Consider the following 57,671-nt stretch of genomic DNA (forward strand, 5'->3'; position numbering starts at 1 on the left):
TTTGAGGTATAGCATAAAACTGATTAATTGAAACAAGTGAATGAAGTTTAGTATAATAAAATTATGTTAAAAATAGATGGATTAAATCAAATTGAAACAACACAAGTGATGGTTTTTAAAGCATTGGCAGATCCTGTACGATTGCAAATTATTCAGTATTTAAAACATACAGAACACGAAGTAGCATGTGGAGAAGTGGGCAAAGCGATAAATATTAGTAAAACTTCGGGATCATACCATTTTAAGTTATTGCAATCTGCTGGACTAATAACTGCTCGTAAGGAAGCAAGAGAAAAGTATGTTACTCTAAATCAAGAGACATTTGAGAAGTATGTTAATCATTTTTACGACAATATTTAGAGAGTATCATATACAGATAAGATAATAATAACTATCTGAAAAAACGCCGTTAGGCGTTTTTTTTCTTGTCATACGTTGGTTATTATGTTAATGTTAAAATAGTTCAATGTTTATTGAACTATTTTAACATTATAGGAGTGTATTAATGAAAACAAATACGTCAGTAAAAATAGTGTCAGAAATTAGGGCGCATAATTTGGGTGAAATGATCATGTCTGCGGTAGAAAAATCACCTGAACAAACAATAACCTATGTAGTTGCAATTAAACTAGGATTTAGTGAAAAGGAATATGAACAATGATAAATAAAAAAATAAACCCCACTTGGATACTAACTTTGACGTCATTAGGATTTTTTATGTCTATGATGGATTCTATGATTGTGACTACTGCGTCCACAGCTATTAAGAATGATTTTCAAATTTCAGTTGGCACACTTCAATGGGCTTTGAATGCATATAATATTACAATCGCTGCAGTTTTGCTGGTTGGTGTTGCATTAGGAGAAAAAATTGGTCGACGTAAGATATATAATATTGGTATTTTAACTTTTACTATTGGATCGATACTTTGTGCTTTATCAAACAATATTTCGTTTCTTATTGTTGCGCGCATAATTCAAGGAGTAGGAGCTTCTGTCATGACCCCTATGTCTATGGCCATTTTGACAAATTCATTACCGGTCACAGAACGTGGAAAAGCTTTGGGGATTTGGGGCGGAATTGGCGGACTAGCATTAATAGTTGGTCCGTCATTAGGAGGTCTCATTGTTGCAAAACTAGCGTGGCAATGGATTTTTTGGATTAATGTACCAATCGGAATTATCGCGATCTTTTTATCACACAAAATGTTACCTGAAAGTACAGGAAATAGTGATAAGATTAATCCACTAGATTCCATTTTGATTATTGTTGCATTGGCGGGTATTATTTTTTCGTTATCAGAAATGAACTCACCAAAATTAAACATATCAACTATTGTGATAGGAATAGTCAGTATATTTGTCGGTGTTTGGTTTGTGTTACGGCAAAAAAAGGAAAATAGTCCAATGGTTCCATTAAACTATTTTCAATCTACGACCTTTACCGGAGGTAATATTGCTACCTTTCTCTTATACGCTGCGATGTATGGTGTTGTATTTTTTCTACCACAGTTTTTACAAGTAGTTGATGGTGCAAATTCATTACAAGCTGGCCTCAAAATTCTGCCATGGACGGGAACTTTGTTTATTGTTACACCGTTTGCAGGAAAGGCAGTAGATCAGTTTGGTACAAAGTTAATTGCTACCTTAGGGTTAATTTTACAAGGAACTGGTTACTTGTTTATTATGCTGTTTGTGAATCAGCAAAGTTCTTATGCAATAATGGTAATTCCGTTAATTATTGCCGGTGCAGGCTTATCTATGGCTGGTCCAGCATTACAAAAGGCCGTTTTAGGATCAGTTGATCCTACTTCTTTAGGTAAAGCATCAGGTATTTATAATGTGTTTCGGTTGCTAGGCGGTGCTGTCGGTACAACTATAACAGTAATTGTTTTTTATAAATTTGGTAGCACTGTTTCAGCACAACAGTTTACAAGTGGCTTTAGATCAGCTATGCTATGTGCCGCCATATTTTCATTTCTGGGCATTTTATTTTCGATGCAATTTAAAAAAGGACATTAATATTGATTTATGTATGTGAAATAGATTTTTATGTTGAATACCTACGTTATCAGGATTTACTAGATAGTGTGAATGAAAATAGGAGAAATGTTATTAGTCATTTATTTAAAAAAGATGATAAAATTAGATCACTTCTATCACAAAAATTAATGGAATACGCTATTTCTAATTTCTTAACTATCCCTGTATCCCAGTTGGTATTTGAGTTTAATAAATATGGGAAACCAGAGTTGTTATCACATTCAAATGTATTCTTCAATATATCTCACTGTGGCAATTGGCTAGTCTGTATTGTTGAAAATGATCCGGTGGGTGTAGATATTGAGAAATTAGTCGGCTATACTACTGATACGATTGACATTTTCTGTTCGTCAAAAGAAAAAGAACTATTACATTTATCAGGTGATCCAAAGAACCTTTATTATAAGTTTTGGACACTTAAAGCTATTGGGACTGGTTTATTTCGAGATCCGAAAGATGTGGAAGTTTCATTTATTAATGAACATCAATCTCGAATCATACTGGATAAATCTTACTGGTTAGGCAGAAGTATTGTGATTAATGACGAATATGTTCTTTCCAGTGTTTCTTCAAGTTCATTAGAATATCATAAGTATATTAATATTTCGGCAGATACTTTTTACTATGAATCGATATCGTAATAAGATGGTGTAAGTTTTACTACCATATTATTTTTTGATGCTAATACTGAACATAAAAAAATTTGAATTGAAACTACTAAATGTGATATACTCTGAAAATTATTTTCAGAGTATATTGCATTTTTGAGGTTGCACGTTATTTTCGTCTTTATGGAATTACTATTGGAATATGGAGAAAGAGAGGTTGCGCGTTACTGTAATCGCGATGCAATAATTTATAATTTTAAAGCCAAAAACCATTATTGTACCGGTTTTTGGCTTTTTATTTTGATTTGAACGCTTAAAAAATGACGCTAATTATTTTGATCAAAAATACTTACTTAACCATTTGAGTGTAGTGGGTTCCCCAAATTGCCATCGCTTCAATAACAGGATAGAGGCTACTACCTAATTTAGTAACCCGATATTCCGTTTTCACCGGAATGACTGGATAAACGCGTTTGTCCAATATACCATCTGCTTCCAATTCTGATAGTTGTTTTGCAAGCATTCTTTTCGAAACATAAGGTAGCTTTGCTTGTAATTCTGAGAATCTCAAAACATCATTTTTAAAAATATGATAAAGTATAACACTTTTCCATTTTCCAGATATGAATTGTAGTGTGTTCTGAACTGGGCAACCTAAGTCACAATCGTAAATTTCTTTCATTTTCAGACCACCTTTAATTTTTACTGACCTTATCATAGCATGTATCAGGTAGAAAAATCAGGTGAATTAAAAGACACCTAGTCTATATTCAGGCACTTAGTGTCATTAAATTCACGTCTTAACAATTTAAAAAAAGGGGGTATCATTAGTCTTGTTAGGAGGCAAGAAAATGATAAAACAAGTAAAGGCGGTTGGCTTTTATCGTCACTTACCGATTACCGATAACAATAGTTTTGAAGACGTGTTAATTGATACACCAGAAGTCAGCGGGCATGACATTCTTGTTGAAGTTGCGGGTGTAGCAGTTAATCCTGTTGACACATTTGTGCGTAAAGGTGGTCGAAAAAATAAGTTAGTCAAACCAAAAATTATTGGCTGGGATGCTGTCGGGACAGTTATTGCAAAAGGTGATAACGTATCACTTTTTAATATCGGTGATCGCGTATGGTACGCAGGGGATTTTACAAGGTCAGGGAGTAACGCACAACAGCAATTGGTAGATGAAAGAGTTGCCAGTTTAGCACCTCATAATTTAGACGATTCACAGGCAGCAGCGATACCGTTAGTAGGGTTAACTGCCTACGAATCTTTATTTGAAAAGCTTAATATTAATTGGTCTGGGGACAATACTCAAAAAATAATTTTAATTATCAATGGTTCTGGTGGTGTTGGTTCTATAGCCATTCAGCTTGCAAAATTAGCTGGGTTAACTGTCATAGCTACTGCTTCAAAATCAGAATCAGTGGCGTGGGTTAAAAAGTTAGGTGCAAGTGATGTTGTTGATCATTATGAAGATTTGATCACGCAAGTTCATAAAACTGGTCATCAATATGTTGACTATATTTTAAATTTGAATAATTTAGATGCACACTGGTTTGAAATTGCTGAATTAATCAAGCCAGATGGGCAGGTTGTTGCTACGACAGAAAATCATCGATTAATTGATCTTCAAAAATTGACTAAAAAGCGGGTGACTTTCAGTTGGTAATGGATGTATAGTAAATCGTATTACCAAACTGAGAATATGATTAGTCAGCACAACATTTTAAGGCATTTGGCAACGTTGTATGAGGAGGAAAAAATACAACCCATTGCAACAAAAACTTACTATCCAATCAACGCTGATAATATGAAAAAAGCGCATGCTGATGTCGAGTCAGGGCATATGATCGGAAAAGTAACGTTAGTTAGTTGGGAGGGGAAATAGGTAAGTCATTATATTAGGGCATAAAAACAATGCCATAAACTTCGTAAGTTAACGTTATTTTTGACGTATATGGCATTGTTTATTTTAATGAGTCATGTGATGGTTGTTGAAAGTAGTGGGAGACATATATTGAGTAACTTAGATAATAATTACAAATAATCCGCTGTTTTTTGAACAATGGCATCAGCAGACTGTTGTAATGCGATTTCTTCATCTGGAGTCAGAGGCAAGTCAAATGTCTGTACAACACCAGCGCGTCCAATGATAGCTGGCGTTGAGATATAACTTTTGAACTTGTCATCATAGTGAGACACAATCGCTTCGTTACGTGCATCAGATAAGACAAGTTGTGCCAAGGACACAGCAGCATGTGCAATGGCAAAATTAGTATATTTTTTACCATTAAAAACAGTAAAACCACCAACTCTGGCATCGTTAGCAATTTTATCAAGGTCTAAATGGTGTTGCGCAATTAAGGATTGAATGTCTTGACCTAGAATCTTTACGGTTGACCAAGCGGCAAATTGTGAGTCACCGTGTTCACCTAACATATAACCTTGCACACTACGAGGATCAACGTGTAACGTTTCGCCCAGAACACGTTTGAGGCGTGCTGTGTCAAGATAAGTGCCAGTACCAAATACTTGATTAGTAGGCAATCCGGTTGCTTTTTGATAAATACCTGTAATAACATCAACGGGATTGGAAATCACAATCAGTACACCATTGAAGCCTGCTTTTTTCAAATCAGCGCCAACTTGTTGTACTTCAGGTGTATTTGCTTTAAGCTCAGTAAAACGGTCACCGCCTGGTTTGATCAAATCAATATGACCAAGAGCCGAAATAACAAGGTCTGCGTCAGTTAAGTCAGCAGCCGTGCCGGTATGAATAGTTGCGTGCGTACTAAGTAGACTAGCAGCGTCACGAAAATCTAGAGCGTCTGCTGCTACTTTATCTGAATTTTTGTCTACTAAAACTAATTCATCAGCTAAACCTTGCGCAATAATAATATGGGCGACCGTTGCGCCAACATGTCCAATACCTATAACACCAATTTTCCTCATGTTTTACCTCGTTAGTATAAAATGTGTCTTTAATTAGATTATACACATATTTAAATTAAAATAAAGGGCATCGTAATGTTTCACGTGAAACATTACGATGCCCTTTATGTCGATTAAGCAATAAAATATTTGAGAATGTCTGCTTCATTCAAGTCTGATTTATTCTGACCACGCACATCAAGCACAATATCACCAGCATTGAGAATAATGAGTCGGTTACCATATTTCAATGCGTCGGCTAAATTATGGGTAATCATGAGGGCTGTTAATTGATTTTTAGTTACTTGCTCGTTCGTTGCTAGCATCAATTGTTCAGAAGTTTTGGGATCCAGTGCTGCTGTGTGTTCATCTAAGAGTAATAATTCAGGCTTCACACGAGTTGCCATAAGGAAACTAAGCGCTTGACGTTGACCACCTGATAAATTACCAGTTGCTGTATTCAAACGTGTGTCTAAATTATTGCCCATCACTTGTGTGATTTTGGCATATTCATTTAACTTTTCTTTAGTCAAACCACGATTACGCAATGTCCGTTTTTGACCACGTTTTTCAGCAAGTAGTAAGTTTTCGGCAACAGTCATGCGCGGTGCAGTGCCCATTTTTGGATCTTGAAATACACGTGCGATATAATTGGTACGCGTTACAGCAGAGTCATGCGCAATACTATGACCATGGTGTAGCAATTGTCCAGAGTCAATCGATAAATTACCAGCAATGGTGTTGAATAAAGTCGATTTACCAGCGCCATTGGTACCAAGAACGGTAATAAAGTCACCCTCATAGATATCAAGATTGAGTGATTTTAAGATTTGGATGTTGTCACCGACAGTGACAATAATATCTTTAAGTGAGAAAACAGGTTCAGTCATGTGTAGCCACACCTTTCTTGATTACTGTATCGAGCTTTAGTGCCTTGCGTAATTGTGGAAGCATCATAGCGACAGCCAGCACAATTGCTGAAATCAAATTCAAATCGTTTGTTGAAAAACCAAGACTGAGTACGGCTAACAACACAAGACGGTATAGAATTGAACCAACAATAACAGCAACCAGACGACCATTAAGTGATAAGTCACCGAAAGCGACTTCGCCAATAATAATTGATGCCAACGCAATGACAATAATACCAATACCCATGTTGATGTCGGCGTAACCATTATTTTGGGCAATGACTGCGCCACCAAATGCAATTAAGCCGTTAGATAGCATCAAACCCATGATTGTCATACGATCTGTTTTTATCCCAATGGATTGTGCCATGTTCGCATTATCACCAGTAGCAATGAACGATTGACCGAGTTCTGTTTGTAAGAAAAATATGAGTACCAATGTGATGATTGTGATGATGATAAAGCCAACAAAGACAGAATCAAAGTTTTTGGGTAAATGCTGTAGTAATGGGGATGAAAAAATTGATTTCTGATTAAGTAATGAGATGTTGGCTGACCCCATAATCCTGAGATTAATAGACAGCGCAGCAGTCATGACGAGTATACCAGCCAATAGGATTGGAATCTTGCCTTTCGTGTAGAGTAACCCAGTTACTAGACCAGCAATTGCCCCGACAACAAAAGCTGCGAGTGTTGCTAAATAGGGATCGATGCCATGAGAAATCATAGCAACTGCGGTGGCCGCACCTAAGGGAAAAGAACCTTCAACAGTCATATCAGGGAAATTTAAAATTCTAAATGTGAGAAATAGGGCAACTCCAAGTACAGCCCATAGGAGGCCTTGTCCGATACTAGATACAATAATACTCATTTGAACACCTCACCTTTAGTTTCTGCTGTTTTTATCATGTCTGCTGGTAATTTTAAGCCAAGTAGTTTGGCTTGTTTGAGGTTAACAACGACATCACCCTTGGTAATTGTTTTGACGGGATAAGTAGCTGTATCTTTGCCTTTTAAAACTTGACCTGCCATAATGCCTGCTTGATAACCAATATCATATTGACTGACTGAAATTGTTGCCACACCGCCATCTTTGACCATTGTATTCACAGCCGGAATGACAGGGATATTATCTTTATTAGTAATACTAATGAGGGTTTTCATGGCACTGGCCACACCGTTATCTTGTGGTGCATACACGACATCAACTTGACTAGCCATTGTTTCAGCTACTTGCTGCATATCATTTGTTGTCGAAATTGTATACATGTGCACATCGTAGCCAGCTGTTTTAGCCAGTTGTGCCATTTTCTTGGCATTATATTCGCCACCATGATCAGATGTGGTATAAATGATACCCAGTTTTTTAGCGTTGGGCACGACTTGTTTGATAACATTGAGATGCTGTTCTAAAGGTGAATCACCAGATGTGCCAGTGATATTAGCACCGGGACGCTGGGCGCTCTTAACTAATCCAGAACCAGCTGGATCAGTGATACCAGCTAAAATAACTGGGCTGTTACCATCAGCGGTTTTAGCCAAAGATAAGGCAGCTGGTGTTGCAATACCAAGTGTCAAATCAGCATTTTCGTTAGTAAATTTTTGTGACATTGTCTTCAGGTTAGCTTGATTAGCTTGGGCATTTTGGTAATCAATTTTAATTTTTTTACCCGAATAACCCTGTGTTTTTAAACCAGCTACGATACCGCGATGAATTTCATCAAGTGCAGGGTGTGTCACGAGTTGTAGTATACCAACTGTTGGCACGTAATCTTTGTTTTTTGTTTGCTGGGTTGGTTTACCTGTTACAATAAAGGCAACTGCTAGAAAGCCAACAATAATGGCGATGGTAGATATAAGACGTTTGTTCATCATTTTTCTCCGAAATTTCCCTAAAATAAAAATTGACCTTGGACTGCCATACAAGGCTTTCCAAGGTCAAAAGAAAAGTCCATATGGCATAATTCCCACACAGACTCGATTGCTACACAAAATGCGTCGGTATGGATAAAACAAATGTTTTAAACATCAGCTTCATCCGTTACCGAAAAGCTGACTTTACCGACGCCACCAGGCATTGTTAAGTTGTGCTATCACTTTTTGCATATGTTATCTCCGAGTTATTTATAGATTAAGGATACTAAGGATTTGATGAGTTGTCAATAGGTTTTTTGAAATTAATTATTATAATCTGGCTAAGTGAGTATTTTGATTAATCAAAATAAGTTGATAATAAATTGAATCAACCCTGTATCGAACATGACAAATAGGCCAATTAAAATATAAATGAGGCGGCTTAGTGGTGATCCCCAACGTTCAAAAATACGTTTTATGATTGGGATTTGACCAAAGAAGGAAGCTAATGTTAATGATACAGCGGTCAAGACAATAAAATAAACCATCGTGATTAAAATAGCAGTCGTCGTCATTGTGGCTAAGACTGGGACGTAGACAGCAATGTTATCAGCACCACAACTGGCCAAGTACATGGTCAAAACTGCAATAATGCCTCTGTGAGATGCTGATTTTGACTGGTCGTCTTCATCCTCATTCTCACCTTTGATGCCCATATAAATTGGTAATAAACCAAGAAAGCCAATAGCCCATGTAGGAATCACAGTCTGGATTAGCTGACCAGCAAGGGCACTGATGGCAAAAACAATGAGCATGCCTAATTCATAGCCGATGAAATTATCTCTGAAACGATATTTTTGTAATAAAAATAATAAAATAACAAAAAAATCTAAATTAACGCCAATGAATAACATTGTTACGAGTGATAGGTCGGGCATATTCTTTCTCCTGTTCATGATATACTTAATATATATCAGTATAAACATATGTTATCATTAACATATGAAGGAGTCAACATATAATGGAAACAAATAACGATGCACGGTATCAAAATGAAATGGAACGTATTTTTAAATTATTGAGTAATCCAACGCGGTTGAATATTTTAGTGTTACTTGAAAATAAGCAACTAAGTGTTAATGACATTGTGCAGCAACTTCAAATTACACAACCACAAGTGTCTCATCAATTAGCTATTTTAAAAGAGCATCAATTAGTGAGTTCAGAAAAAGTAGGCAAAAAAAGTTTATACCAATTAAACGACCCACATATTTTGAATGTGATTGATTCTACCAAACAACATGTGGCACATGTTGTTGTTGGGAAGCAACATGGGGAATTGTAATCATATTGTTAAATCATGCTGCTATTAGGGGACTAACTTCAATTCATGTGATTTATTCATCCACAAAAAACCGATTAATTAGACAGATGTTTTGTCTAATTGATCGGTTTAACTGTGAGTAGCGAATTTAGAAAAAATACAGCGTTTCGCTTTAATATGGCATGATTCAATTAACTTGTAACTTGCGAACAAAAAAATCAAGTATTTGTGCCAATTGTATCATTGACACATCATAATTATTTAAGGTAGTCCCTTCATAAAACAGAGAATACTGGGCATGTTTGACGAGAAAATTTTTGCCAAAACTTGTAATAGAAATAATGACAGCACCGGAAGCAGCAATTAATCTCAACGGTTTTTTGATGTGATCAGTCTCACCGCCGTAAGAAACAACAATAATGACGTCATTTGAATGGATCACTGGTAAAACTGCTTCGAGGCTCGATTGTCCAAAAATTAGGTTAACAGGTAAATTTAATAATAGGAGCTGACTATAAAATATTTGTAAATAAGATTGCTGAGTCGTACCAGTTGCATAAAGATAAATTTTTCGAGATTGATTAACGATAGTTGTTAGTACGTCAAAGTTTACTGTTTCCAAATACCTTAAAAAATTGTCTTCTTCATCACGTATCTCTTCTATCCAATTGGCATGACGACTTGTGTTTTGCTGTTGAACGTCTAGCGTCTGAAGGGATTTTTTCATTTCAGAAAAACCTGAATAACCTAATTTCTGACTTAGGCGAAATACTGTAGACTTTGATACGAGTGTGGCTGCAGCGACATCCATAATGCCCATTTTGTGACTCTCAGAAATATTGTTATATAAATATGAAACAACATCGCGCTCACTATATGTCAAATCATCATAATGTTGTTTAAGTGATAAAGAAAAGTCCATAACTATGTTTAGCCTCTTTATTATCTATTGTAACAAATAAACAAATTCTAAAATCATAGCCTGAAGGCTTTTATTTTGTAAAGTTTGAGCAAACTCGGCCATCTTAATTGGGTTTTCAACCGCTTTTTCAGCCTTTTTTAATACTTCACGTTTAATTTCATAAGATATCTGGGCAAATTGTAACTTATTAACTAAATCATTTAAAGCGCGATCTTTTTGAGATTCTGTGTGAAAACCATGTTTTATCAAATTGTAAGATCTTTTAGAAGGTAGAATACCTTCTGGATCTTTTTTAGTCGTTGTTAGTTCACCATTTGTTATGTTTAACACTATTGAAGCAATCTTTTGCCCTTGATGTTCAAATAGTGTATAAGAATTTTTTTTATTGCCATAAACATGAACATCAATTGTTTCAGGAAGTGTTTCGGGGTTAGCCATGTAATCAGGCGTCATTGGTACGATTGCCCCTAATTTAGCGAAAACTGGCATTTGGTTAATTGGCCGACCAACACGAACCTGAGCCTCCCCATTAATAAATTGTCCTTCCATAATTGTTGATGGCAATAACTTTTCTTCATCTGCATGTGAGTTGCCCTGATAGACCATTTCTGTAAAAATATCCATCCATTCGCCTTCTGGCAACCAAACATCCACAAATCCCAACTGTGTATCAGCATCTTGTGGGTCAGTAATAGGGGCAACCATTAATTCCGATCCAAAATAATATTGATTTTTAAATGTATATGCTTCTTCATTATTAGGATGCTCATAATAAAGAGGTTCTACTAGTGGTTTCCCTTCGGTGTGTGTCAAAATATTTGCGGAATCTAAGTATGGCAATAATTTAGCGCGTAATTGCAAAAATTCTGTCATATATGTTTGAACATTTAATGGGTAACGCCAAGGCTCCTTACCGGAAAAAGGATTATCAGATGAATGTAGTCTGTTTATTGGACTGAAAACACCTAATTGTAGCCATCTTAAGGATAGGACTGGATCGTAAGCACCTTTCATGTGGCCACCTATATCATGGCTCCACCAAGTGTAACCAATGTTAGAGGCAGTGCTTGTAAATTCTGGTTGGAATTTTAAAGCAGACCAGGTGATAAAAGTATCTCCAGAAAAACCGATAGGGTAACGATGAGACCCAGGTCCAGCATATCTTGAAAGAATGATGCCATCACCATCATGTCTATTGGCATGATTTAAATAGTGGTAGTGATTCAAAGACCATAAGGGCTCGACTTTATTTTTGGCCCGACTTGTTCCTTGTTGCCAATCAATCCACCAAAAATCAACACCTTCGTCTTCCATTGGATTATGAACATCTTTAAAGTATGATTCTCTAAACTGAGAATTATCAAAATCAAAAACAGCTGGTTCTTCCTTTGTTGTATCAAGATTCAGTCGTTTAGCAACTGCCGGATACGCGTCTTCAAAGGCACGTATGCCACCCGCCGGATGTAAGTTTAATGTGATTTTTTTACCACGAGACTTTAACGCTTTTAAAAATTGTTGAGGATTGGGGAAAAGCTTCTTATTCCATGAATAACCAGTCCATCCAGATCCAAAACGTTTAGGAAAATCATCATAACGATGCCAATCCATATCGATTACGGATACAGCGATTGGAATATGATTATCTTCGAATTTGTCCATCAATTCTATATATTCCTGTTGACTGTACTTATAATAACGACTCCACCAATTACTTAAGGCATAACGTGGTAATATTGGTGTTTTTCCGCTCAAGTGATAGAAATCTTGTAATGCTGTTTTATAGTCTCTACCATAAGCAAAAAAGTAACCATCGGCCTCTTGTTGATGACGTAACACGAAATCATTATTGATATCAATGACAAACGAATCAACATCATCAATAAATGAGAAACCCCAATCAGACATAATACCATCCTGAAGTGGCATACGACCATCAGTAAGATCAAGCGTTTTGGCTGTACCACCAAGATTATGGACTGGTTCACCATAATACCATTTGGCATCATGTAATGTATACTGATACTTAACATCGATAAATAGATTTGATGCATCAAATTCACCACCAGCATAATAAAGGTGGAGATAGTCAGTTTCAATTTCTAGTAACTGACCATTGCGATTATCAAAAGTCTGATAATTCACTTCTCCAAAATCACGATTTTGAGCAAATTGCGTTTTACGATCCTCAAAATGATTATCTTTTGAATATTCCATGCGAATGAGTTTATCAGTTATAATAGTGAACCGGTAATTCTCACCTTGGACAATGTTTGACATAATTTTTCTCCTTTAACTGTTAACTGAAACTGAACTATTTGTTAGTATAAAAAACATTTCTTATCACAAAAAATAAAATAGCTACAATAAACAAAGTCATTGCAAAACCAACAAGTGGCGAGGCAACATTTGTTGATAAGAGTTCTTGCATCAATTTAATTCCAAATGGTGCAGTAAATGATCCCACATTACATCCAAGCAGAAGAATCGTATTAGCATTTGCCCGTGCAGAGGGTCTTGTGACATTGGTCATCAAATTGAAGGCCGCAATACACATGAATGATCCAAAAATACCAACCATAATGGTACCAATAATAGCTGTGATCAAATGAGTCGCAGAAGACAAAATTATGAGTCCTATGGCATCTCCAATCAAGAATGTTGAGAATGCGGTTTTACCTAATTTGGTATAAGCGTCACCGAATAAAATGCCGCCAAACATACCTGCAAAAGTATTTAACGCAACGATTAGACTAGCAACGCTTGCAGTAGTGATATGTCGTTCAAGCAAAATTCTTGGAATTTGAATAATAACCACAATTTGCACCATGACTAGCAATACTAAGAGTAGACCTAAAATCCAAACTTTGAAATTGATTTTTTGAGTACCACTATTCTCTGAATGTAATTCTTTGCTTGATTGGTTATCAGAAATGGCAATATCAGGTCCAAATTTCCAAAAATATATGGCAATTATGAAGACGAGTAGATAAACAGCAAATACTGCATGCCATCCTAATACAACCAATGCACCGACTAAGAGACTTGCAATAGTTGCGCCAATGCCCTCCATTGATCCTCTAAAACCGAGCAATTTAGATTCTTCTTTACCCGAAAAATTTAAATTGATGATTGTTATTGCCAATGCGTTAAAAATACCTATGCCGGCCCCAAAAATAAAACGGGAAACCAAAATAAGAAAATACGATTCAGAAAACATTGGTATAATACCAGATATTCCCATCATCAGTAAACCGGTTAGAATTGTTTTTTTGATGCCAATAAATTTAACAAAAAAGTTTGATAGTAGTAGAAAAACAATTACCCCAGCTTGTGGAATCGTTGCAATCAAGTTGATGCCAGTTTCACTCACATCTGGTAGTGTTTTTTGAATAGCAGGTAAAACAGCTGATATAGAAGCACCCATACCAAAAACCAAGGAAATGCTTAATATTGAGGCTTTGAAATTAAATGTATTTTTGTTTGTAGCAATACTTGAAACCATGAACCATCCTTCTTTTCTTTTTTTGTGATGGCCAATCAACATATCTAGTTTAATTGATTTAGAAAGCGCTTACAATGATATCAATAAAAATAGGGAAAAGTGTCATTAGAATGGGAAAAGAAAGGGGGAGTGTGTTTTCAACTGACTAATAATAGTACGCTATTTATTGAGTAATAGACTTATCGATTCGAGTTCGAAAAACTCACCTCGTTTCAAAGGTATCCATCGCGATAAATATGCCGTATTATTACGGTGCTACACTAACACATTATTGAAATATAAATGGTCTATTATAGCCAAAAAAACGCGTGATTATAATTAATCACGCGTTATAAAAAGATTTAATTTTTTACTAATATAGGATTTCTAGGATACATTTTTTGGTTATGCTATTATTTTAACGTTGGGCCGGCGCTACTTATGACTGCCGTTTTAGCAGCGGCAGGGTCTTGCAACATGTTTTTGTATTGTGGTGTCCAAGATGCAGGGCTTAGTTTATTGCTTGTTGCTATGCCGGTTACCTTTTGACCATTCAACAAAGTGCCACTATCCGTGAAATTGGATCCGCCAAATACTTTTGCAATGTTTTTAGTTGCGAGGTTTGGTATATCAAAAATATTATTTTGTGCATAAATTTGAGACTGTTTACCAACACCAAAAGCGTACATGAATTTGTAAATCGACGTGTTGGTTGCTGAATAGTAGTTATTATACATGTGAACTTGTCCAAACCGGACACGCGGTTGGCGCTGAACTAAATTGTCAAAGCGATTATGATGCATTGTTACACGTAGCTTACCTGCATCAGTGGTTTTACTATCACTATTACCAATATTCATTGATTTATCATGATTTTGCAGTGCATTATATGAAAGGGTAACGTTAGTAGCGCCATTTACAATATCCACTAAACCGTCATGGTGTTGGTATTCACGACCGTAGTATGACCCGTTTTGATTGTCAGTTTGTGTACCGTCAAAAAAACGATTGTGATCCAACCAGACATGTGATCCACCAGTGACGGTTAAATTATCGTATTGTGAATTCCAGTTACCACTCGTGCCATCAGTTGGGTCCCATTGTGGAAAAAAATCATAAGCATTTTCAAATATGATGTTACGGACAATGACATTTTGACTATTAATGATCATATTACCGCCTGTAATTTTAGCATTGCTATTACCAATAATTGTTGTGTTGGACGGTATCTTGTATTGGACTTGCTTAGCTTGATTTTTTTGGGCTTTATTGCGCGCCGTTTCCTGTGATCCAGTAGGTAATTTTTTACCATAAGTACTGGGATCATAGGCTTTTAGATAAGCAGCTAGATTATAACCTGTGCCGTTGGCGTAGTTATTAGCTGTTAAAGCTTTGCTATTATTATCAACGTTCATATTTATCGTACCAGAAACATAAATGATTTTATTTGTCTTATTTGTTTCATTACCTAATGCATTAAGTAATTCGATACGATTAGTTACTTGGTAAGTATGTGCAGCATCAGCTTTGCTACCACCTGTTGTGCCAGCAGCAAATCCTTGTGAAGCGTTCGCCACCTCTCGTGAATTTTTTTGCAAACTGGTAGGAATGGTTGCTGCATTAATGCAAGAAGTTAGGCCGAGTGCTGTGATGCCTATGGTAAATGCAACAATAATATGTTGCTTATGTCTTGTTTTTGTCATGATTTTCCCCTAGTAATATTGTTTTTTTAATCACAAATTATTATTATACAAGAGTCGCGTTGAAAAGTAAAACATTCACAAATAAAAATTCAATCAGTATGTGTAAAGTTAATCGTGATTTGATTGTGGATTATTCAGTAAAAAAACATTGCTTTTGTACATGAGTTGGTGATATACGTTACGCTAAAAAAGACTTGACCCTGTCATAGGGTCAAGTCTTTTTGATAGTCAGAACGACTTAGCGTTGTATAATGCCGATATGCTTTACCTTGTAATATATACTAAGATAGTCATTTTTTAACTTTTGCGTTAACGCGTTGTGCTTGTTTGAAATATTTCGTCATGACCGAACTAACCGTTCCCCAGTAGAAAAAGAGAAGGGAACCACCAATGATAAAAATAAAGTCAAACGGATAGTGAATCCAATTTTGGCCATTAAACTCTTTGGATCCGATATAGGACATGACGGAAATAAAAATTAAGTACCCAATCATCCAAAAACTACCTTGAAAAGCGCGTTTCGTTTTGTTAAAGCCGTTACGCCATTCGTAGTAAAAATAAAAGGGTAAGCCTAATAGAATGACTAGGATAACTTCTACGGTTGTTGGCCACATTGCCCAATAAGTAGCCAGAGATGCGAGTACAAAAGATAAAGGCGCCATATATTTCAGTAACTTACCGCGGAAGGGGCGTGTAAATTCTGGTGCCATTTCGCGCAATGAAACAGCGGTTACTGGCCCTGTGAGATATGCAATTAGCGTTGATGTTGAAATAACGCTGGCAAGTGTTCCCCAAGATCTAAAAATAGATACCATGAGCATACTTAAAATGGCATTGACAACCATAGCAATACGTGGTGTCCCGTAACGTTGATTGATTTTACCTACGAATTTTGGGATATGATTGTTTGAAACCATTGCGGCCAAAGTTCGACTCGAAGACGCGACAAACGATACGCCAGTACCAAATGGTGAGATGAAAGCGTCCATGTAGAGTAACACTGATAACCAATGAATACCCAATAAGATAGCTAGATCAGCAAAAGGAGAAGCAAAATTAACACCATGCCACCCATTCTTAGCAAGCATAGTTGGACTAAGTGATGTGATGAAAGTACTTTGCAATAAAATGTATAAAATGCCGCTAATAATCAATGAGTAGGCGATACCACGTCCAATATTTCGTTTAGAATTTTCAATTTCGCTACCCATATTAATCACTGTTTGGAAGGCGTTAAATGAAAAGATAATACCTGATACAGTTGTTGCGGCAAAAATGGGAGCCGTGCCGTATGGCATAAATTCGTGCAGGTTAGTCCCATAATTTTCTGGGTGAAATCCTGATAATGTCAGCATGATAATCGTCAACACAGGCACACCAATTTTGAAAATGGAAATGATGCTTGTAAAGTTAGTGAGTAGTGCGACAGACCAGTAATTGAGTAGTGTAAAAATAACAATAAAGGCAAATACAACGAGTAAACCAGTTGTGGTAATTGAGCCATTTGAGATAAAGTGATTTGTCCAATTGGCCCATGACCAAGGCCATGAACTCATGTATTGCACAGCTGCAACCGATTCGATAGGAATTAATGTAATTAATGATATCCAATTGGCCCAAGAGGCAATAAACCCAAGCAGCGAGCCGTGCGTATATTGCGCATATTTACTCATCCCACCTGATTGTGGGAACATTGTTCCGAGTTCAATATAATTGTAAGCAATTGTACCAATGATGATCCCGCCAATTACCCAAGAAATGATTGATGCCGGGCCGGCAATTTTTGAAGCTTCCCAAGCGCCAAATAGCCAACCAGATCCGATAAGTGATCCTAGACCTAGCATGATGAGCTGAAACAGACCGATCTTTTTATTATGATGTGTGTCCATGTGTCCTCCGTGACATTATTCTTAAAATGATACCACTTTTTGTGATAAGAATAAAATTCAGGCTGTCAAATACTGTGATTTTTGAGGTGAGATTTAAGAATTTGTTAAAATTAAGTAGGATTTAGTTAGTAGTCTGATTACTTGGTGGGTGATCATTGTGTTAACCTGAATGCATTTCAACCATTCAATGTCAAAAAGTGACCATTCATGTTGTTTGTATGGGCAATTAGAATAAATTTGTGTATATTGTGTAGTGAGTAATTTACAGTCACAATCATCACGTTAAAGGAATCAAAATGATAAAGACAATACTACTTTTTGTACAATACACAATAGTTGTTGCTTTACTTTTATTATTGGTATTAATGGGGCTAAGTGATCAGCAGCGGTTCCATATGTTGTCGTATCAATTTATGCTTGGCATGTTAAATATTTTTCTGACGTTAGAATTTTGTTTGCTGCTAATAGTTGCATATTTGTCTGATAAAGTGCCAACTGTTTGGGCGCAGTACTTGGCACGAAAATCTTGGCAATACGTCTTTTTATGGACAGGTATCGTTGGTGTATTCCTATTTAAAAGGAAAAAGTAGCTTAAGTCTTTGTACTGGTGATAGTGACAATAGATGAAAGGAATGATCATATGAAAATTAAACATCAAAATTCAACACAGCCAGTCAAGATGATTATCACGTCAGATACGGTTATGAAGTTCAGCCTAAAAGTGAGTATCGTTTTTTATGCTTGTTATCTTATAGCGTCATTAGCGGGATGGGTTAAAAACGATGACACAGTGACAATAGCGATACTGTTATGTGTGTCTACTGCACTTTTAACTTCACAGTAAGTCTTAAATAAAAAAATAATACAAACACAAGATAAATATTGTTGTGCGTGTATTATTTATCATGTTAACTGTTGTTTTAATATTAAGAATGAAATTTGACAAAGTAGATGGGAGATATGATGGGTATATATTTGCTTAGTTAATATATATTTGTTCTAGTTTAAACAATGAAAAATAAAGTATTCAGTGATAGATTTTCATTAATATATGTTTCTCTAATAGGAGTGACACCAGCAATTTGGTTGGTGTTGTCGTTAGTGATTTCATTATCTAGAAGTCAATTGGTACTAGTAACTATACTAAATATACCATCTCTCTTTTTGGTGGGATTTATGTGGGGTAAATATTCACAGGAAAAAAGAATTATGGCACTATCAGAAGAATTAGATAATTCAGATTAATATAATCAGCACTATAAAAAGCAGGTACCTAATTTTCACTTGGTATCTGCTTTTTACTTCTACATAGACAATTTAAATAATTGATACCTCCTTCTAGACATGGAAACTGATGTAATGATGAGTGAGGAGAATAGGATTTATTTGACTATTATGACATAAGAAAACCCAATAACTTTTTGGGTACACATCAGTTATTAATATACTTTCAGCTGATCAGTTTATTTTTGAGGTAAACAAACCAGGTACTTTTGCCCGTAATAACGCTAACAGTACCTTCTTGACCATAATGCACAGTTGAATAGTCGTTATTTTTCAAATTTAGTGTTGCATCGACTTGGTAAAAATGACCTTGTTTAGTTGTCACAGGATGGGCGGCAATTTGGGAGATATGCCCAATTAATGTTGATTTTGTGTTGTTGTTTTGTGATAACATGTAGCGAACTAATTGTCCCTTAGATATGTTTGTAATTTCCGATGTGTTAATATAAAAAGTTACTTTCAATTTGGGTTTCTCAGCTAAATTGGGGTAAATTTGTGCAATATTTGTACCTTGTGGCATATAACGCGTTTTTGTCTTATCAACTAGTAGTTTCACCGTACCTGTTTCTGGGGAAACAATAGCATTGTTATAACTATCTTGGGTAGCTTGATGCTGAATTTTTATTTGTTTGATTTCCTGTGTTACAGCACTGAGATCTTTGGCAACAGTGCTCAACTGCTGTGATTTTAGATCAGATAACTTATCTGGTAATATATTGGGTGATAATGCGTTTTCAGAGGGTAAAGTGGTATATTGTGTTTTATAATTCGCTATAGCATCTTCTAACTGGTCTATTTGTTCTTTCAACGTATTGATAGTATTGCGTTTGATGTTAGCAGATTCTTCAGTATTGAGCGTTGCTGTTTGATTTCTATACTCAGAAAACATACGATAATAATTATTTTCTGGTGACAAATTCGTGTTATTTTGGATAGCAAGTAATAATGACTGGTAATGATTGAGATTATTTTCTTTCTTGTTCAATGAACTTGTGAGAATATCTTTTTGTTGGGTAGCACGATTTTGACCATCTAATTGTTGCTGATAATCATTAGCTAGCATATGAGATTGAGAAAGATAATTTTGAAAGGCGTCGGAATAGCCATAGGCATCTATCTCAGAGAAAAGGTTTTTGTCTTCGCTTAGACTATTTTTATAGGTTAATAATGCTTTTTCGCGTGCCCGTAGGTTTTGAAGGTTAGCATTTTCGAGCTTTAAAGTGGTATCGGTTTCGCTGTTTTGATATTGAATTAGCATATCACCATGACGCACAGAGTTCTTTGATATTAAGTTGTTTTTGATGACTGCATTGTTGCTTGTAGATTGTATGGTAGCCAATATTTTATCCGGATTAATTTCACCAGTACTTTTGACTACGACTTCTTTATGCGTAAAAAAAGCTAAACCGATTAAGAGCAATAATAGGATCAGCGTTGGAAAGATAATTAGTGTTGTAAAGTTTTGATAACGTTTACTGTAAAATTCCGAGCTTTCTAGGAGTTTTTCATTGAACATGTTGTGACCTTTCGATGATTAGCGATTAACTAAATGATAATATTGTGCGTGATGGGTAAGCAGCTCGTTGTGAGTACCATCTTCAGCAATAGCACCTAATTCAAGTAAAATAACGCGTTGTGCTTTTTCAGCAATAGTCAGTCGGTGAGCGATGAATATAATTGTCTTATTTTTAATAGTGAGTAAGTTATCGATTATTTTTTTCTCAGTCAATACGTCGAGATTACTAGTTGATTCATCCAAAATGAGAATAGGGGATTGACTTAAAAGCGCACGAGCTAAAGCAATGCGTTGCTTTTGACCACCAGACATGCCGCCATCTTCTGAAATTTCAGTTTGATAGTTCTGAGGCATACTTTCAATATCGTTTTTGATATCCGCTAATGTCACAGCATTTAAAATATCTTCTTGTGTTGTACCGTCAGGGGCACCAAGCGTGAGATTATCCAAGATGCTGCCAGTAAATATATAAGGATTTTGGGGTAAATAGGTCACATGTCGCCTGAGATTTTGACGATGAACGTGAGTAATGTCTTGGGAACCAATTTGAATGTTTCCGCTAGATGGTGACATGAAGTTAACTAACAGTTTGGCAAGTGTTGATTTTCCTGATCCACTAACACCTACAAGGGCTATTTTTTCACCAAAAGCTATTTTAAGAGAAAAGTCTATTAGAATAGGTTTCTGATAACCATATTGATAGCTGACTTTGTCTATTTTGAGGTCATATGAATTATCTTTTTGTAATTCTTGTGATTCGTTCGCTTTAAATTCTGAATCCACTAAGTACACTTCATTCAATCGCCGATTTGCAACAGTTGCTGTTTGTATTTTGGTTTGTAAGTTAATGATATTTTGAAACGGTTCGGTAAAATAACCTAATAAGGCATTATACGTGACTAATTGACCCACACTAAGTTGATTAGAAATAACTAGTTTAGCACCAAACCATAGGACGAGCACATTAATAATCAGTTGAGTCGCTTGTTTAATGCTATTTTGAATCGCTTCACTTTTTTGATGTGCAAATGATTTCTTTAAGTAATCGACAAATTCTCGATCAATTTTTTGATAACTAGACTTTTCACTTGTGAGTGATTTGATTGTTTCTATACCATTAATATCTTCAATAATCGATGAGCTTAACGTTGCGTTACTCGCCATTTGTTCTTGATTGAGGTGTTCAAAGGGTTTCATAAAGGTGTAAACAATTAAAAAATATACTGGAAATGAAATTAAAGAGAGTAGGAACAGTTGTATGTTTTGCACAGCCAAGACACTACCGACGATAATAGTAATGCCTAAGTCTAAGAATAAAGAAAGAATCGTGTTAGCCATTGCATCAATGATAGCATTAGCATCATTAAAACGTGTCACGATTTCACCAGTTCGTCGTGTGGCGAAGAAATTAACTGGTAATTCAAACAAATGCCGAATATAAGACAATATGACTTCAATAGATAGACGTTGCCCCATAACTGTTAATAAGTAGGTTCGAGTAAAACCCAGTACTTGTTGTAGGATGTAGGTGGCAATCAACCCTAATGAAACAATAGTTAAGGTATTAGCTTGGCCGTTGGGGACATAAGCGTCGATAACAAGTTGCATGTAGTATGAACCAGCAATGCTAATTAATGTGATTAATAAAGACGCCGCAATAATATTAACAATCAGTGGTTTTTGTCGACCAATAATGGGTAAAAATGATTGAATGCTGCTTTTATTTTCTTTAACTGGTTTGTATTCTGGGGATGGGGACATGAATAATGCGACACCGGTCCACTCGTTAGAAAAATCCTGCAGCGTCATAGTTGTTTTACCAACTGTTGGGTCTGGATCCGCAATCATGATTTTATTTTTAGTAACATGATACACAACATAATAATGCAAATATTGTCCGTTTTTCTCAACATGAGCGATAAATGGTAATGGTAAATCTTTCATATCAAATAATGTCAGGTCGGCTTTAATAGGTCGAACATCCATGTTAAATGATTCGGCAGCTTTCACTAAACCGAGTGCCGTGGTTCCTGTCAGTGATGTTTGACAACGTTCACGGATACTTGCTAAGGAAACATCAGAACCGTATTGTTTTAAAATCATCGCAAGTGCAGATACACCACAATCTTTTTCTTCTAGTTGTGATATATAATCAAATCTCTTCATTATTATATATAGTCTCCCTTAAAATAGTACCAGTCTAAATTTTATAGGGAAAATACATTTTTTTTACAAAATAAACGTCAATGGTAGATATTTTGACGTGAATGGCTAATTTCAACCTTTCAGTGCTGTAAACAGACCATTGAGGTCATTAATGTATCAAGTAGAAATTCATGAGCGTATATTGGGTATATTCGTTGCGCAACGATAAAAAAACAACAGTGTTTTTATACTTTGGATGTAAACGCACTAGTGAGATGGATAGAACGAAGGATGGAAGTTATGATAAACGATTTTGAACCAATGAATGTTGAAAATTTAGAGACAATAGTTGGTGGGGTAATGACTGGCAAAGGTCTTGCTAAAGCTATTGGAGCAGGAGCTCTTGGTGGCGTTATTAGAGGAATACCAGGAGGGCCAGGTGGCATGTTTGTTGGTGCACATGTTGGTGCGGCAGCGGGAGCAGCCTCTTATGCGGTAACCCATTATTAATAGTTATGATTGTGGGATATTTTATGAAAAATAAAAGCAAAAAGAATGAATTAATTAAGCAATTTTTATTAATGGATTGTGGTGCAGTATTATTTGGGATCATATTTTTTTTGATAATGAATATGATGGGTGAAAAAACTACCATATTCGGGGCCGTTCTAGCAACAATTATATTTTGGGTATTTGATTTTATCTTACGTGGGTTTCTTGGAAAATTTAAAGAACGTTAAAGTTATTTTTAAAAAATATAATGCACAATCAAATTGAGTATCATAGATTGTATTTGAGAAACAGTGTATTAGCAAATTATTGAGTATTTATATTAAAGGGTGAATTAATAGTTATACAAAAAAATATGATTTGTAAGATTGCTATCAAAAATGCAGGAATGGCGATGGCAGCTATGCTTCCAAGTATGGTTGTTGCATATTCTTTTCAAATATTTTTGATGTCCTTTGATGTTATTATTATCAGCAGTGCTATTTTTTATATTTTAAATATATTTTATTTATCTTATACACATATTGGGAAGAAAAGGGTTACTAAATATGCTGAAAAATGTTAACAATTAATTTCAACAGTAGTGTTTGAAATTATGGCCACATAAGGAGGGTATATGATTAGTAACTTATTAATTATAGTAGTTGCCATTCTAACCATTTTCGGTTTTATTGCTAGTGCATTGAGAATATTTGGTAATAGGAAAAATAAGTTGCTCACATTAGAACTTGTAATTTTGTTTTTAGGATTGTCTTATAGTTTATGGCAATTATCCTATTTTAGTATATTAATTGCTACCATAGGAGCACTAGGCGTTTTGGTGGAGACAAAAAACAAATAATACATTTAGAAAATATTGAGCGTTATTACTTATAAAAATTATGTAAACAATATGTATTTGATATCAGTTTACAACCTGCATCAGTCATAATTATAACTTGAGAGTTGCTATACACAACCAAAAACCCGCTGACAATGCTACTAATAGCATTGTCACCGGGTTTTAGTTATAAAATATTTATCAATGCTTTCACTTTTCGGCGTGAAATCAAGCAGGTTGATTGGTTTTTAAAAATAATGACATTGTTAACCTTATCAATCTGTTCAATATTATTCGTATTGACAAGATAAGCGCGATGGCTGCGGAATAGACGGCTATCCATGGCCGCAATGTCTTGTAATTGGCCTGTAAATTCCATGCGTTGCGCAACACCAACGAGCACAATTTGACGCGTTCCGGGTTGTGTTTCAAAATACAAAATATCACTAAAAGGTATTTTAAAGTGGGCCTTTGGTGTGTCGAATTGGAATAAGTCAAGTGGCGTATCGATGTTGAATTGTTCAACGACATGTTGTAAATTATTTTCTAGTTGTTGCTTAAAATTCCTGGCATCTTGATCTTTTGCAATGAAATCTAGTGCGGATACTTGATATTTGAAAGTGAGCGATAAAAATTCAGAGTGTGTTGTTACAAAAATAATAATGGCATATGGATCATGGTTTCTGATCTCTTTGGCAACCTCGAATCCTTTTTTATCGGAACCTTTGAGTTCAACATCGAGAAAATAGAGGTGATGTGTACCATGGCTGGTTAAAGTAGTGAGCAATTGTTCTGGTCTAGAATAGGTATTGATTTGCTGATAAGACCAATCATTTTCTTGCATAATTTCAACTAAATAGCGCTTTAATTTTTGTTGTTGTATAATGTCATCTTCTAAAATATTGATATGCATAAAAATTATCCTTGTGTAACCAATGTTTGGCTGAATTTATGGTTGGCGTGTGCTGTTTCTAAGTGTGCTTGTTCGTAGTCGATTAAAATTTGTTGCACGTTGTGTAGACCTGTACCATGGCCGTTTCCTTTTGTTGTGACACTGTGTTTAAAAAGCTGATGAATTGCACTTGTTTCCTCAGTGGTGGCATTTTCAATGATGAAGCGATTTTCTTTTTGTACCGGATCGATAATCACGGCAATATGGATAAATGCGTTAGCAGTATTTTCGCTTGCTTCGATAGCATTATCAAGTAAGATGCCTAGAATTCGAATGTAGTCAAGCGTATCCATGTGGCAGCTTGTCCACTGTTGTTCAATTTCAATTTCGGTACGAATGCCCTTTTCCAAAGCATCGATAATTTTATGAGATAAAAGGCTTTTAATAGCGGGGATTTCAATTGCTCTTAGTGTACTTAAAGTATAATTGTTGTGTCCTAATTTAAGTTTCGCACTTTTAAGGACATCGTTATAAATATGATGAACATGTGTCATATTATTCGTTTGAATACTTTCCTCTAAACTAATCATGAGATTGGCGTAGTCATGTCGAAACCCATTGAGACTATGATACAGTTCTTCAATTTGCTGTGTATAATGTGTTAAATTATCTAGTTGGAGTTGTTTTTGATCGATAATTTGCTGATTAAGGTGACTGCGTGTAATGTAGTGTAAATAAACTAAAATGATGATTAAGCAATAAGCGAAGAAGAGATTAACAATGTGTTTATAACCACTGATATTAAAAATATACGTAGCTGTGTAAAATATTAGGCTTAAAAACAAAAGCAAATTCATTAATTTAAATGTAACATGTTGTTGTAAATTACGATTTTTTCTTAAAATAAGCAAACTGGGTGTGAGATATTTTATGATAAAGTATTGGATGATAGTTAGGAAAAGTGGTGTCACAATTGTGTCAAAAATAGAGGATGCATCTTGTACAAGAAAATCAGTAGCGAGTAGATTTTCTAGCGATTGTATTATTGCGCCGAAAACAGTTGTGGATATAATGGTGTATAGAGCATAAAAGAAAATTAAGTTAATATTTTGAGTAGATTTTAAAATAAATTGAGCCATCAAAACTAAAAGTATCACATGAAAGATCCGACCAGATGCACCAGTGATTAACGTGATTAAGGTTTCTAAGAGTAAAAAAATTAAATAATGGATGAATGAAATTTTTGTTTTTAAGAGAGAAATAAACACAGTGTATTCAATTATTGATATGCTGAAAATAGCTAGTATGATATTAAAAAGTGACAGTAAATACACAATGTTTCCCCCGTTTCCATCTGAATATTATTGTACAGTAAAAGATAAACGCTTACTATATTTTTATAGAAATGTTATATTGTACCATTCAATATCAAATATTAACCACTCGTGTTGTATATCTTTAATTTATAAAACATATCAAGGATAATGTGAATATAAATTAATTTAGAAAAGAGAATGTTATGTCAGACATAAAAGATGTTGAAGTGTTGAGTCAAGAACAATTAAGCCAAGTTACAGGTGGAGATGTAGTCAAAACATTGACACGACTATTTAATCAGAAATATTTGTGGTGATGGAAGCTTTGAATTATTCAAAAAATAATAGCCGGTAAAGTTTTTACAACGAAAAATAAACTAAAAAGCATTGATTGAAATTTTCAATCAATGCTTTTTAGCAAGTATTGCTATTTTTTCTGTTGTCGTACACGCGTTACCACACGGATTAATGACAAGAATAATGTGATATTGAACCAAAAGCCATAAACTTGTGTGAGTGTACTTGTGGTCAGTGTGACTGCCAAAATAGCTAGAAGTACTGCCTTCGTAGTGACACGTTGAAATTCAGACGCCGTGATTGTAAAACGTTCAGGTTTGAGTAATGAAAAAATAACAAGTAATAAAATATAGATGGTTGGCAAAACATAATATGAAAACATAGTAACTCCCTAATTGGTTGGTATTAAATAAAAAAATTAGCCATTACATTGTGGCATGAACCCGATAAAAAAGCAATGCAGGAGACGTTTCTTTTGCTCATCATGCTTAAAATTGTTAAAATGATAGTTATGAAAAAACAACGACAAAGTCTAAGTGAACTATTGATTGTCGGTTTTGGTGGTGGCATTGGGGGTAGTTTGCGCTACTTACTCAGTTTGCTACCAATTATTGGGCATCTGCCCTTGATGACAGTGGCTATTAATTGGCTAGGGGCCTTCTTATTAGCACTTTTTGATGCGTATTTAACTAAAAATAGCAGCCAATTAACGCGATGGCAACCGTTTATTGGCACTGGGATTATTGGTGGGTTTACCACATTTAGTACAATGATTTTACAATTTAATCAATTACTTCGCAATAATTTACAAGTTGCATGGTTATATATTATATTGACCGTTTTTGGTGGTATTTTAATGGTAAGATTAGGGCAAAAAGTTGGTAGAGCCGTATGATATTATTATCAGTATTTATTGGTGCCGCGCTTGGTACAATATTGCGCTATTTAATAATTATGTTTTGGCCATTTCACACACATATTTTTACAGCTGTTTCTGCGATTAACATGATTGGTTCGCTATGTATGGGGATGTTATTTGCAAGTCATCAGCTATCTGATATGCACAATTTTTGGTCTGTAGGGTTGCTTGGTGGGTTTACCACGTTTAGTACAATGATGGTCCAAAGTGCGCAACAGTCATTTTGCAAGCAATTAATTTATCTCATGGTACAATTGATTGGCGGCATGCTGTGTTTTATGTTGGGCAGCGCCTTGGTCATTATGAATTAGGTCACAACATTGACAGACTATGAGTCGTCTGTTCGTTTAGGAGAATAAAATGTCTAAAATAGCAATAATTAGTGATTCAGCTTCAGCAATACCAGCAGCAATTCGTAATCGTTATCATATTTTTCAAGTAAACGATCCGATTATTTTTGGAGACGAAGTCTATAAAGAATCAGTGGATATTCATGATCTTGGTGAATTAGTTAAGATGATGAAGGATAAAAAAATGGTAGCGTCAACATCTCAACCGGCGCCAGGAGACTGGGAAGAAATTTTAAATGTTGCTAAGTTATCTGGATATGACCAAGCATTGATTGTACCTATTTCTTCAGGGTTATCGGGTGCCTACCAAACAGCATGCCTAGTAGCAGAATCATGTCAAGACCTTTCAGATGTTCGTGTATGGGATTCGAAGTTTGCCGTGATGGGATCGGGCATGCAAGCGGTTATGGCAGCTTTTATGGCTGAAAAAGGCCATACATTAGATGACATCATGGCGGCCTTACATACTTTACAACAGACCTTTGACGTACGTTTTGTTGTTAATGATATATCACACTTACAACGTACCGGCCGGTTATCCCGTGGTGCAGCTTTAGTTGGTGGGTTACTTAACATCAAGCCAATCCTATCAATGGATATTCAAAATGAAGGTAAAATTGGTGCAGTCGGTAAAGCACGTAAAATGAGTGGTGCGCTGAAAGAAATTAAGACAGCACTTAATCAGTATTTAACACAGGTTGATTTTCCGGTTCGTGCTATTGTTGTAGATGGGAATGATCCTAAACTTGGTGATAAGTGGCTCAAGGACTTACAACATGATTATCCGACAGTTAAGTTTGAACGTGGCGTCATTGGTGCTTATATTGGTGTGCATACGGGTGATGGTGCAATGGGTGTCTTATGGGCGCGTGATTGGGAAACACTCGTCTAAAATTAGGTGATTCGAAGTGAACCATTGACGTGCTAACTCACGAATGGCATTGTCAAATGATGCTATCCTATAGCTGATCATGTTATAATATTAACATTAAATTGATTTACGGGGACAACTAAATGCAACGATCTAAACGTTACCAAATTACGTATGAAGTCTTAAACGCGGTGACCCATGGACTCGGATTTTTGTTAGCCGTGTTAGCTGGCATTGCGCTAATGCTTCATGTTTTAAGACGACCAGTGACAGCATTGGAAATGACTGCCATTATAATATATATCAGCACAATCGGCTTCTTTCTGCTCGCTTCAACGCTGTTTCATTCCTTGGTCTTTACGCGAGCAGCTAAACTGTTTCAATTCTTTGATCATGCAGGTATCTATTTTGTGATTTTGGGTAGTTACACACCATATACTTGGCTGCTTATCAAAGGGTGGCAAGGTTGGACAATTTGGGGTGCGATATTGGCCATGACAATTGCTGGCTTTACCTATGATTTGTTCTTTGTTGGGCGTTGGCCATGGGTGTCTGTTACGATATATATGGTGATGGGATGGTTAATTGTCTTAGCAATGCCAGTTTTATGGGGTGTTTTGTCACCGGTTGCTTTTTGGCTTTTAGTTGCTGGAGGTATTACCTATTCCGCAGGGACAATTTTTTATCTCATACCAAAAATCCCAATGGGCCATGTCTATTGGCACATATTTGTGTTAATTGGTGCGGGTTTAATGTTTGTTAGTATATATATGAGTTTGTAAACAAAAGACCGAAGCCAACGCTTCGGTCTTTTAGCACGATAAAAAGCACAAAAAAAACCAATATTTCTATTGGTTTGATCTAGTGGACAGCCAGGGGCTCGAACCCTGGACCCACGGATTAAGAGTCCGTTGCTCTACCAACTGAGCTAGCTGTCCATACGATGTTTATCTTGTAAACAACATATAATATAATACCATGCCTAATAAAAAAAAACAATAGTTTTTAAAACAAACATGTGTTTTGTAGCGTAATAACTTTATATAGTATAGAATAAAGAGAGTTAAATTGGAAGGAAACGTGATAGTTATCTGGGTGTCATAGGCACAATAACTGTTCACAAAACAATATAGCATATGTTAGATATATTAAAATCGATCATTATCGGTATCGTAGAAGGTATCACGGAGTTTCTGCCAGTATCATCAACAGGGCATATTATCTTGGCAGAAGCCTTGATGGGTATACCAGGTGGGGATGTTTGGACAAATAGTTTTAAACCAGTCTTTGATTATGCCATTCAACTTGGTGCCATTTTTGCTGTGATTCAGCTTTATTTTAATCGTTTAAATCCGTTCTCATCACAAAAAACATCACGAGAACGCTTTCAGACTTGGCGATTGTGGATCAAAGTTGTTGTCGGTGTTATTCCAGCAGTTATATTTGGTCTTTTGTTTAATGACTTTATGGATGCGCATCTTCTCAATTTCTGGGTCGTTTCTGCGATGTTAATTGTTTATGGTATTGCATTTATTTTGATTGAAAACCGACAAAAAAACATTGCACCTAAAATTACAGATGTTAATAAAATAACGTTCAAGTTGGCATTATTTATCGGCTTGTTCCAAGTATTGTCATTAGTGCCTGGTACATCACGATCGGGCGCTACAATCTTAGGCGCTGTTATTCTAGGTGCATCACGTTTTGTTGCCGCAGAATTCTCGTTCTTCTTATCTATTCCAATTATGTTCGGCGTCACATTCTTGAAAGTTGGTTCATTTTTGATAGGTGGTGGTCGGTTCACAGGTATGCAAAGTCTTGTATTCCTAGTTGGCTTTATCGTATCATGGCTTGTCGCCTTTTTCGCAATCAAGGTAATGATGCGTTATATTCAGAACAACGACTTTAAGATATTTGGTTGGTATCGTATTGTGGTTGGTATCGTATTCTTGTTACTTGGTGTCATTGGCGTTGTTAAATAGAAATCAACAGGTAAGCACACAAATCGGACATTTGTGTGCTTTTTTGTTAATCAACAGCAATGTAAATTTGAAATATTGTTAATCAGGCATTGACATTAGAAAATGAGCGTTATATAATATTTTCAACATATAACATTGAAAAGATAAGTACTTATCGACATGATTGCATAGAGAGCTAACGTTTGGTGAAAGTTAGTATGATGTTGATTGGGAAAATGGTCTTGGAGTTAAAAATGATGTGAGCTTTATGGATTAAGTAAACGTCATTCGGGTACACCCGTTATCGTGTCAGAGTATCGAAAGCAATATTTTTCCGTACTTAGTAAGTGTGTATAAGTAATTATACGCAAAAAACGGGTGGTAACACGACCATGTCGTCCCGCAACTTGAATGCATTCAAGTTGCGGGATTTTTTTGTTCAAAAATGTAAGGAGAGAAATTAAATGTCCTGTTTGATAATTAAAACAAGGTTGATTTACTTAAAAGGTTTAGGAATTGCTAGTAGCCGAATGTGATGGTTAAAATTTTTTTGTTATTTTTCTAATTTATTTATCTTTATAAGGGAGAATACATGAGTGATACAAAAAATACATTAGTCAACCAGAGTCATCAGCAGGTCCCGGTTGGGTTTTGGTACCATTTCTCAGCAACTTCTGGGGTTGATCTTGATGCCTTTAAGGATCCGGATATTATTGATCGCACAGTAAGTGGCACGCAAAAACTAGTTGATCGTTTATCACCAGACTTTGTTAAATTAATGAGTGATGGTCTATTTCATTACCAATTCAATTATCAAGAAAACAGTGAACATCGTACAGTTTATGATGGCTTAGTGCCAATAGCAGATGATCACCCATGGCTGAAAGAAACAGCAACATTGATTGGTAAACAACGCACAGTAATTGGTAAACGCACGGGTTTTTACAATATTTTTTCACCGACAACGCTATTGAAATGGGCATTGGTCAAACAGGATAATGGTCAGCACGATAAAGTAAATGCTGATAAAATATTAGCCACAGAAATCTTAAAAAAACCTGAGGCGATCAAACAAGCTTTGCAAGTTATAGCGCAAGATGTCATTAAGCAAGTGCAAACAGCTATACGGGCTGGTGCAGATGGTATTTACTATAGTACCCAAGTCATTCAAGATCCGCGACTTGATCAAGATGATTTTGAAAAATTTGTGGCTGATACTGATCATCAGGTGTTGCAAGCAGCTAATAAGTTATCGGATGTCAATATTTTACATATTTGTGGCAACGGTGGCGCTAGAAATAACGTACATTGGTTCAAAACTTATGAAGTAGCAATTATCAATTGGGCAACAGATATTGAATCAGTGTCACTACGTGAAGGTAAGCATATTTTTCCGAACAAAACAGTGTTAGGGGGTTTTGGTAACACAAAGCACGATTTATTGTATCAGGGCGAAAAATCAGACATACAGCAATATGTTCATACACTGATTCAAGAAACAGGTCGTGATCATTTAATCATTGGCGCAAATTGTACCGTACCACGTGATATCGATTTGAATCGTCTACGTTGGGTATCAGAAGCAGTGCAGCAGAAGAAAGTAAAGGCATAATCACACATGAGTAATCAACAAGATGTATTAACAGAGACAAAAAAAGTCATACCAGTCAGTTTTTGGCGCCATTTTGCTGACGATGAAACCATTGATGCACTCAAGCATCCAGAGGAAAATCAGATTAATATTGAGGGGCACAAAGCTTATACTGAAGCAATACAACCAGATTTTGTCAAATTAATGAGTGACGGCTACTTTAATTTACCTTTAAATGGTGTAAACAACCCAAAGAATATTGATGATTTGAAAAAGATTCAGGTGATTGCCGATGACGATGATTGGCTATTACGACAAGTCGATTTGGTTAAGGCACAACGCAAGGTCATTGGTAATCGCAAGGCATTTTATAACATTTTTTCTCCGGTGACACTTTTGAAGTGGGCGTTGTTTGATAGTAGTCAAGAATTACCAAAACAAGGAGATGAACGCTTAACACAATTTTTTATTGATTACCCTGATGATATCACACATATATTAGAGGTTATTGCACAAGGTGTTATCAAGCAAATCAAGGCGGTTGTCAATGCGGGTGGTGCAGATGGTGTCTACTATAGTACACAAGAGCTTCAAAGTGATCATTATAACCGCGATCTTTTTGATCACATACAAAAAAAGATCGACTTATCAATTATTGCAGTCATTAATGCAGTGAGTGACGTTAATATTTTACATATCTGTGGCTATAGCGAGACAAAGAATCATTTGTCATGGTTTACTGATTATGATTTACCCATTGTCAATTGGGCAGTTAAAATTGAAGATGTTTCTCTGCGCGAAGGACAAGCTATTTTTAAAGACAAAATTGTTTTGGGTGGTTTCGGTAATAACACACAAGCTATTTTGTATCGAGGCAGTCGAGAAGAAATTGAAGCAGAAGTGACGAATGTCCTAACGGATGTTGACACAAGTCGTGTCATTATTGGTGCGGATTGCACCGTACCGCGTGATATTTCAATCGATCATTTGAAGTGGGCAATTGCTGCTGTGCATCAGGTTGCCATTGGGTAAATAGGAGAAGAGAATGGTTAAGAAAAAAGGATTGATTATTGGTGCCGCTGTGGTGGTTGTTGTTGTCGGAGCAGGTGCAGTCGTTCGTCATTTGAATGCCGACAGTACAAAGTCTGCACATCAGGTGCGAACAATCAATGTGGCACATACACAAAATTATGTGCCCTATGATTACGTAGAAAATGGTGTATCTAAGGGCTATGAAGTTGACGTATTAAAAGCAGTAGACAAACTGTTACCAGATTATAAGTTTAAGTACCATCCAACATCAGATGAAGATCTACTAGTAGGATTGGATTCTGGCAAGTATGATGTGGGTGTTAAAGGGGCTTGGTGGACCAAGGAACGGGCACAAAAATACATTTTACCAAAGCAAGCAGTTGGCGCTTCTATTATAGGAATCACCTATAGGAAAGATGATAATTATAAAACGTTTGCTGATTTTGCTAAAAAGTCAGGTAAATTAGTACCAATTTCACCGCAAAATGGTCAATATGCGGTTGTGCAAGAATGGAATAAGGCACATCCAAACGAAAAAATTAATCTTAAGGCGGCCGATCAATTTACTGTTGGGGATGCTTATAATTGGGTTCTAGAAGGTCGATATGATGCTTATTTTGATGTCAAAGTAAATTACCAAAATTCTGTTGCGGCTGCTAATGGTGCTTATCATAAGTCAGCTGACAAATTAGCTTATACACCTTATAAAGGAATTAAGACATATCCAATTATTAGCCGTTCAAATAAGGATAATGCGCACTTTGCTAAAGAATATGACCAGGCAATTAAAAAACTTCAAAAGAACGGCACACTGACTAAATTATCACAAAAGTACTTCAAAGAAAATGTTTGGGACTTTGTGGGTGATAAATAATATCAACACAATGAAGGAGTAAACATGCCGCCATTTAGTTTTAAGTTTTTAATATCTGTTTTTGGTGAAGTATTACCTTATTTGCCAGTAACTTTACTTGTTATTATTGTGTCAGCTATTTTTAGTACATTACTAGGCACGTTAATAGCTCGTGGTCAATTGAGTCAGTCGGCCATAGGGCGTACGATATCGCACAGTTATGTTTTTGTACTTCGATCCACACCACCAATCGTGTTATTGTTTTTGGTATTTTATGGCTTACCAAAACTGCTATTGCTGACCTTGAATATTAATATTAATGATTGGCAAAAGTCTATTTTCGTCGTCATTGCTCTGTCGTTACTGTTTGCGTCTAATTTAGCAGAGGTGTTCAAGTCTGCTTATTTATCTGTTGATGGTGGTCAGCGCGAAGCCGCGTTGATGGTTGGCTTATCAGAATGGCAGTCTTTTTATCGCGTGACACTGCCACAAACAATTGTCGTTGCTTTGCCAAATTTTGCCAACACGATTGCTGCTTTAATTAAAGATGCTGCGCTAGCCTATGTCATTGGCTTAGTTGATATGATGGGCGCAGGTGACAATTTAATTTCTAGAAATTTTGGACATCATGCCTTAGAAACATATTTGGCGCTAGCAATTATCTATTGGATCATTTTTATAATTGTTGAACAAGGTACAAAATATTTAGAGAAGCATCTCAGTAAGCGCCAAGTCATGACATCAAATCCAGTGGAGGTGACGGTATGAATATACCATTTTTAATCCATACTTTTTGGTTAGCAATTCAGGCCGTTCCCATAACGCTTTTGATTACTGGCTCAGCCTTATTAATAGGGTTACCTTTAGGATTTTTGTTAGCTTGGATCAAAATCAAGAAAATTAAAGTGTTATATCCATTAGCTGTTATTTATACATCGCTCATGCGTGCTACACCAATGGTTTTATTGATTTTATTGTTTTATAGTACATTGCCGAGTTTGTTTAATGTGATTTTAAATGATCATTTGCATCTAGGTGTTAAGATATTTGATGTTAACCCAATTATTTACGCCATTGCTGTCTTTTCTTTGATCGCTGTGGCTAATCTGTCAGAGGTATTTCGGTCTGCTATTTTAACGGTTGATTCTGGACAACAAGAGGCAGCTGTCATGGTGGGTTTGTCACCTTTACAAACATACTACCGGATTATTGTGCCGCAGGCCTTGGTATCAGCAATTCCTAATATTGGTAATTTGACCTTAAATATTTTAAAGGGTACCTCGTTGGCTTTTATGATGACAGTTCAGGAAGTGACTGCAGTAGCTAAAACGGCTGCGGCATATACCTATGATTATACTGAGGCTTATATTGATATATTTATTGTCTACTTTATTTTAGGGGCAATACTTCAGATTGGTTTCAAATATTTAGAACGTTACTTAAGTCGACACAAGGTTCGCGGTGCGGTTAAGCAGGGAGTGTAATTATGCTAAAAGTTAAAAATTTCAGAAAAAAATATCAACAGCACGAAGTACTGAAAGGGATTGATATCGAAGTCGAAAAAGGGGATGTTGTTGCACTATTGGGGCCCTCAGGTTCTGGTAAAACGACTTTCTTACGAGGCCTTGCGTTCTTGACGCCAGGTGACTCAGGGCATATTGAATTCGATAATCAAAAAATTAACATTCAAACAGCCACACCAGAAGAAATCAAAAAACTACGTCAAAAAATGGGCTTTGTCTTTCAAAATTTTAATTTATTTGCCAACAAAACAGCGATAGAAAATGTTGAAGAAGGTTTGGTGATTGGACGGCATATACCTAAAGCACAAGCTAAACAAAAAGCGCAAGAAGCGTTGAAAAAAGTAGGTCTTCTAGATTTTTCAAACCATTATCCCAGCCAATTATCTGGCGGACAAGCACAACGTGTTGGGATTGCCAGAGCTGCTGCGCTAGACCCTGAAATTATCCTGTTAGATGAGCCAACAAGTGCTTTAGATCCGGAACTCGTGGCAGATGTGCTGCAAGTTATTAAGCAGTTGGCCGATGAAGGAAAGACAATGATTGTGGTCACGCATGAAATGGCTTTTGCTAGGGATGTCGCAGATAAAGTGATATTTATGGACAAGGGTTTGGTTGTTGAACAAAATAAACCAGTTGAATTCTTTGACAACCCTAAATCACCAAGGCTAAAGGAATTTTTGAGCCGTATCAGTGCAGCGACTATAGCGAATAATGGTTTTGAGTATGAAAAAGCAACAGTTGCTCATAGTAATGACTTATAATATAGAAGCTAAATGTTATATATAAAAGCCGCATGGTATTAGAAATTTAATTCTAGACCATGCGGCTTTTATGACAATATGTGTGTTTATGATGTTGCAACTGAAGGACTATTCTCTTTGTCTGGCAAGGAAAAGTTAAAATCTTGTGGTGTTAATAAGCCGATATCTTTAACAATGACATTTCCTGAAAGATAGCCGCCAACGCGTTGCGTTAAACCGATTTTGTTGTAACCAAATGTGACAGTTGTGTGTGCTTTCAAGGCAGCACCACGCACTTCACCTGTTGTTGCATCAATACCGGTTGGCGTGTCAACAGCAATGACTGTTTTTTCAATATGATTGGCCGCTTTAATCATCTTCTGTAGACCTTCTGGCAGTAGATTATTTAAACCGGTGCCAAAAATGGCATCAATAATCAATGTCGCTTCGTTGAAATCGCTTTTTTCAGCACGAACGAGGCCGTATTTTTCAATAATGTCTAGTTGGCGTTTAACGCTATCTTTAGCACGTGTCACATTACCAACAAATTGTAGAGAAACATTAAATCCTTGTGCATACAAAAGCCTTGAAATTGCGACGCCATCAGCGCCATTATTACCTAAACCAGCCAAAACAAGGATGTGATCTAGATTGAAGTGTCCGGCACCAATAACATCAATGACGGACATAGCTGCCCGTTCAATGAGTACGTCTTGCGGCATGCCAATTGTTTCGACCGTATAATTATCAATAGTTTGCATTTCAGCAGCAGTTACGAGTTGCATTATAATCACTTTTCTTTCCAATTCTTAGTCTTATTATACAGGATAATAGGAAGAATAGGGATGAGTTTTATCGAATTTATCAATGTTCGGGTCTATATTTGTTACAATATTAAATAACAATTTTGGAGGTGTGATATGAAACACTTAGATTACAGTCAACAAGAATCGTGGCGTGAGGTTGGCGATACGTCATTTCAATCACCGATTGCCATTAGCAGCCAACAGGCCAAAAATGGTATGCAACCAGATTTAATAACGCATTTTAGCGGTCAAACGCTATTTGAAGATCGCGTGGTTGGTGAACAATTTTTAGTATCTGGCACATTAGAAATTGCTGACGAAACTTGGACACTCGAACGTTTCCACTTTCATGACGGTGCAGAGCACCTCGTTGATGATGTGCGACATGACATTGAAATTCATTTTGTTTATCATCATGATGATCGGATCTTAGTACTGGCGGTATTTGGGGATGTGACCTCAGTAGAAAGTGACACACATATTCCAGAAGTATTTTCAGAAGCAATTGATGCGCAGTTACTAACCAATTGGTTGCCAAAGGATCAGTCGTATTATCGATATGTTGGGTCATTGACGACACCACCGCTTGGTGAAAATGTGACATGGCTGGTTTTTTCACATCCTATTGCAATTAGTGAAAAGGATTTATCGGTGATACATCAGCATTATCCTAATAATTATCGCGATGTACAAGATATTGCAGGTCGAGACGTTCTAGCTGTTGATTTATCAAAATGACTGTTGATCGAATCAACTTTTTATGTTGCTCAATGCTGTTATATCAGGTAAACTAAAGGTTATGGAAAACTTTCAAGAACAATTAAAAAATAGACGAACATTTGCTATTATTTCGCATCCAGATGCGGGTAAAACAACTTTAACTGAGCAATTATTACTACATGGTGGTGTCATTCGTGAGGCAGGAACAGTTAAGGGCCGCGGGTCACATAAGCTAGCTTCATCTGATTGGATGGCAATTGAACAGCAACGTGGCATTTCTGTGACATCTTCGGTATTGCAATTTGATTATGATGGGAAAAGAATCAACATCTTGGATACCCCAGGACACGAAGATTTTTCAGAAGATACTTATCGGACATTAATGGCTGTTGATTCAGTCGTGATGGTGGTTGATGCAGCTAAAGGTATTGAGCCGCAAACTAAAAAGCTGTTTGAGATTGTGGCACAACGTGGTATACCAGTTTTCACGTTCTTTAACAAGATTGATCGTGATGCACGTCCAGCGTTGGATTTAATGGATGAATTAGAAACTGTTCTGGGAATTCAAGCTTATCCAATGAATTGGCCGGTGGGTTCAGGTCAGATTCTACAAGGTATTTATGATTTGCAAAAAAATGCTATGGTACCTTTCAAAAACGCGACAGCACATCCAGAAATTATTGATGAAACGATGGATGAAATTGAGTTATTGCACGACGCGGGTAATACATTTGATCAAGATGCCATTGCGCACGGTCAATTAACGCCGGTATTTTTTGGATCAGCTTTGGTCAATTTTGGTGTAACGGAATTTTTACGTGAATATTTGACTTATGCACCGGCGCCAGCAGCGATGAAGACGGTCGATGACGAGGTCATCACACCCGACAGGACGCAGTTTACTGGTTTTGTGTTCAAAATTCAGGCTAATATGGATCCACGTCATCGTGATCGCATTGCTTTCGTGCGTATTGTATCCGGCGAATTCAATCGTGGTATGGATGTTGTCTTACAGCGAAATAGTAAGAAGTTGAAATTATCGAATGTTACGCAGTTTATGGCCGAAGAACGTGAAAACGTCCAAAATGCTGTTCCAGGTGATATTATCGGTGTTTATGATACAGGTAATTTTCAAATTGGTGATACTATCTACGCAGGTAAAAAAACGGTGCACTTCCCTGATTTACCAACATTTACACCTGAATTGTTCAATCGTGTCATTGCTAAAGATGTGATGAAACAAAAATCATATCATAAAGGCATCGAACAACTCGTACAAGAAGGTACAATTCAACTTTATAAATCATGGCAAGGTAGTGACTATATTATCGGTGCCGTCGGTCAATTACAGTTTGAAGTGTTTCAATTTCGTATGGAAAACGAATACAATGTTGAAATTCAATTTGAACCAATTGGATCAAAAGTTGCCCGCTGGATATCACCTGAACAGCTGGATGAAAAAATGGCTTCAAGTCGTAATCAACTTGTAAGAGATCGTTATGATCAACCAGTTTTCCTATTTGAGAATAGGTTTGCTATGAACTGGTTCCATGATAAGTATCCAGATGTGGTTTTGGAAGAAAAAATGTAACGTAGTATGTGAGAAAATAAGCGAAGCCCTATTTTCTTTTAAATAGTATTGCAAGCGCTTACAATTATTGGTATAATGAAGTTAACAAATAAAGAGGAGGCCATGAATGACGCAAAACAATTTGACAGAAGTTGATACTTCATGGACTATTATCTTGTAGACGACAGTTATGTAAATAACCATTCCATTGGGAATAACATTGACAAATGATAAGCGTAATTAACTGGCGTTAAAAAAATTTATTAGCTGCAAATTTTTAACATATTAGCAGACAAATCATTTGTCTGGACACCAGTAATCAGAAAGCAGTTCTAGTAAATTGGCAAGAAGCGAGACGATAGTTAGTTGTGGATATTTCAGCAACACTAGTGCGTTTGCAGCGCAACTCATAATTAAATAAACTAAAGACCTGACATAGTAAGATGCTATGTCGGGTTTTTAGTTTATAATAAAATTGTTTGACATGATGTGCGATGAACACGCAATAATTTTAGGAGGAAGTGTGTGTTGTGTAGACGATCAACACGCGCAAAATGATAATGGCAAAAAAAGCGAACACGGCAATTTATGATTTGTATGATAAACCACCATTCTTTACTTGGTTAGGTTTATCATTACAACATCTTTTCTCAATGTTTGGTGCAACGGTGCTAGTACCGTTACTCGTTGGTTTGAACCCTGGGGTGGCGCTGTTTACTTCCGGAATCGGGACACTACTTCATTTATTGATTACACGCGGAAAAGTGCCCGCTTATATGGGATCGAGCTTTGCCTTTATCATTCCGATGGCCTCATTAATGAAGACTGTGGGATATCCAGCTGTTGCACAAGGGATTATTTCTGTCGGTATCGTTTACTTAGTTGTGGCATTTATTATTACTTTTACAGGAACGGGTTGGATTGATGCTATTTTCCCAGCAGAGGTTGTTGGGCCAATCATTATGGTGATTGGCTTGAGCTTAGCTGGATCAGCAGCCAGTTCTGCAACAACATTTAATGGCCAATATGATTGGAAAATCTTTATTGTCGCCTTACTGACGCTATTAGCAACCGTGGCATTTAACATGTTTCTGAAGGGGTTTTTAGGTTTATTGCCTGTACTCTTGGGAATCATTTTTGGTTATATTGTTGCTTTATTTTTTGGATTAGTTGATCTAACACCAATTGCAAAGGCATCTTGGTTCCAATTACCAGATTATGAAACGTTTATTGGTAAAGATGGGTTTAAGCTTTATCCGGCAGCTATTTTAAGTATGGCCCCCTTAGCTTTAGTCACATTGTCTGAGCACTTAGGCCATTTAATGGTGCTGTCAAAAATAACGGGTCATGATTTCTTCGTTAATCCCGGGCTCAAACGAACTTTGACAGGAGACGGTGCGGCCTCAGTTGTGGCCGGCTTAGTAGGCGGACCTGCCGTGACGTCTTATGGTGAAAATATTGGTGTGATGCAATTAAGTCGTGTTTATTCCGTTTGGGTAATTGGCGGTGCCGCGTTCTTTGCCGTGATTTTCAGCTTTGTGGGTAAATTATCTGCACTGATCTCAACTATTCCTGGTGCGGTGACCGGTGGTGTGGGGTTCATGCTGTATGGTGTGATTGCTGCTGCGGGTTTGCAAGTCATTGTTGATAATAAAGTCGATTATAGTCAGAAACGAAACTTGATGATTGCTGCACCCGTAATGGTTGTTGGAATTGGTAATTTCCATTTGCAATTAGGTGCACAGTTAGACTTTTCCGGTGTTGCGATTGCAACAGTTTTGGGTATTGTATTGAATTTAGTTTTACCAAAAGTGGCTGCGAGCGAAAGAGAATAGAAACAAACAAAAATCCTGTTACGATGCAGGATTTTTGTTTGTTTTGTCACAATATAGTGCCATTTGTGACAAGATAAGCTGTTTATATTTTAAGAATGCAATTGCAAACAAGTCATTAGATTTTTGGTTATCTATCACCTTAAAGACGAAAAAAACAAGGCTTTTTAACAGTTTATTAAGAATTTTACTGGGATATAAACAATTAAGACACAAAGCAGTTTTAATAATTAACCTCCGAAAACTAGCGTACCAATGCTTATCTCACTATTCCGGTATTTCTTTGTGAAAAAGTGACGTAAAGTGGTTGTATTTCATTTTTAAAAGCGTATTATAGATTTATATGTTAAGACGAATAGCCGATTACGACCATTTCGCCAAATTTATTGGGAAAGGAGAAAAAAATGAATGACCCAACGGCACAATTTGATTTTTTAGGTCTGACATTTGACTGGGGAACGATCATTTCAACTTTGCTAGCAATGGCAATTGTTGTGATCGTATCAATTGTCTTGACACGGCGTCTGTCGTTAAAGCCAGGTAAGCGCCAGAACCTGATAGAGTATTTACTGGAATTTACGAGTAGTATTGTTGATGGGCAGTTACCGAAAAAACAAGCACGACAATTTGGTTTGTACGCTTTTACGCTATTTTTCTTTTTGATCGTGTCAAATGAAATGGGACTGTTGCTTCATTTTGAAGGAGCTGATGGCGTCACTTATCTTAAGTCACCAACAGCGACACCAATTGCAGCGATGACTTTGGCTGTGATGTCTTTGGTTATTGCGCATGGTATTGGGACGCAAGAACTTGGTTTAAAGGGCTATCTTAAAAATATGTTATTTGAGCCATATAGTTGGATGTTACCTCTGAACATTATTGAACAGCTGGCAAACTTTTTGACATTATCACTACGTTTGTTCGGTAACATATTTGCAGGGGAAATGTTGTTGACATTGGTAGCCAATAATTTAGCCTGGCCAGGACACTTTAATGGGCTATGGACAGTAGCTGCTCTGCCTATTGAAATGATATGGCAAGGATTTTCGCTGTTTATAGGTGGTATTCAAGCCTATGTATTCGTTATTTTGACGAGTGTCTTCATTGCACAACTCTCAGGAAACGAATAGTTGTCTAACAAATGAGATTTGTGTCACAATTGGACTAAAAATAATCAGGTTATGACACAAGTTGGTTTGTTAATTACGCGGGAGCGTTTCATCCAGTTAAATAGAAACGCGGTTAGTGATGAAAATTTCGTTAAACGCTTTACAATAAGGAGAAATCTAATGGATTTGCACAATCTTGGTGTTATCGCAGCTGGTCTTGCAGCCGCTGGAGCCGCCGTTGGTGGTGGTATTGGTAACGGTGTTTTGATCTCACAATTCTTGGCAGGTATGAGCCGCCAACCAGAACTTGAAGGTCGTTTATTGTCACGTATGTTCTTGGGTGTTGCTTTGGTCGAAGTTATGCCCATCTTATCAATTGTGTTCGCCTTCATGTTGATGGGTAGATAAACACAAGTAACTAGTGGAGGAAAATCATGTTTGGTTTAACAACCTTAGCAGCAGAAAAAATACCAATAGGTAACTCGGTATTTATTATTATTTCATTCCTCGCGTTGATGTATATTTTGAAAAAAGTTGCATATGGTCCAGTGACCAAAACACTTGATGATCGTGCTGCTAAAATTTCTAATGATATTGATGGCGCTGAAGTTGCACGTCAAGAAGCAGAAGACTTAGCAGTACAACGCCAAAGTGAATTGGCTGATACACGTCAAAAAGCAACTCAAGTTGTCGCTGATGCTAAAGCAAGCGCACAAAAGCAAAGTGATACATTAATATCTACTGCTTCTGATCGTGCTACTTTAATCAGTCAGCGTGCACAAACAGACGCTGAAAAGCTCAAGGAAGATGCAATTTTAAATGCAAAAAACGATGTTGCAGCGCTGTCAGTAGCAATTGCTTCAAAGTTAATGCAAAAAGAATTATCGTTAAATGATCAACAAGCATTAATTGATGCTTACATTTCAGATTTAGAAACTAAATAAGGAGTATTGGGATGGCAAAAAATCTTAAAGATATAGCTAACCAATACGCCAAAGCAATTTTTGAATTGTCTACGCAGCAAAATAACGTAGATGCCACACGGTCAGATTTGAATGCATTAAAAAATGTTTTCAATGATAATCCAAATTTTGTTGTTGTCGTAACCTCAAATGATATTGACAGCACGTCACGTGACAGCTTGTTGACAACGCTGACAACGGGTGCTGCTGAGCCAATTCAAAATTTGGTGAAACTATTAGCGTATAATAACCGATTGGCTATTTTACCCCAAATTGTTGATTCATTTGATGATTATTATAACGAAGCTAATGGCATTGTGGATGTTTCGGCAATCACAGCGGTTGCCCTAGACGATACGCGATTAGCTAAATTAGCAGCAGTGTTTGCATCTAAAACGGGTGCTCAGCATGTTAATTTAAAAAATGTTGTGGATCAAAGTATACTTGGTGGTGTGATTTTACAATCGCAATCCACGTTAATTGATGGTAGCTTAAAAACAAAAATTGCCAAAATGAAGGCACAATTATTAGGTTAGTGAGGAAGAATAATGGCTATTCAAGCTGAAGAAATTTCTGCTTTAATTAAGCAACAGCTCGAAAAGTTCGACACAACGCTAACTGTAGAAGAAGTGGGTACTGTTACCTATATTGGTGATGGTGTGGCACGTGCAACTGGCTTAGCAAATGCTATGGCTGGTGAACTGCTCGAATTTGCTAATGGCACATTCGGCATGGCCCAAAACCTCGACTCAAGCGAAGTTGGAATCATCATTCTTGGTGGTTTTGATGATATTCGTGAAGGTGATACAGTTAAGCGTACTGGGCGCATCATGGAAGTGCCTGTTGGCGAACAATTAATTGGACGCGTTGTAAACACCTTGGGGCAACCAATCGATGGATTGGGTGAAATCAAGACTGAGAAAACACGTCCTGTCGAGGTTAAAGCACCCGGTGTTATGCAACGTAAGTCGGTGTTCGAACCGTTACAGACTGGTATTAAAGCAATCGATGCCCTCGTCCCAATTGGACGTGGACAACGTGAATTAATTATTGGAGACCGTAAGACAGGTAAAACGTCTTTGGCCATCGATACAATTTTGAACCAAAAAGATCAAAACATGATTGTTATTTATGTCGCGATTGGTCAAAAAGATTCAACTGTGCGTACACAAGTTGAAACGTTACGTCAGTTAGGCGCAATGGATTATACAATCGTTGTCAATGCTGGTCCTTCAGAACCAGCGCCAATGTTGTACTTAGCACCTTATGTTGGTGCAGCCATGGGTGAAGAATTCATGTACAATGGCAAGCATGTGTTGATTGTGTATGATGATTTGTCAAAGCAAGCTACAGCATATCGTGAGCTGTCATTGATTCTCCGCCGTCCACCAGGACGTGAAGCTTATCCTGGTGATGTGTTCTATCTACATTCACGTTTACTCGAGCGTGCAGCTAAATTATCGGATGAACTTGGCGGTGGTTCAATGACTGCTCTCCCATTTATCGAGACACAAGCTGGTGATGTGTCAGCTTATATTCCAACGAACGTTATTTCCATTACTGATGGACAAGTGTTCTTGGATGCTGATCAATTCTATGCAGGTGTACGACCAGCCATTGATGCTGGAACATCTGTTTCACGTGTTGGTGGTGATGCACAGATTAAGGCAATGAAAAAAGTGGCCGGTACATTACGTTTGGACTTGGCATCATTCCGTGAATTGGAAAGTTTCGCACAATTCGGATCAGATTTGGATGCAGCAACGCAAGCTAAATTGGCTCGTGGTCGTCGTACAGTCGAAATTTTGAAACAACCACTACACAAGCCAATGCCTGTGCAACAACAAGTTATTGTTTTGTATGCCTTAACTCATGGTTATATCGATGACGTTGATATCGCTGATATCCAACGTTTTCAAGATGAATTAATCGCATATGTTGACGCAAATGCTGCTGACTTGTTTAAGACAATTGTCGAAACAAAAAATTTGCCTGAAGAAGCTGCACTGAATTCAGCAATTGAAGCCTTCAAGGCTGGCTTTGCTAATTCAACAGCGGAATAATAGGAGGACGCTGCGATGGCTTCTTTGCAAGATATTCAGCGTCGTATTTCATCTACTAAAAAGACGCGTCAAATTACGAGTGCCATGCAAATGGTCTCGACGGCTAAACTAAGTCAAATTCAACGTTATAGTACTGGTTATCAAGAATATGCTGCACGTTTGGAAGCAGTTGTAGAACATTTAGTTTCTGCTCATCTTTTTGACAACGCAGACGCTAAACATATCCCTCTAATCGCACAACGTCCAATCAACAAAACAGGTATCTTAGTTGTGACATCAGATCGTGGATTGGTTGGCTCTTATAATGCCAATGTTATCAAGCAAACCAATGAATTGATGGCACGTTTGAATTTGAATACCACGAACACAGCAATTCTTGCAGTGGGTGGTAATGGTGCCGATTTCTATAAGAAACGTGGCTTTGAAGTTATTCTAGAACACCGTGGTGTTTCAGATGTACCTTCCTTTAACGAAATTCGCTCAGTGATTAAAACAGTGACAAGTTTGTATGAAAATGCAGTGTTTGATGCACTTCATGTTGTCTACAATCATTTTGTCAACCGTCTGACTAGTGAGTATCGTGATGTTCAATTATTGCCATTGACTGGTGATACTTTAAACGCCATGGGTGGTACAGAAGAACAAAAGGCAGAATTGAATATTCAAAGTGCGTATGAAATTGAACCGGATACAACGGCTGTTTTGAACGTTGTGTTGCCGCAATTTGCACAAAGTTTAGTGTATGAAGCAGTTCTTGATGCTAAAACGGCGGAACATGCAGCCTCATCAACAGCGATGAAGGGTGCAACAGATAATGCCAAGGACCTTATTGGCCGCTTGGAATTACAGTTTAACCGCGCGCGTCAAGCAGCTATTACGACTGAAATTACAGAAATTACTGGTGGAATGGCTGCGTTGGAGTAAACGACAGTGGTAAACACCACAAGATTTAACCGTGAACTGTCAGATGTTTTGTGTTTGGAACGGTGTTCTGATGTGAGGTAACTGATATCTAGCGATTAAGTAGTGTTGCCGCGTTTACGAGAAACAACCAACCACAATTAAAAATAAAACTGCATGTGCAGAAACGCGTTGGCAACCGATTGGATGCCTGGATGTCATAAAGACTACCTGTGATGGTTTCCCATCGTTTATAGCCTTCTATACATCACGACCCCAAAACGTTCGGTTGCTAAACGCTCTAAATTGAAAGGAAGACGACAATGAGTACTGGAAAAGTCGTACAAGTGATTGGTCCGGTTGTCGATGTTGCGTTTGAAGCAGGACAGCAAGTGCCTGATATCAATAATGCGCTTAAAATCGATAAAGGCGAAGGCCAAACATTGACAGTTGAAGTTTCATTGGCATTGGGTGACGGCGTTGTTCGTACCATTGCTATGGACTCAACTGATGGACTTCAACGTGGCATGTCAGTAACTGATACTGGCGATGCAATTACTGTGCCAGTTGGTGAATCTACTTTGGGTCGTGTTTTCAACGTGTTGGGAGAACCAGTGGATAACAACGGTGCAATTGCCGATGATACACCACGTAATTCTATTCACCGCGAAGCCCCTAAATATGATGAACTAGCTAGTTCTACGGAAATCTTGGAGACAGGCATTAAGGTGATTGATTTACTCGCACCTTACGTCCGTGGTGGAAAGATTGGTTTGTTTGGTGGTGCCGGTGTTGGTAAAACAGTTCTGATTCAAGAATTGATTCACAACATTGCCCAAGGTCACAATGGTATTTCAGTCTTCACAGGTGTCGGAGAACGTACACGTGAAGGTAATGATATGTACCATGAAATGGAAGAATCAGGCGTTTTGAAACAAACTGCCATGGTTTATGGGCAAATGAACGAACCACCAGGTGCACGTATGCGTGTTGCTTTAACTGGTTTGACAATGGCTGAAAACTTCCGTGATAATGAAGGTAAGGATGTGTTGTTGTTTATTGATAACATTTTCCGTTTCACTCAGGCCGGTTCTGAAGTGTCAGCTTTGTTGGGACGTATTCCATCAGCCGTTGGTTATCAGCCAACATTGGCAACAGAAATGGGCCAATTGCAGGAACGAATTACTTCAACTAAGAAGGGTTCAGTTACTTCAATTCAAGCCGTTTATGTGCCTGCTGATGATTATACTGATCCAGCCCCTGCTACAACATTCGCGCATTTGGATGCAACAACTAACTTGGAACGTGCGTTGACACAACAAGGTATTTATCCCGCGGTTGATCCTTTGGCATCAACTTCATCAGCTTTGGATCCACAAATTGTTGGTCAAGAGCACTATGAAGTTGCTACTGAAGTGCAACGAACACTACAACGTTATCGCGAATTGCAAGATATCATTTCAATTTTGGGTATGGATGAGTTGTCAGATGAAGAGAAGACGACGGTTAACCGTGCACGTCGTATTCAATTCTTCTTATCACAACCATTTTCAGTTGCTGAAACGTTTACCGGTATTAATGGTGAATACGTGCCAGTTGCTGAAACGGTGCGTTCGTTCAAAGATATCTTAGATGGTAAATATGATGATTTGCCAGAAGATGCATTCCGTAACGTTGGGGCTATTGAACAAGTTGTTGAAAAAGCCAAAACAATGGCCCAATAAGGGGGTATTGAAAAATGGCAGATGAGACAGCTACTGTAGCGTCAACAGGGATCACAGTGCAAATTGTGACACCAGTTGGGGAAGTTTATAACGAGTCAAACATTGAGTTGGCGGTTGTGAATACACAAGGTGGACAAATTGGTATTATGCGAAAGCATGTGCCATTGTTAGCTGCATTAACAATTAATGAATTACTTGTCAAAAGTAATGGACAAATGGACACGCTAGCCGTTAATGGTGGTATTGCTGAGTTTTCTAACGATCTGCTCACAATAGTTGCAGACAGTGCGGAAACCTCTGATGATATTGATGTAACACGTGCTGAAGGTGCTAAAGAACGTGCTGAAACACGTATTGCTCATGCACAAAATGATCATAACGATGCTGAATTGAAGCGTGCTCGTGTTGCTTTGATGCGAGCTGTTAATCGTATTCATGTTGCTGCAATTAGACAAGGTAAATAAATTAACTAAACGAAAGCCGAATGATTTCATTCGGCTTTTTTGTGCACGATGCTCAGTGTAATGACGAATTGTAAAAGGCAAACGTTCGGAAAAGTAGGTTAATTTTCACTTAATGTTCGTCATGTTCCGGGTGTTTCATTTATAAATGAGACAATCCTAACATTAAAAATCGTTTGAGGCGGTATTTTTCTGTTATATTAGTATTCGGAACAAATATACAGAATGTTTACATCATGCAAATAGAAACTGGATATTAATTTTGTATAGTAAAAGAGTAATATTTGTTATGGAAAATTGCCAAAAGGCGTATGGGAGAGAAACATCATGAGTAAGAATGCGAAAACACTCGCAGCAATTGTTATTGTTGTTATCGTCGCTATTGTAGCGTACTTTGGCTTCACACATGCAGGTGCAAAAGAAACATCGGACAAGACAATTAAAGATTTAAAAATCTATTTTGTACCGTCAAAGCAACCTGATCAAATTGTTACTATGACTGCACCGCTGAAGGGTTTGTTAACTAAAGAACTTAAAAAAGAGGGTTATGACGTCAAAAACGTCGACATTAAGGTCGGCACAAGTTATGAAGCAGCAGGTGAAGCACTAACTTCTGGTACGGCTGATATTGGCTTTATCCCTGGCGGTACGTATGTGATGTATCAAGATGGTGCTAAAGTATTGTTAACGGCTACACGTGCAGGATTAAATAAAAATTCTTCAGACCCAGAAAAGTGGAATGACGGAAAGCCAACAGAGCAAACAAGCAAGCAGTCATCAAAGTACCGTTCAATATTCATTGCGGGACCTTCAAAAAAAGGTCAAGAATTAGCTAAAAAAGTTAATGCTGGTGAAAAGTTAACATGGGAAGACATTAACTCTGCTAAGTGGGGCTTGTCATCAACAACATCATCAGCTGGTTACATTTATCCAGCGTTGTGGTTGAATAAAAATTATAAAAAAACAATATCAGATTTAAAAAGCACAGTAACAGTTGATTCATATGGTTCAGGTATGGCTCGACTAGCTTCAGGACAAATTGATGTGATGCCTGCTTATGGTGATGCACGTCGTGACTTTGCAAGTGCTTGGACGACAGATTATAAGCAACCACAATCAATTTGGCAAGAAACAAACGTTATTGGTGTATCACAAGAAATTTATAACGACACAATTTCAGTTTCTAAGAAATCAAAAACAATGACACCGGAATTGGAAAAGGCAGTATCAAAGGCATTTATTAACTTAGCCAAAACTGATGCAGGTAAAAAAGTGATTGCCATCTATTCACATGAAGGATACGAGCCAGCCCAGTCATCAAATTATGATGGTGAGCGGGATGCACAAAAAGTATTAAAGAACTTACAAAAATAACATTTGATTACATTAGTGATTACGCTATTGTTTTTAGTAGCGTACATGTAACTCAATACCCCAGGAAAGCAGCGCAATTAGCGCCGCTTTTCTGGCGTTTGGGCCTGTATGGCTCAAATACATAAAATTTTAGGACGGCAACCATGATTAAATTTGAGCATGTTTCAAAAACATATCCTAACGGTGTGAAGGGATTACAAGATATTAACTTAGAAATACAAGATGGTGAATTCATTGGTATTATAGGTATGTCTGGCGCGGGAAAGTCAACGTTTATTCGTACAATCAATCGTTTAAATGATATTACTGAAGGTCAATTGACTGTGGACGGAATCGAAATTTCTAGTCTAAAGGGAAAATCCCTACGGCGTTATCGTCGTAAAGTAGGTATGATTTTTCAATCATATAATTTGGTTCCCAGAATTTCAGTCATTAAAAATGTCATGAGTTCATTAGTGCCAGATATGCCATTTGGCCGTGTGTTATTTGGTGTATTTTCAAAGGAAGACAAAATTAAAGCACTCGAATCACTAGACCGTGTGTCAATGTTAGATAAGGCATTCATTCGTACAGATCAGCTATCTGGTGGTCAACAACAACGTGTGTCATTAGCGAGAACATTAGCTCAAAACCCAAAGGTTTTATTAGCCGACGAACCAGTTGCAGCGTTAGATCCAGTCACAGCACATGAGGTGATGGATGATTTCAAACGTATTAACGAAGAGCTTGGACAAACTGTTTTAATTAATATTCATCATGTTGATTTAGCTTTAGAATATTCTAAACGTATTATAGGTATTCGCTCTGGAAAAATAGTCTATGATGGTCCTGTGGCAGGTATTACCCAAGATGTACTAGACTTAATTTATAGTAAAGATGAGGCAGAATAATGGGTTGGTACGATAAATTATTTGAAGCTGAAAGTTTTACACTTGAAAATGGGAAACAAGTCTCACAAAAATTTACACGTGTACCGCTTATTATATTGCTTCTTTTAGTGGGCATTGTGGTGTCCGTTTGGGTCACCGGTTTTAGTTTGCTCACCTTGTTGACAAATTTTGTCGGTTTTTGGAAGATATTAGCCAGCATGTTTCCACCAAAGTTAAGCTACTTTTTACAGGTTTGGCAGCCCTTACTGATGACCATTCAGATGTCATTTTTTGGTTCATTTTTTGGCGCGGTAGTTGCTTTACCTTTTGCCATTTTGGCAGCTAGTAACATTACTACTAATCGTGTCATCAATTTGATTGTACGATTCATGTTAACAGTTGTACGCACAATACCGACACTGGTATCTGCTTTAATTGCTACTTATATTTTTGGTTTAGGCACATTTGCTGGGACAATTGCGATTTTCTTATTTAGTTTTTCTTTCGTTGGAAAGCAACTGTTTGAATATATGGAAACAGTTGATATGGGGGCATTTGAAGCGTTAACTGCGACGGGTGCAAACACGTCACGTGCCTTTGTCACAACAATATTTCCGCAAATTTTACCAACCTATTTATCAACAGCGCTCTTTGCATTTGAAGGAAATGTCCGATATGCAGCTATCTTAGGTTACGTTGGGGCTGGTGGTATCGGCATGATTTTAAATGAAAAAATTGGTTGGCGAGAGTTTCAAAGTGTTGGTATGATATTACTATCTATTTTTGTTGCTGTGGTGATCATTGAAACAATCAGCCAACAATTACGTAAGTACTTGAGTTAAGGAGAACAACATGAATCAAAAATTAGAAGCTGTTCTCAGTAAAGAACCGCGCCGTGGGTTGCAATATGGCACAACACTTGTCATATTGTTAATACTATTAGCATCATCCGCCCCTGTATTAAATGGCGCACACGTGACGTCTAAGGGACTCGAAATCGGTTGGAACATCTTGGCTGGTATCTTTACGCCTGATACAAGCTTACTATTTGGATTAGGTGACAGTGGTGTTGCATATTTGATTTTACAAACAATTGCTATCGCGTTTTTAGGTACTTTAGTTGGGGCGATTATTGCTGTACCACTATCGTTTATTTCAGCGACTAATATTGTACCAAAACCAGTGGTACTCGTGACACGTTTTATTATTATGGCCATTCGTACGGTACCATCATTAGTGTATGGGTTAATGTTTATCCGTGTTACTGGTCCTGGCCCTTTTGCAGGTGTTATGACGTTAGCGATTGTATCGATTGGTATGATTTCAAAATTATTTATTGAGACAATTGAAGATTTGGATTCGGGTATCCTCGAATCGTTAGACGCTTTCGGATCAACACTTTTTCAAAAAATTCGCTATGGTATTTTACCGCAACTAGGATCAGATTTTATTTCTATTTTAGTTTACAGATTTGATATGAATCTACGTGAAGCTACTATTCTAGGACTTGTTGGTGCAGGTGGTATTGGTGCACCAATGATTTTTGCCTTAAATGCATATCACTGGCATCAAGTGGGCGCCATTTTAATTGGATTGTTTGTTTTGGTTTTTGTAGTTGAAATTCTGTCTGATAAGTTGCGTCAAAAAATTTTGCATGGTTAGTAAGAGGGGACGACGACGGTCGTCCTTTTTTGGGAGGAAAGTATGAAACGATTTAAAATATATTATACATCTGACGTCCACGGTTATTTATTTCCAACAGATTATATACAAAATGGGCCACAAGCTTTAGGGCTAATTAATGTAGCAGCCAACTATCATAAAGATGGAGACACTATTATTATTGATGGTGGTGATATGTATCAAGGGTCACCGTTGGTACAATATTTGCAAAAGCATCATGACATTGATGCTGTTACAACTGCCATGAATATGGCAGGATATGACTACGTGACACTGGGAAATCATGATTTTAACTTTGGTTATGATGAACTACAAAAACATTTAGCGAACTTAAATGCTACTGTGGTTGCCGAAAATGTGACAGATCTTAGTGGAAAAACGCGTTATCCTGCACAAATAAAACGATTAGAAAATGGTACCAAAGTAGGCATCATAGGTTTGGTAACAGACTATATTAATATTTGGGAAAAGCCAGCACATTTAAAAGGTATCAAGATTGAGTCGCCACGTATTAAGGCATCAGAAACGATTGCAAGATTACGTGAAACAGTTGATGTTGTAGTTGGTGTATATCATGGTGGGTATGAACGTGATTTGACTACAGGCGAACTGATCAGTGATAGTACTGAAAACATTGCTTGGCAGCTCACTAATGAGTTAGATTTAGACATGCTATTAACAGGGCATCAACATGGTGATGTCAAGCCGCAAGTTATTAATGGTGTACTAACGTTGCAAATGCCTAATCAGGGAAAACTATTTGCTGAAATTACCGGTACTCAAATTGACGGTCAATGGCAATTTGACGCCTCGACAAAGTCGGCTGGTTTTGTCAGTCAAGAAAATATTAAGCGGCAATTAGAACCACTACAAGAAAAAGTTTCAGCATGGCTAGATCAACCCATTACGCAATTAGAACATGCGATTGAATCAGAGCCACCACTCGACTTAGCACAACACGGGAATAGGATTTTACAGTGGATTGCCCATGTGCAACTGTTGGCATCAAAGGCTGATATAACACTTGTTAGTTTAAATAATAATCCATCTAATTTACCCAAAAACTTGACGTTACGGCGTGTTTTACAAAATTATCCATTCGATAATACGCTAGTAACAAAACGTGTTACTGGGCATGATTTACGTGTGAGTTTAGAGCATACGGCACAATATTTTACATTGATTGATGATGGGAAGATAGCAATTAATTCAAAATGGTTAACACCAAAGGTCGAACATTATAATTACGACCTCGCTTTTGGTATTGATTATGGGTTTGATATTTCTCAACCTATTGGTCAGAGAGTAACAAAACTTAATTACCGAGGGGTTGCTGTCAAAGAAACAGATGTTTTCACGGTCGCGATGAATAATTATCGTGCAGTTGGTGGTGGTAATTATACTGAATATAGAGATTCAGAAACAGTAACAACAGGTGATCAAGCTATTCAAGACATGTTAATAGCATTTTTTAAAACAAATACACAGTTGCCAGAATCACCGAAATTACAATTTTACGTTAAATGATGAACACATTGCGCTTAATTGTTTATTAAATAACAGAGCGTAATAAAACTGACATCATCTCGATGTTTGGTTATTATATTTAAGGCATAAACTTATCTACATAACATTAAGAGCACTTAAGAACATAATCAATCTAAGAGGTAGAAAATACATGTTTAGTTTTAAAAAGTCATTAACAATCGCTGCTGGTGTTGCCGGTGCATTTGCATTCGGTGCTTCAAACGTTAACGCTGATACAACAAGCGCACAAAACACACCAACGGATTATGTCGTTAAATCTGGCGACACATTGAACAAGATTTCTCAAGAATTTAATTTATCTGTTGATACTATTGCAACAAATAACAATATTAGTAACGTTGATTTGATTGTTGTTGGTCAACATTTGAGTTTTGTTGAAAAAACAACAGCTGCGGCAGCTTCACAACAAGTAGCGCCAGTTCAACAAGCTGTTGCTGATGCACCAGCTGTACAAGCACAACCAGCTGCTCCCGTAGCAGCACCAGCACAACCGGCCGCAGCGCCAGCGCCACAAGTATCATCATCTGCAGCATTGGATGCATTGATTGCACGTGAATCAAGTGGTAATGTTAATGCGACAAACGGTCAATATTATGGTATTGGTCAATTATCAGCACAAGCGCGTGCTGTCTATGGTGGAAACTCAACCGATTATAATGATCAATTGAACGCCATGAAGTCTTATATCAGTGCACGTTATGGTTCTGCTGAAAATGCATGGGCTCATTCACAAGCAACTGGTTGGTATTAATCATTAAAAAAACCGCGAAAGCGGTTTTTTTGTTGTCGTCCGTACTGTATAATGATTGGCTTAAAGTATCTATTTTTTGTATAATGAATTTATGCAAATTAATTATGATTTTTTAGAAAATTACACTTTTAAAAATAAAGCAATCACGCTGCGTAATCATGTGATTATGGCACCAACAACATTACGTTCATCTCTAGAGGATGGCACTGTCACAGATAATGAGTTGAATTATTATCAAATCCGCGCGCAAGGGCCAGCTATGATCATCACAGAGGCTGCCTATGTTAATGAGCTTGGACGTGGTTGGGAAGGTGGTATTTCTGTTGCAGATGATGATAAAATCCCGGGATTGCGTCGATTGGCTAGTGCCATTCAATCAGGTGGAGCCAAAGCCATTTTGCAAATTTTTGCCGCAGGTCGACAAACGACACGGACTATCTTACGGGGTGAAACCCCCGTATCTGCTTCTAATCAACCATATCCTAATGGTGCTTTTGATGTGCCACGGGCTTTGACACATGACGAAATCGTGCAAACGATTGAAGATTTTGCTAATGCTACAAAAAGGGCTATTTTAGCTGGTTTTGATGGCGTAGAATTACACGGTGCAAATCTTTATTTGATGCAACAATTTCTTTCAGCAGACAGTAATCAGCGTGATGATATTTGGGGTGGAACAGCCGAAAAACGTCAGCGATTTGGTTTAACAGTTACTGCAAAAGTAGCTCAGGTAATTGAAAAGTATGCAGACAGGCCATTTCTACTGGGTTATCGGCAATCACCAGAAGAGCCAATGGTACCAGGCATTACACTTGAAGACTCGTTGCAATATGCACAACGAGTCGCGGATTTGCCGATAGATTATTTACATTTGTCACTGAAAGATAGCTTTCAATTGCCGTTTAAAAATAAACAGGCGACTAAACGGGTTATCGATTATTATCGTCAGGCTCTACCGGAAGGCTATCCATTAATGGTTGCCGGATTACTTAAAAAACCTGAACAAGTGGAAGATTTAATGGATGCTGGGATAACTTTTGCGGCATTAGGACGTGAACTAATCATTGAGCCCAATTGGGTGCAAAAAGTATTTAATAATGATGAACTTGCTATTCGTTATGCCATATCACCAGCTGATTTTGATCTCTTAGGTATTCCAAAACCATTGTCAGAATGGTTGTTAACACGATTTAGAAATGGCTTTCCAGTTACGACAGATGCGTTATTTGATCCAAAGCAACCATGGCGCTATTATAAAAACGTTGTGGCAAAAAATACCGAACCAATTGATCCTACCAAGTTAATGACCCTAAAAAAGCAACCATAAAGTTACGGTGTCACGTGTTCTACACAAAAACAAAAATCAATTTAAAAAAAGCTTGACGGCGATATTATTTCTTGATATACTAATATAGTTGTCTGATATATATCGGACATCACTGACCATGGCTCGTTGGTCAAGTGGCTAAGACGCTGCCCTTTCACGGCGGAATCGAGAGTTCGATTCTCTCACGAGCTATATCAAGTCGCAACTTCGGTTGCGGCTTTTTATGTGTCTTTTTTATTTAAAGTGAGCACATTTTTTGTATTTTATGTTTATAAAGCGTATAATTAAAACACTGAATTTGAAGAGAGTGAGACGCATTTTGGACAATCAAATTAAAATTGACGAAACGCAGTACCTTGATGGAACACTACAGGCGATGGAAAAATCGCTTGTGGCAACCGCAGCGGAAATTAAACAAACAAACAAAAGTATCGACTCCGTTGCACAAAATTGGAGCGACGTGCGATTAAAAACGGATACCTATTCAGGCATTGTTGAAACGGCAGCGTCAATTCGTCAGCAGCAGCAAATGTTATCTGAGCGTGAAAACTCTAAAACGCGTGCAGAGCGTCGTGTGGCGACATTAACGAAACAAATTGAAAAGCCTTATTTCGCAAGAATTGACTTTAGTGAAACCACTAGTCAAGATCGCGAAGCGGAAACAATTTATATTGGGTTGGGATCATTTAGTAACGATAAAAATCAGTTTTTAGTCTATGATTGGCGCGCTCCGGTTGCTTCAATCTATTATGATGGTGGCATTGGAAAAGTATCCTATTTGACACCGGACGGTACGCAACAGGCAAATGTCACGCTTAAAAGACAATTCCAAATTGAAGATGGTGTCATTGTGACACTATTTGATACAGAAGAAGCTATTGGCGATGCGATGTTGATGAATGCCTTATCAGGTGAATCATCAACCAAGATGAAGTCAATTGTGACAACGATTCAAAAAGAACAAAATAAAATTATTCGTAATACAGAAGCTGATTTATTATTTGTTCAAGGCGCAGCAGGTTCAGGTAAAACAGCTGCTGTACTACAGCGTGTAGCTTATTTATTATATCGTTATCGGGGTAAACTAACTTCTGGTCAAGTCGTTTTATTTAGTCCAAATCAATTATTTAATGATTATATTGATAATGTGTTACCAGAGCTGGGTGAACAAAATATGGTACAGATGACATTTTATCAATATGCTTCACGTCGTTTGCCAAAAATAGCTGTTGAAACGTTACAAGAAAGATTTGAGCATGACAAGACTGCCGACAACATTAATCGTGCAAAGGGCAGTTTGGCTATGTTTCATGCGGTAACTGCTTACGCAGAACATTTGAATCAAACGGACATGAAAATTCGAAATCTCATGTTCCGTGGCGAGCCCCTAATTTCTAAAGCACGTATTTCAGAAATCTATTACCAATACAATGAAAATTATAAATTAGGTCAACGATTAGAGGCAACGCGTGATACATTGATGCGGATATTGAGCGCGCATATTGGTCAGGAATTGCGTAAAGATTGGGTAGAATTAGCCATTGAAAATCTTTCCAAGCAAGAATATGATGAACTGGTTGGTGCTGGTCAAGTGCGTGTTGGTGATAATGAAGAATCTGATGCAGCCGCGCGTACACGACAAGTCCAACTAGGAGAGGGACCAAAAGAACGTGAATTTGCCAGTG

The 57,671-nt window shown here is 37.2% G+C and carries 59 protein-coding genes, 2 tRNA genes and 1 other annotated feature (1 of these 62 only partly in view); of the genes, 43 read left to right on the forward strand and 18 right to left on the reverse strand.

Features of this window, described 5'->3' with window-relative positions; genetic code table 11:
* Positions 1-63: 63 nt before the first annotated feature.
* From LKI_RS06475 to LKI_RS06485, 4 genes are all read left to right on the forward strand, one after another.
* Positions 64-360, forward strand: coding sequence for an ArsR/SmtB family transcription factor (locus tag LKI_RS06475; RefSeq protein WP_013103355.1), 297 nt, complete (start codon positions 64-66; stop codon positions 358-360).
* A gap of 145 nt (positions 361-505) precedes the next feature.
* On the forward strand, positions 506-661 hold the full coding sequence (locus LKI_RS11000; RefSeq protein ID WP_013103356.1) for a hypothetical protein: 156 nt from the start codon (positions 506-508) through the stop codon (positions 659-661).
* Positions 658-2,022 carry an MFS transporter gene (locus tag LKI_RS06480; protein WP_013103357.1) on the forward strand — a complete coding sequence of 455 codons (1,365 nt, stop codon included), beginning with the start codon at positions 658-660 and terminating at the stop codon, positions 2,020-2,022. Before LKI_RS11000 ends, LKI_RS06480 begins: the two co-directional genes overlap by 4 nt.
* 2 nt (positions 2,023-2,024) lie before the next feature.
* Positions 2,025-2,684, forward strand: a complete 660-nt coding sequence (locus tag LKI_RS06485; RefSeq protein ID WP_013103358.1) for a 4'-phosphopantetheinyl transferase family protein — start codon at positions 2,025-2,027, stop codon at positions 2,682-2,684.
* Positions 2,685-3,000: 316 nt separating this feature from the next.
* Here LKI_RS06485 and LKI_RS06490 read toward each other — a convergent pair whose 3' ends face one another.
* Positions 3,001-3,333 carry a winged helix-turn-helix transcriptional regulator gene (locus tag LKI_RS06490; RefSeq protein WP_013103359.1) on the reverse strand — a complete coding sequence of 111 codons (333 nt, stop codon included), beginning with the start codon at positions 3,331-3,333 and terminating at the stop codon, positions 3,001-3,003.
* A gap of 169 nt (positions 3,334-3,502) precedes the next feature.
* Here LKI_RS06490 and LKI_RS06495 point away from each other — a divergent pair, with 169 nt between their 5' ends.
* Positions 3,503-4,321, forward strand: a complete 819-nt coding sequence (locus LKI_RS06495) for a zinc-binding alcohol dehydrogenase family protein (RefSeq protein ID WP_013103360.1) — start codon at positions 3,503-3,505, stop codon at positions 4,319-4,321.
* 3 nt (positions 4,322-4,324) lie between these two features.
* On the forward strand, positions 4,325-4,540 hold the full coding sequence (locus tag LKI_RS11215; RefSeq protein ID WP_013103361.1) for a zinc-binding dehydrogenase: 216 nt from the start codon (positions 4,325-4,327) through the stop codon (positions 4,538-4,540).
* A 149-nt stretch (positions 4,541-4,689) separates the two neighbouring features.
* Here the strand turns inward: LKI_RS11215 and LKI_RS06505 are convergent, their stop codons facing one another.
* The 5 genes from LKI_RS06505 to LKI_RS06525 form a co-directional block, all read right to left on the reverse strand.
* Positions 4,690-5,604, reverse strand: a complete 915-nt coding sequence (locus tag LKI_RS06505; RefSeq protein WP_013103362.1) for an L-lactate dehydrogenase — start codon at positions 5,602-5,604, stop codon at positions 4,690-4,692.
* A 113-nt stretch (positions 5,605-5,717) separates the two neighbouring features.
* Entirely contained in the window at positions 5,718-6,473 is a 756-nt protein-coding gene (locus LKI_RS06510) for an ABC transporter ATP-binding protein (protein WP_013103363.1), read from the reverse strand.
* The gene (locus LKI_RS06515) at positions 6,466-7,365 is read right to left on the reverse strand and encodes an ABC transporter permease (RefSeq protein WP_013103364.1); all 900 of its coding nucleotides are present in this window, start codon (positions 7,363-7,365) and stop codon (positions 6,466-6,468) included. The genes LKI_RS06510 and LKI_RS06515 overlap by 8 nt, the downstream gene beginning before the upstream one ends.
* Positions 7,362-8,366 (reverse strand): tryptophan ABC transporter substrate-binding protein, encoded by a 1,005-nt coding sequence (trpX, locus tag LKI_RS06520; protein WP_013103365.1) that lies wholly within the window; start codon positions 8,364-8,366, stop codon positions 7,362-7,364. The genes LKI_RS06515 and trpX overlap by 4 nt, the downstream gene beginning before the upstream one ends.
* Positions 8,367-8,710: 344 nt before the next feature.
* The gene (locus LKI_RS06525; RefSeq protein ID WP_013103366.1) at positions 8,711-9,286 is read right to left on the reverse strand and encodes a cadmium resistance transporter; all 576 of its coding nucleotides are present in this window, start codon (positions 9,284-9,286) and stop codon (positions 8,711-8,713) included.
* 83 nt (positions 9,287-9,369) lie between these two features.
* On the opposite strand from LKI_RS06525, the gene LKI_RS06530 reads away from it, so the two are divergent.
* Positions 9,370-9,693 (forward strand): ArsR/SmtB family transcription factor, encoded by a 324-nt coding sequence (locus LKI_RS06530; RefSeq protein ID WP_013103367.1) that lies wholly within the window; start codon positions 9,370-9,372, stop codon positions 9,691-9,693.
* A 166-nt stretch (positions 9,694-9,859) separates the two neighbouring features.
* Here LKI_RS06530 and LKI_RS06535 read toward each other — a convergent pair whose 3' ends face one another.
* From LKI_RS06535 to LKI_RS06555, 5 genes are all read right to left on the reverse strand, one after another.
* The gene (locus LKI_RS06535; RefSeq protein WP_013103368.1) at positions 9,860-10,594 is read right to left on the reverse strand and encodes a MurR/RpiR family transcriptional regulator; all 735 of its coding nucleotides are present in this window, start codon (positions 10,592-10,594) and stop codon (positions 9,860-9,862) included.
* A gap of 24 nt (positions 10,595-10,618) precedes the next feature.
* Positions 10,619-12,871: a glycoside hydrolase family 31 protein gene (locus LKI_RS06540; protein WP_013103369.1), complete on the reverse strand. Its 2,253-nt coding sequence runs from the start codon at positions 12,869-12,871 to the stop codon at positions 10,619-10,621.
* A gap of 34 nt (positions 12,872-12,905) precedes the next feature.
* Complete coding sequence (locus tag LKI_RS06545) at positions 12,906-14,096, reverse strand: MFS transporter (protein WP_013103370.1); 1,191 nt, start codon at positions 14,094-14,096, stop codon at positions 12,906-12,908.
* A 392-nt stretch (positions 14,097-14,488) separates the two neighbouring features.
* Positions 14,489-15,778: a pectate lyase family protein gene (locus LKI_RS06550; protein ID WP_013103371.1), complete on the reverse strand. Its 1,290-nt coding sequence runs from the start codon at positions 15,776-15,778 to the stop codon at positions 14,489-14,491.
* Positions 15,779-16,068: 290 nt separating this feature from the next.
* Positions 16,069-17,667 carry an APC family permease gene (locus LKI_RS06555; RefSeq protein ID WP_013103372.1) on the reverse strand — a complete coding sequence of 533 codons (1,599 nt, stop codon included), beginning with the start codon at positions 17,665-17,667 and terminating at the stop codon, positions 16,069-16,071.
* A 296-nt stretch (positions 17,668-17,963) separates the two neighbouring features.
* On the opposite strand from LKI_RS06555, the gene LKI_RS06560 reads away from it, so the two are divergent.
* Positions 17,964-18,257, forward strand: a complete 294-nt coding sequence (locus tag LKI_RS06560; RefSeq protein ID WP_013103373.1) for a hypothetical protein — start codon at positions 17,964-17,966, stop codon at positions 18,255-18,257.
* Between the two features lie 860 nt (positions 18,258-19,117).
* Here LKI_RS06560 and LKI_RS06570 read toward each other — a convergent pair.
* Positions 19,118-20,467: a bacteriocin secretion accessory protein gene (locus LKI_RS06570; RefSeq protein WP_013103375.1), complete on the reverse strand. Its 1,350-nt coding sequence runs from the start codon at positions 20,465-20,467 to the stop codon at positions 19,118-19,120.
* A gap of 18 nt (positions 20,468-20,485) precedes the next feature.
* Positions 20,486-22,633 carry a peptide cleavage/export ABC transporter gene (locus LKI_RS06575; protein ID WP_013103376.1) on the reverse strand — a complete coding sequence of 716 codons (2,148 nt, stop codon included), beginning with the start codon at positions 22,631-22,633 and terminating at the stop codon, positions 20,486-20,488.
* 279 nt (positions 22,634-22,912) lie between these two features.
* On the opposite strand from LKI_RS06575, the gene LKI_RS06580 reads away from it, so the two are divergent.
* The 3 genes from LKI_RS06580 to LKI_RS06595 all read left to right on the forward strand — a co-directional run bounded on the left by LKI_RS06580 (position 22,913) and on the right by LKI_RS06595 (position 23,963).
* Positions 22,913-23,122, forward strand: coding sequence for a Blp family class II bacteriocin (locus LKI_RS06580; RefSeq protein ID WP_242651954.1), 210 nt, complete (start codon positions 22,913-22,915; stop codon positions 23,120-23,122).
* Positions 23,123-23,145: 23 nt separating this feature from the next.
* Positions 23,146-23,352 (forward strand): hypothetical protein, encoded by a 207-nt coding sequence (locus LKI_RS06585; RefSeq protein ID WP_013103378.1) that lies wholly within the window; start codon positions 23,146-23,148, stop codon positions 23,350-23,352.
* Between the two features lie 386 nt (positions 23,353-23,738).
* Positions 23,739-23,963: a hypothetical protein gene (locus LKI_RS06595; protein WP_013103380.1), complete on the forward strand. Its 225-nt coding sequence runs from the start codon at positions 23,739-23,741 to the stop codon at positions 23,961-23,963.
* A 166-nt stretch (positions 23,964-24,129) separates the two neighbouring features.
* Here LKI_RS06595 and LKI_RS06600 read toward each other — a convergent pair whose 3' ends face one another.
* Positions 24,130-24,855 carry a response regulator transcription factor gene (locus LKI_RS06600; protein ID WP_013103381.1) on the reverse strand — a complete coding sequence of 242 codons (726 nt, stop codon included), beginning with the start codon at positions 24,853-24,855 and terminating at the stop codon, positions 24,130-24,132.
* 5 nt (positions 24,856-24,860) lie between these two features.
* The gene (locus LKI_RS06605; RefSeq protein WP_242651955.1) at positions 24,861-25,991 is read right to left on the reverse strand and encodes a sensor histidine kinase; all 1,131 of its coding nucleotides are present in this window, start codon (positions 25,989-25,991) and stop codon (positions 24,861-24,863) included.
* A 362-nt stretch (positions 25,992-26,353) separates the two neighbouring features.
* Between LKI_RS06605 and LKI_RS10765 the strand changes: the two genes are divergently transcribed.
* Positions 26,354-26,467: a bacteriocin gene (locus tag LKI_RS10765; RefSeq protein ID WP_013103383.1), complete on the forward strand. Its 114-nt coding sequence runs from the start codon at positions 26,354-26,356 to the stop codon at positions 26,465-26,467.
* A 110-nt stretch (positions 26,468-26,577) separates the two neighbouring features.
* Here LKI_RS10765 and LKI_RS06610 read toward each other — a convergent pair whose 3' ends face one another.
* Positions 26,578-26,829, reverse strand: coding sequence for a hypothetical protein (locus tag LKI_RS06610; protein WP_013103384.1), 252 nt, complete (start codon positions 26,827-26,829; stop codon positions 26,578-26,580).
* 129 nt (positions 26,830-26,958) lie between these two features.
* Between LKI_RS06610 and LKI_RS06615 the strand changes: the two genes are divergently transcribed.
* The 4 genes from LKI_RS06615 to trhA all read left to right on the forward strand — a co-directional run bounded on the left by LKI_RS06615 (position 26,959) and on the right by trhA (position 29,369).
* Positions 26,959-27,342: a fluoride efflux transporter FluC gene (locus tag LKI_RS06615; protein ID WP_041762798.1), complete on the forward strand. Its 384-nt coding sequence runs from the start codon at positions 26,959-26,961 to the stop codon at positions 27,340-27,342.
* Positions 27,339-27,677 carry a fluoride efflux transporter FluC gene (locus LKI_RS06620; RefSeq protein ID WP_013103386.1) on the forward strand — a complete coding sequence of 113 codons (339 nt, stop codon included), beginning with the start codon at positions 27,339-27,341 and terminating at the stop codon, positions 27,675-27,677. The genes LKI_RS06615 and LKI_RS06620 overlap by 4 nt, the downstream gene beginning before the upstream one ends.
* A 49-nt stretch (positions 27,678-27,726) precedes the next feature.
* On the forward strand, positions 27,727-28,608 hold the full coding sequence (locus LKI_RS06625; protein WP_013103387.1) for a DegV family protein: 882 nt from the start codon (positions 27,727-27,729) through the stop codon (positions 28,606-28,608).
* A 122-nt stretch (positions 28,609-28,730) separates the two neighbouring features.
* On the forward strand, positions 28,731-29,369 hold the full coding sequence (gene trhA, locus LKI_RS06630; protein ID WP_013103388.1) for a PAQR family membrane homeostasis protein TrhA: 639 nt from the start codon (positions 28,731-28,733) through the stop codon (positions 29,367-29,369).
* Between the two features lie 83 nt (positions 29,370-29,452).
* Here trhA and LKI_RS06635 read toward each other — a convergent pair.
* Positions 29,453-29,525: transfer RNA gene (locus LKI_RS06635), tRNA-Lys, on the reverse strand.
* 198 nt (positions 29,526-29,723) lie between these two features.
* On the opposite strand from LKI_RS06635, the gene LKI_RS06640 reads away from it, so the two are divergent.
* The 7 genes from LKI_RS06640 to LKI_RS06670 all read left to right on the forward strand — a co-directional run bounded on the left by LKI_RS06640 (position 29,724) and on the right by LKI_RS06670 (position 36,308).
* Positions 29,724-30,569, forward strand: a complete 846-nt coding sequence (locus tag LKI_RS06640; protein WP_013103389.1) for an undecaprenyl-diphosphate phosphatase — start codon at positions 29,724-29,726, stop codon at positions 30,567-30,569.
* Positions 30,570-30,695: 126 nt separating this feature from the next.
* Positions 30,696-30,954 (forward strand) — a binding site (T-box leader).
* A gap of 186 nt (positions 30,955-31,140) precedes the next feature.
* A complete protein-coding gene (locus LKI_RS06645) occupies positions 31,141-32,160 on the forward strand; it encodes a uroporphyrinogen decarboxylase family protein (protein ID WP_013103390.1) in 1,020 nt (339 codons plus the stop codon).
* 6 nt (positions 32,161-32,166) lie between these two features.
* On the forward strand, positions 32,167-33,171 hold the full coding sequence (locus LKI_RS06650; protein ID WP_013103391.1) for a uroporphyrinogen decarboxylase family protein: 1,005 nt from the start codon (positions 32,167-32,169) through the stop codon (positions 33,169-33,171).
* A 13-nt stretch (positions 33,172-33,184) separates the two neighbouring features.
* The gene (locus LKI_RS06655) at positions 33,185-34,045 is read left to right on the forward strand and encodes a transporter substrate-binding domain-containing protein (RefSeq protein WP_013103392.1); all 861 of its coding nucleotides are present in this window, start codon (positions 33,185-33,187) and stop codon (positions 34,043-34,045) included.
* A gap of 24 nt (positions 34,046-34,069) precedes the next feature.
* Positions 34,070-34,792 carry an amino acid ABC transporter permease gene (locus LKI_RS06660; protein WP_013103393.1) on the forward strand — a complete coding sequence of 241 codons (723 nt, stop codon included), beginning with the start codon at positions 34,070-34,072 and terminating at the stop codon, positions 34,790-34,792.
* On the forward strand, positions 34,789-35,508 hold the full coding sequence (locus LKI_RS06665; RefSeq protein WP_013103394.1) for an amino acid ABC transporter permease: 720 nt from the start codon (positions 34,789-34,791) through the stop codon (positions 35,506-35,508). Before LKI_RS06660 ends, LKI_RS06665 begins: the two co-directional genes overlap by 4 nt.
* Before the next feature lie 2 nt (positions 35,509-35,510).
* Entirely contained in the window at positions 35,511-36,308 is a 798-nt protein-coding gene (locus tag LKI_RS06670; RefSeq protein WP_013103395.1) for an amino acid ABC transporter ATP-binding protein, read from the forward strand.
* Positions 36,309-36,394: 86 nt separating this feature from the next.
* On the opposite strand, the gene LKI_RS06675 is transcribed toward LKI_RS06670, so the two are convergent.
* The gene (locus LKI_RS06675; protein WP_013103396.1) at positions 36,395-37,072 is read right to left on the reverse strand and encodes an NAD(P)H-hydrate epimerase; all 678 of its coding nucleotides are present in this window, start codon (positions 37,070-37,072) and stop codon (positions 36,395-36,397) included.
* A 135-nt stretch (positions 37,073-37,207) separates the two neighbouring features.
* Here LKI_RS06675 and LKI_RS06680 point away from each other — a divergent pair, with 135 nt between their 5' ends.
* The 20 genes from LKI_RS06680 to helD form a co-directional block, all read left to right on the forward strand.
* The gene (locus tag LKI_RS06680; protein ID WP_013103397.1) at positions 37,208-37,831 is read left to right on the forward strand and encodes a carbonic anhydrase family protein; all 624 of its coding nucleotides are present in this window, start codon (positions 37,208-37,210) and stop codon (positions 37,829-37,831) included.
* A 61-nt stretch (positions 37,832-37,892) separates the two neighbouring features.
* Positions 37,893-39,404 (forward strand): peptide chain release factor 3, encoded by a 1,512-nt coding sequence (locus LKI_RS06685; protein ID WP_013103398.1) that lies wholly within the window; start codon positions 37,893-37,895, stop codon positions 39,402-39,404.
* Between the two features lie 539 nt (positions 39,405-39,943).
* Entirely contained in the window at positions 39,944-41,218 is a 1,275-nt protein-coding gene (locus LKI_RS06690) for a solute carrier family 23 protein (RefSeq protein ID WP_013103399.1), read from the forward strand.
* A gap of 401 nt (positions 41,219-41,619) precedes the next feature.
* Positions 41,620-42,345, forward strand: a complete 726-nt coding sequence (atpB, locus tag LKI_RS06695) for a F0F1 ATP synthase subunit A (protein WP_013103400.1) — start codon at positions 41,620-41,622, stop codon at positions 42,343-42,345.
* A 159-nt stretch (positions 42,346-42,504) separates the two neighbouring features.
* Entirely contained in the window at positions 42,505-42,732 is a 228-nt protein-coding gene (atpE, locus tag LKI_RS06700; protein WP_013103401.1) for a F0F1 ATP synthase subunit C, read from the forward strand.
* Between the two features lie 26 nt (positions 42,733-42,758).
* The gene (gene atpF, locus LKI_RS06705; protein WP_013103402.1) at positions 42,759-43,268 is read left to right on the forward strand and encodes a F0F1 ATP synthase subunit B; all 510 of its coding nucleotides are present in this window, start codon (positions 42,759-42,761) and stop codon (positions 43,266-43,268) included.
* A gap of 11 nt (positions 43,269-43,279) precedes the next feature.
* Positions 43,280-43,822 carry an ATP synthase F1 subunit delta gene (gene atpH, locus LKI_RS06710; protein WP_013103403.1) on the forward strand — a complete coding sequence of 181 codons (543 nt, stop codon included), beginning with the start codon at positions 43,280-43,282 and terminating at the stop codon, positions 43,820-43,822.
* A gap of 12 nt (positions 43,823-43,834) precedes the next feature.
* On the forward strand, positions 43,835-45,349 hold the full coding sequence (atpA, locus tag LKI_RS06715) for a F0F1 ATP synthase subunit alpha (protein ID WP_013103404.1): 1,515 nt from the start codon (positions 43,835-43,837) through the stop codon (positions 45,347-45,349).
* A gap of 15 nt (positions 45,350-45,364) precedes the next feature.
* Positions 45,365-46,273, forward strand: coding sequence for a F0F1 ATP synthase subunit gamma (locus LKI_RS06720; RefSeq protein ID WP_013103405.1), 909 nt, complete (start codon positions 45,365-45,367; stop codon positions 46,271-46,273).
* Between the two features lie 299 nt (positions 46,274-46,572).
* Complete coding sequence (gene atpD / locus LKI_RS06725; protein ID WP_013103406.1) at positions 46,573-47,973, forward strand: F0F1 ATP synthase subunit beta; 1,401 nt, start codon at positions 46,573-46,575, stop codon at positions 47,971-47,973.
* 14 nt (positions 47,974-47,987) lie between these two features.
* Positions 47,988-48,437 (forward strand): F0F1 ATP synthase subunit epsilon, encoded by a 450-nt coding sequence (locus tag LKI_RS06730; RefSeq protein WP_013103407.1) that lies wholly within the window; start codon positions 47,988-47,990, stop codon positions 48,435-48,437.
* Positions 48,438-48,761: 324 nt separating this feature from the next.
* On the forward strand, positions 48,762-49,808 hold the full coding sequence (locus LKI_RS06735) for a phosphate/phosphite/phosphonate ABC transporter substrate-binding protein (protein WP_013103408.1): 1,047 nt from the start codon (positions 48,762-48,764) through the stop codon (positions 49,806-49,808).
* 143 nt (positions 49,809-49,951) lie between these two features.
* Positions 49,952-50,698: a phosphonate ABC transporter ATP-binding protein gene (phnC, locus tag LKI_RS06740; protein ID WP_013103409.1), complete on the forward strand. Its 747-nt coding sequence runs from the start codon at positions 49,952-49,954 to the stop codon at positions 50,696-50,698.
* Complete coding sequence (gene phnE, locus LKI_RS06745) at positions 50,698-51,519, forward strand: phosphonate ABC transporter, permease protein PhnE (RefSeq protein ID WP_013103410.1); 822 nt, start codon at positions 50,698-50,700, stop codon at positions 51,517-51,519. Before phnC ends, phnE (LKI_RS06745) begins: the two co-directional genes overlap by 1 nt.
* Before the next feature lie 10 nt (positions 51,520-51,529).
* On the forward strand, positions 51,530-52,339 hold the full coding sequence (gene phnE / locus LKI_RS06750; protein ID WP_013103411.1) for a phosphonate ABC transporter, permease protein PhnE: 810 nt from the start codon (positions 51,530-51,532) through the stop codon (positions 52,337-52,339).
* 42 nt (positions 52,340-52,381) lie between these two features.
* The gene (locus LKI_RS06755) at positions 52,382-53,887 is read left to right on the forward strand and encodes a bifunctional metallophosphatase/5'-nucleotidase (RefSeq protein WP_013103412.1); all 1,506 of its coding nucleotides are present in this window, start codon (positions 52,382-52,384) and stop codon (positions 53,885-53,887) included.
* Positions 53,888-54,038: 151 nt separating this feature from the next.
* Positions 54,039-54,659 carry a LysM peptidoglycan-binding domain-containing protein gene (locus LKI_RS06760; RefSeq protein WP_013103413.1) on the forward strand — a complete coding sequence of 207 codons (621 nt, stop codon included), beginning with the start codon at positions 54,039-54,041 and terminating at the stop codon, positions 54,657-54,659.
* Positions 54,660-54,750: 91 nt separating this feature from the next.
* On the forward strand, positions 54,751-55,986 hold the full coding sequence (locus LKI_RS06765) for an NADH-dependent flavin oxidoreductase (RefSeq protein WP_013103414.1): 1,236 nt from the start codon (positions 54,751-54,753) through the stop codon (positions 55,984-55,986).
* A gap of 120 nt (positions 55,987-56,106) precedes the next feature.
* Positions 56,107-56,178, forward strand: a tRNA-Glu gene (locus LKI_RS06770).
* A 127-nt stretch (positions 56,179-56,305) separates the two neighbouring features.
* On the forward strand, positions 56,306-57,671 hold the 5' portion of the coding sequence (gene helD, locus LKI_RS06775) for an RNA polymerase recycling motor HelD (protein WP_013103415.1). It continues 998 nt past the right edge of the window; only the first 1,366 of its 2,364 coding nucleotides appear in the window; its start codon is at positions 56,306-56,308; its stop codon lies off the right edge, out of view.

The sequence above is a fragment of the Leuconostoc kimchii IMSNU 11154 genome (assembly GCF_000092505.1).
GTDB lineage: Bacteria > Bacillota > Bacilli > Lactobacillales > Lactobacillaceae > Leuconostoc > Leuconostoc kimchii.

Bases quoted from the DNA above. Each gene is read 5' to 3' on its own strand.
- LKI_RS06665 (WP_013103394.1), top strand. From the start codon at position 34,789: ATGAATATACCATTTTTAATCCATACTTTTTGGTTAGCAATTCAGGCC.
- LKI_RS11215 (WP_013103361.1), top strand. From the start codon at position 4,325: ATGTATAGTAAATCGTATTACCAAACTGAGAATATGATTAGTCAGCAC.
- LKI_RS06545 (WP_013103370.1), bottom strand. From the start codon at position 14,096: ATGGTTTCAAGTATTGCTACAAACAAAAATACATTTAATTTCAAAGCC.
- LKI_RS06575 (WP_013103376.1), bottom strand. From the start codon at position 22,633: ATGAAGAGATTTGATTATATATCACAACTAGAAGAAAAAGATTGTGGT.
- LKI_RS06690 (WP_013103399.1), top strand. From the start codon at position 39,944: ATGGCAAAAAAAGCGAACACGGCAATTTATGATTTGTATGATAAACCA.
- LKI_RS06680 (WP_013103397.1), top strand. From the start codon at position 37,208: ATGAAACACTTAGATTACAGTCAACAAGAATCGTGGCGTGAGGTTGGC.
- LKI_RS06650 (WP_013103391.1), top strand. From the start codon at position 32,167: ATGAGTAATCAACAAGATGTATTAACAGAGACAAAAAAAGTCATACCA.
- LKI_RS06760 (WP_013103413.1), top strand. From the start codon at position 54,039: ATGTTTAGTTTTAAAAAGTCATTAACAATCGCTGCTGGTGTTGCCGGT.
- LKI_RS06515 (WP_013103364.1), bottom strand. From the start codon at position 7,365: ATGAGTATTATTGTATCTAGTATCGGACAAGGCCTCCTATGGGCTGTA.
- LKI_RS06685 (WP_013103398.1), top strand. From the start codon at position 37,893: ATGGAAAACTTTCAAGAACAATTAAAAAATAGACGAACATTTGCTATT.
- phnE (WP_013103410.1), top strand. From the start codon at position 50,698: ATGGGTTGGTACGATAAATTATTTGAAGCTGAAAGTTTTACACTTGAA.
- trhA (WP_013103388.1), top strand. From the start codon at position 28,731: ATGCAACGATCTAAACGTTACCAAATTACGTATGAAGTCTTAAACGCG.
- LKI_RS06525 (WP_013103366.1), bottom strand. From the start codon at position 9,286: ATGCCCGACCTATCACTCGTAACAATGTTATTCATTGGCGTTAATTTA.
- LKI_RS10765 (WP_013103383.1), top strand. From the start codon at position 26,354: ATGTCAGACATAAAAGATGTTGAAGTGTTGAGTCAAGAACAATTAAGC.
- trpX (WP_013103365.1), bottom strand. From the start codon at position 8,366: ATGAACAAACGTCTTATATCTACCATCGCCATTATTGTTGGCTTTCTA.
- LKI_RS06600 (WP_013103381.1), bottom strand. From the start codon at position 24,855: ATGCATATCAATATTTTAGAAGATGACATTATACAACAACAAAAATTA.
- LKI_RS06645 (WP_013103390.1), top strand. From the start codon at position 31,141: ATGAGTGATACAAAAAATACATTAGTCAACCAGAGTCATCAGCAGGTC.
- LKI_RS06755 (WP_013103412.1), top strand. From the start codon at position 52,382: ATGAAACGATTTAAAATATATTATACATCTGACGTCCACGGTTATTTA.
- LKI_RS06720 (WP_013103405.1), top strand. From the start codon at position 45,365: ATGGCTTCTTTGCAAGATATTCAGCGTCGTATTTCATCTACTAAAAAG.
- LKI_RS06475 (WP_013103355.1), top strand. From the start codon at position 64: ATGTTAAAAATAGATGGATTAAATCAAATTGAAACAACACAAGTGATG.
- atpB (WP_013103400.1), top strand. From the start codon at position 41,620: ATGAATGACCCAACGGCACAATTTGATTTTTTAGGTCTGACATTTGAC.
- LKI_RS06580 (WP_242651954.1), top strand. From the start codon at position 22,913: ATGATAAACGATTTTGAACCAATGAATGTTGAAAATTTAGAGACAATA.
- LKI_RS06495 (WP_013103360.1), top strand. From the start codon at position 3,503: ATGATAAAACAAGTAAAGGCGGTTGGCTTTTATCGTCACTTACCGATT.
- LKI_RS06560 (WP_013103373.1), top strand. From the start codon at position 17,964: ATGATAAAGACAATACTACTTTTTGTACAATACACAATAGTTGTTGCT.
- LKI_RS06480 (WP_013103357.1), top strand. From the start codon at position 658: ATGATAAATAAAAAAATAAACCCCACTTGGATACTAACTTTGACGTCA.
- LKI_RS06735 (WP_013103408.1), top strand. From the start codon at position 48,762: ATGAGTAAGAATGCGAAAACACTCGCAGCAATTGTTATTGTTGTTATC.
- LKI_RS06595 (WP_013103380.1), top strand. From the start codon at position 23,739: ATGATTAGTAACTTATTAATTATAGTAGTTGCCATTCTAACCATTTTC.
- atpE (WP_013103401.1), top strand. From the start codon at position 42,505: ATGGATTTGCACAATCTTGGTGTTATCGCAGCTGGTCTTGCAGCCGCT.
- LKI_RS06555 (WP_013103372.1), bottom strand. From the start codon at position 17,667: ATGGACACACATCATAATAAAAAGATCGGTCTGTTTCAGCTCATCATG.
- LKI_RS11000 (WP_013103356.1), top strand. From the start codon at position 506: ATGAAAACAAATACGTCAGTAAAAATAGTGTCAGAAATTAGGGCGCAT.
- LKI_RS06640 (WP_013103389.1), top strand. From the start codon at position 29,724: ATGTTAGATATATTAAAATCGATCATTATCGGTATCGTAGAAGGTATC.
- LKI_RS06615 (WP_041762798.1), top strand. From the start codon at position 26,959: ATGAAAAAACAACGACAAAGTCTAAGTGAACTATTGATTGTCGGTTTT.
- LKI_RS06610 (WP_013103384.1), bottom strand. From the start codon at position 26,829: ATGTTTTCATATTATGTTTTGCCAACCATCTATATTTTATTACTTGTT.
- LKI_RS06730 (WP_013103407.1), top strand. From the start codon at position 47,988: ATGGCAGATGAGACAGCTACTGTAGCGTCAACAGGGATCACAGTGCAA.
- LKI_RS06550 (WP_013103371.1), bottom strand. From the start codon at position 15,778: ATGACAAAAACAAGACATAAGCAACATATTATTGTTGCATTTACCATA.
- atpD (WP_013103406.1), top strand. From the start codon at position 46,573: ATGAGTACTGGAAAAGTCGTACAAGTGATTGGTCCGGTTGTCGATGTT.
- LKI_RS06490 (WP_013103359.1), bottom strand. From the start codon at position 3,333: ATGAAAGAAATTTACGATTGTGACTTAGGTTGCCCAGTTCAGAACACA.
- LKI_RS06530 (WP_013103367.1), top strand. From the start codon at position 9,370: ATGGAAACAAATAACGATGCACGGTATCAAAATGAAATGGAACGTATT.
- LKI_RS06625 (WP_013103387.1), top strand. From the start codon at position 27,727: ATGTCTAAAATAGCAATAATTAGTGATTCAGCTTCAGCAATACCAGCA.
- LKI_RS06535 (WP_013103368.1), bottom strand. From the start codon at position 10,594: ATGGACTTTTCTTTATCACTTAAACAACATTATGATGATTTGACATAT.
- LKI_RS06505 (WP_013103362.1), bottom strand. From the start codon at position 5,604: ATGAGGAAAATTGGTGTTATAGGTATTGGACATGTTGGCGCAACGGTC.
- LKI_RS06510 (WP_013103363.1), bottom strand. From the start codon at position 6,473: ATGACTGAACCTGTTTTCTCACTTAAAGATATTATTGTCACTGTCGGT.
- LKI_RS06675 (WP_013103396.1), bottom strand. From the start codon at position 37,072: ATGCAACTCGTAACTGCTGCTGAAATGCAAACTATTGATAATTATACG.
- phnC (WP_013103409.1), top strand. From the start codon at position 49,952: ATGATTAAATTTGAGCATGTTTCAAAAACATATCCTAACGGTGTGAAG.
- LKI_RS06660 (WP_013103393.1), top strand. From the start codon at position 34,070: ATGCCGCCATTTAGTTTTAAGTTTTTAATATCTGTTTTTGGTGAAGTA.
- LKI_RS06585 (WP_013103378.1), top strand. From the start codon at position 23,146: ATGAAAAATAAAAGCAAAAAGAATGAATTAATTAAGCAATTTTTATTA.
- phnE (WP_013103411.1), top strand. From the start codon at position 51,530: ATGAATCAAAAATTAGAAGCTGTTCTCAGTAAAGAACCGCGCCGTGGG.
- LKI_RS06655 (WP_013103392.1), top strand. From the start codon at position 33,185: ATGGTTAAGAAAAAAGGATTGATTATTGGTGCCGCTGTGGTGGTTGTT.
- atpA (WP_013103404.1), top strand. From the start codon at position 43,835: ATGGCTATTCAAGCTGAAGAAATTTCTGCTTTAATTAAGCAACAGCTC.
- atpH (WP_013103403.1), top strand. From the start codon at position 43,280: ATGGCAAAAAATCTTAAAGATATAGCTAACCAATACGCCAAAGCAATT.
- LKI_RS06570 (WP_013103375.1), bottom strand. From the start codon at position 20,467: ATGTTCAATGAAAAACTCCTAGAAAGCTCGGAATTTTACAGTAAACGT.
- LKI_RS06765 (WP_013103414.1), top strand. From the start codon at position 54,751: ATGCAAATTAATTATGATTTTTTAGAAAATTACACTTTTAAAAATAAA.
- LKI_RS06670 (WP_013103395.1), top strand. From the start codon at position 35,511: ATGCTAAAAGTTAAAAATTTCAGAAAAAAATATCAACAGCACGAAGTA.
- LKI_RS06620 (WP_013103386.1), top strand. From the start codon at position 27,339: ATGATATTATTATCAGTATTTATTGGTGCCGCGCTTGGTACAATATTG.
- atpF (WP_013103402.1), top strand. From the start codon at position 42,759: ATGTTTGGTTTAACAACCTTAGCAGCAGAAAAAATACCAATAGGTAAC.
- LKI_RS06540 (WP_013103369.1), bottom strand. From the start codon at position 12,871: ATGTCAAACATTGTCCAAGGTGAGAATTACCGGTTCACTATTATAACT.